This is a genomic window from Kribbella sp. NBC_00382, from assembly GCF_036067295.1.
Lineage (GTDB): Bacteria > Actinomycetota > Actinomycetes > Propionibacteriales > Kribbellaceae > Kribbella.
In genome coordinates, this window is sequence record NZ_CP107954.1 from 8,409,028 (window position 1) to 8,465,773 (window position 56,746).

Annotated in this window: 54 protein-coding genes (1 of these 54 cut by a window edge); 22 read left to right on the plus strand and 32 right to left on the minus strand. The window is 67.9% G+C overall.

The annotated features are described in order from the left end of the window. The first annotated feature begins 4 nt into the window (after positions 1-4). The 3 genes from cobF to OHA70_RS39400 all read left to right on the plus strand — a co-directional run bounded on the left by cobF (position 5) and on the right by OHA70_RS39400 (position 3,681). The gene (gene cobF, locus OHA70_RS39390) at positions 5-766 is read left to right on the plus strand and encodes a precorrin-6A synthase (deacetylating) (protein WP_328326944.1); all 762 of its coding nucleotides are present in this window, start codon (positions 5-7) and stop codon (positions 764-766) included. 147 nt (positions 767-913) lie between these two features. Beyond that, positions 914-1,996 (plus strand): chitinase, encoded by a 1,083-nt coding sequence (locus tag OHA70_RS39395; RefSeq protein WP_328335313.1) that lies wholly within the window; start codon positions 914-916, stop codon positions 1,994-1,996. Between the two features lie 77 nt (positions 1,997-2,073). Next, positions 2,074-3,681, plus strand: coding sequence for a carboxylesterase/lipase family protein (locus OHA70_RS39400; protein WP_328326946.1), 1,608 nt, complete (start codon positions 2,074-2,076; stop codon positions 3,679-3,681). Positions 3,682-3,696: 15 nt separating this feature from the next. Here the strand turns inward: OHA70_RS39400 and OHA70_RS39405 are convergent, their stop codons facing one another. From OHA70_RS39405 to OHA70_RS39415, 3 genes are all read right to left on the minus strand, one after another. Then, positions 3,697-4,338, minus strand: a complete 642-nt coding sequence (locus OHA70_RS39405) for a TMEM175 family protein (RefSeq protein ID WP_328335315.1) — start codon at positions 4,336-4,338, stop codon at positions 3,697-3,699. Between the two features lie 2 nt (positions 4,339-4,340). Further along, positions 4,341-5,768: an MFS transporter gene (locus OHA70_RS39410; RefSeq protein WP_328326948.1), complete on the minus strand. Its 1,428-nt coding sequence runs from the start codon at positions 5,766-5,768 to the stop codon at positions 4,341-4,343. Between the two features lie 77 nt (positions 5,769-5,845). Then, positions 5,846-6,325, minus strand: coding sequence for a MarR family winged helix-turn-helix transcriptional regulator (locus OHA70_RS39415; RefSeq protein ID WP_328326950.1), 480 nt, complete (start codon positions 6,323-6,325; stop codon positions 5,846-5,848). A gap of 89 nt (positions 6,326-6,414) precedes the next feature. Between OHA70_RS39415 and OHA70_RS39420 the strand changes: the two genes are divergently transcribed. From OHA70_RS39420 to OHA70_RS39450, 7 genes are all read left to right on the plus strand, one after another. After that, a complete protein-coding gene (locus tag OHA70_RS39420; protein WP_328326952.1) occupies positions 6,415-7,569 on the plus strand; it encodes a N(5)-(carboxyethyl)ornithine synthase in 1,155 nt (384 codons plus the stop codon). A gap of 73 nt (positions 7,570-7,642) precedes the next feature. After that, on the plus strand, positions 7,643-8,803 hold the full coding sequence (locus OHA70_RS39425) for a precorrin-3B synthase (RefSeq protein WP_328326953.1): 1,161 nt from the start codon (positions 7,643-7,645) through the stop codon (positions 8,801-8,803). Then, positions 8,800-9,432, plus strand: a complete 633-nt coding sequence (locus tag OHA70_RS39430; RefSeq protein WP_328326955.1) for a precorrin-8X methylmutase — start codon at positions 8,800-8,802, stop codon at positions 9,430-9,432. Before OHA70_RS39425 ends, OHA70_RS39430 begins: the two co-directional genes overlap by 4 nt. After that, the gene (locus OHA70_RS39435; RefSeq protein WP_328326957.1) at positions 9,429-10,940 is read left to right on the plus strand and encodes a precorrin-2 C(20)-methyltransferase; all 1,512 of its coding nucleotides are present in this window, start codon (positions 9,429-9,431) and stop codon (positions 10,938-10,940) included. The genes OHA70_RS39430 and OHA70_RS39435 overlap by 4 nt, the downstream gene beginning before the upstream one ends. A gap of 78 nt (positions 10,941-11,018) precedes the next feature. After that, positions 11,019-11,675: a hypothetical protein gene (locus tag OHA70_RS39440; protein ID WP_328326958.1), complete on the plus strand. Its 657-nt coding sequence runs from the start codon at positions 11,019-11,021 to the stop codon at positions 11,673-11,675. A 68-nt stretch (positions 11,676-11,743) separates the two neighbouring features. Then, positions 11,744-12,391 carry a hypothetical protein gene (locus OHA70_RS39445; protein WP_328326960.1) on the plus strand — a complete coding sequence of 216 codons (648 nt, stop codon included), beginning with the start codon at positions 11,744-11,746 and terminating at the stop codon, positions 12,389-12,391. Between the two features lie 42 nt (positions 12,392-12,433). Then, positions 12,434-13,495 carry an FAD-dependent oxidoreductase gene (locus OHA70_RS39450; RefSeq protein ID WP_328326962.1) on the plus strand — a complete coding sequence of 354 codons (1,062 nt, stop codon included), beginning with the start codon at positions 12,434-12,436 and terminating at the stop codon, positions 13,493-13,495. On the opposite strand, the gene OHA70_RS39455 is transcribed toward OHA70_RS39450, so the two are convergent. Further along, positions 13,492-13,965 (minus strand): GyrI-like domain-containing protein, encoded by a 474-nt coding sequence (locus tag OHA70_RS39455; RefSeq protein ID WP_328326964.1) that lies wholly within the window; start codon positions 13,963-13,965, stop codon positions 13,492-13,494. The two genes, OHA70_RS39450 and OHA70_RS39455, sit on opposite strands and share 4 nt — an antisense overlap. 89 nt (positions 13,966-14,054) lie before the next feature. Between OHA70_RS39455 and OHA70_RS39460 the strand changes: the two genes are divergently transcribed. After that, positions 14,055-15,341, plus strand: a complete 1,287-nt coding sequence (locus OHA70_RS39460) for a glycoside hydrolase domain-containing protein (RefSeq protein WP_328326966.1) — start codon at positions 14,055-14,057, stop codon at positions 15,339-15,341. Here OHA70_RS39460 and OHA70_RS39465 read toward each other — a convergent pair. Next, entirely contained in the window at positions 15,338-16,867 is a 1,530-nt protein-coding gene (locus tag OHA70_RS39465; RefSeq protein WP_328326968.1) for a hypothetical protein, read from the minus strand. The two genes, OHA70_RS39460 and OHA70_RS39465, sit on opposite strands and share 4 nt — an antisense overlap. A 28-nt stretch (positions 16,868-16,895) precedes the next feature. Then, positions 16,896-17,267 (minus strand): cupin domain-containing protein, encoded by a 372-nt coding sequence (locus tag OHA70_RS39470; protein WP_328326970.1) that lies wholly within the window; start codon positions 17,265-17,267, stop codon positions 16,896-16,898. Positions 17,268-17,331: 64 nt separating this feature from the next. Between OHA70_RS39470 and OHA70_RS39475 the strand changes: the two genes are divergently transcribed. Next, entirely contained in the window at positions 17,332-17,796 is a 465-nt protein-coding gene (locus OHA70_RS39475) for a MarR family winged helix-turn-helix transcriptional regulator (protein WP_328326972.1), read from the plus strand. A gap of 1,331 nt (positions 17,797-19,127) precedes the next feature. Here OHA70_RS39475 and OHA70_RS39480 read toward each other — a convergent pair. Genes OHA70_RS39480 through OHA70_RS39490 form a run of 3 tightly spaced genes read right to left on the minus strand, consistent with a single transcriptional unit; the run spans position 19,128 to position 24,226 of the window. Further along, positions 19,128-20,390 (minus strand): serine hydrolase domain-containing protein, encoded by a 1,263-nt coding sequence (locus OHA70_RS39480; RefSeq protein ID WP_328326974.1) that lies wholly within the window; start codon positions 20,388-20,390, stop codon positions 19,128-19,130. A 51-nt stretch (positions 20,391-20,441) separates the two neighbouring features. After that, positions 20,442-23,297 (minus strand): DEAD/DEAH box helicase, encoded by a 2,856-nt coding sequence (locus OHA70_RS39485; RefSeq protein WP_328326976.1) that lies wholly within the window; start codon positions 23,295-23,297, stop codon positions 20,442-20,444. A gap of 38 nt (positions 23,298-23,335) precedes the next feature. After that, positions 23,336-24,226 (minus strand): alpha/beta hydrolase, encoded by an 891-nt coding sequence (locus OHA70_RS39490; protein ID WP_328326977.1) that lies wholly within the window; start codon positions 24,224-24,226, stop codon positions 23,336-23,338. Positions 24,227-24,305: 79 nt separating this feature from the next. Between OHA70_RS39490 and OHA70_RS39495 the strand changes: the two genes are divergently transcribed. After that, positions 24,306-24,749, plus strand: coding sequence for a MarR family winged helix-turn-helix transcriptional regulator (locus OHA70_RS39495; protein ID WP_328326979.1), 444 nt, complete (start codon positions 24,306-24,308; stop codon positions 24,747-24,749). Here the strand turns inward: OHA70_RS39495 and OHA70_RS39500 are convergent. Beyond that, positions 24,712-25,386, minus strand: a complete 675-nt coding sequence (locus OHA70_RS39500) for a response regulator transcription factor (protein ID WP_328326981.1) — start codon at positions 25,384-25,386, stop codon at positions 24,712-24,714. The two genes, OHA70_RS39495 and OHA70_RS39500, sit on opposite strands and share 38 nt — an antisense overlap. Further along, positions 25,383-26,513, minus strand: a complete 1,131-nt coding sequence (locus OHA70_RS39505; RefSeq protein WP_328326983.1) for a sensor histidine kinase — start codon at positions 26,511-26,513, stop codon at positions 25,383-25,385. Before OHA70_RS39505 ends, OHA70_RS39500 begins: the two co-directional genes overlap by 4 nt. 162 nt (positions 26,514-26,675) lie before the next feature. Here OHA70_RS39505 and OHA70_RS39510 point away from each other — a divergent pair, with 162 nt between their 5' ends. Next, positions 26,676-28,814: an MMPL family transporter gene (locus OHA70_RS39510; RefSeq protein ID WP_328326985.1), complete on the plus strand. Its 2,139-nt coding sequence runs from the start codon at positions 26,676-26,678 to the stop codon at positions 28,812-28,814. A 90-nt stretch (positions 28,815-28,904) separates the two neighbouring features. Here OHA70_RS39510 and OHA70_RS39515 read toward each other — a convergent pair whose 3' ends face one another. The 5 genes from OHA70_RS39515 to OHA70_RS39535 all read right to left on the minus strand — a co-directional run bounded on the left by OHA70_RS39515 (position 28,905) and on the right by OHA70_RS39535 (position 32,153). After that, complete coding sequence (locus OHA70_RS39515) at positions 28,905-29,765, minus strand: chitosanase (protein ID WP_328326987.1); 861 nt, start codon at positions 29,763-29,765, stop codon at positions 28,905-28,907. A gap of 144 nt (positions 29,766-29,909) precedes the next feature. Further along, positions 29,910-30,782: a diacylglycerol/lipid kinase family protein gene (locus OHA70_RS39520; RefSeq protein ID WP_328326989.1), complete on the minus strand. Its 873-nt coding sequence runs from the start codon at positions 30,780-30,782 to the stop codon at positions 29,910-29,912. After that, positions 30,782-31,540, minus strand: a complete 759-nt coding sequence (gene tatC, locus OHA70_RS39525) for a twin-arginine translocase subunit TatC (RefSeq protein ID WP_328326991.1) — start codon at positions 31,538-31,540, stop codon at positions 30,782-30,784. The genes OHA70_RS39520 and tatC overlap by 1 nt, the downstream gene beginning before the upstream one ends. 79 nt (positions 31,541-31,619) lie before the next feature. Continuing rightward, a complete protein-coding gene (locus OHA70_RS39530) occupies positions 31,620-31,910 on the minus strand; it encodes a twin-arginine translocase TatA/TatE family subunit (RefSeq protein ID WP_328326993.1) in 291 nt (96 codons plus the stop codon). A gap of 51 nt (positions 31,911-31,961) precedes the next feature. Beyond that, positions 31,962-32,153: a hypothetical protein gene (locus OHA70_RS39535; RefSeq protein ID WP_328326995.1), complete on the minus strand. Its 192-nt coding sequence runs from the start codon at positions 32,151-32,153 to the stop codon at positions 31,962-31,964. Between the two features lie 117 nt (positions 32,154-32,270). On the opposite strand from OHA70_RS39535, the gene OHA70_RS39540 reads away from it, so the two are divergent. Further along, the gene (locus OHA70_RS39540) at positions 32,271-33,467 is read left to right on the plus strand and encodes a winged helix DNA-binding domain-containing protein (RefSeq protein WP_328326997.1); all 1,197 of its coding nucleotides are present in this window, start codon (positions 32,271-32,273) and stop codon (positions 33,465-33,467) included. 373 nt (positions 33,468-33,840) lie between these two features. Here the strand turns inward: OHA70_RS39540 and OHA70_RS39545 are convergent, their stop codons facing one another. Further along, positions 33,841-34,821: a helix-turn-helix transcriptional regulator gene (locus OHA70_RS39545; protein ID WP_328326999.1), complete on the minus strand. Its 981-nt coding sequence runs from the start codon at positions 34,819-34,821 to the stop codon at positions 33,841-33,843. Further along, positions 34,818-35,780 carry a helix-turn-helix transcriptional regulator gene (locus OHA70_RS39550; protein WP_328327001.1) on the minus strand — a complete coding sequence of 321 codons (963 nt, stop codon included), beginning with the start codon at positions 35,778-35,780 and terminating at the stop codon, positions 34,818-34,820. Before OHA70_RS39550 ends, OHA70_RS39545 begins: the two co-directional genes overlap by 4 nt. A gap of 386 nt (positions 35,781-36,166) precedes the next feature. Between OHA70_RS39550 and OHA70_RS39555 the strand changes: the two genes are divergently transcribed. Both OHA70_RS39555 and OHA70_RS39560 read left to right on the plus strand, forming a co-directional pair. Beyond that, positions 36,167-37,264, plus strand: coding sequence for a DUF3866 family protein (locus tag OHA70_RS39555; RefSeq protein WP_328335317.1), 1,098 nt, complete (start codon positions 36,167-36,169; stop codon positions 37,262-37,264). A 31-nt stretch (positions 37,265-37,295) separates the two neighbouring features. Further along, on the plus strand, positions 37,296-37,769 hold the full coding sequence (locus OHA70_RS39560; protein ID WP_328327003.1) for a hypothetical protein: 474 nt from the start codon (positions 37,296-37,298) through the stop codon (positions 37,767-37,769). A 72-nt stretch (positions 37,770-37,841) separates the two neighbouring features. Here the strand turns inward: OHA70_RS39560 and OHA70_RS39565 are convergent, their stop codons facing one another. The 11 genes from OHA70_RS39565 to ald form a co-directional block, all read right to left on the minus strand. Next, positions 37,842-38,819 (minus strand): FKBP-type peptidyl-prolyl cis-trans isomerase, encoded by a 978-nt coding sequence (locus OHA70_RS39565; RefSeq protein WP_328327005.1) that lies wholly within the window; start codon positions 38,817-38,819, stop codon positions 37,842-37,844. Positions 38,820-39,032: 213 nt separating this feature from the next. Continuing rightward, on the minus strand, positions 39,033-40,394 hold the full coding sequence (gene pafA, locus OHA70_RS39570) for a Pup--protein ligase (protein WP_020386528.1): 1,362 nt from the start codon (positions 40,392-40,394) through the stop codon (positions 39,033-39,035). A 149-nt stretch (positions 40,395-40,543) separates the two neighbouring features. Beyond that, entirely contained in the window at positions 40,544-41,314 is a 771-nt protein-coding gene (locus OHA70_RS39575) for a pseudouridine synthase (protein ID WP_328327009.1), read from the minus strand. Then, on the minus strand, positions 41,307-42,731 hold the full coding sequence (gene scpB, locus OHA70_RS39580) for an SMC-Scp complex subunit ScpB (protein WP_328327011.1): 1,425 nt from the start codon (positions 42,729-42,731) through the stop codon (positions 41,307-41,309). The genes OHA70_RS39575 and scpB overlap by 8 nt, the downstream gene beginning before the upstream one ends. Further along, on the minus strand, positions 42,728-43,828 hold the full coding sequence (locus OHA70_RS39585) for a segregation/condensation protein A (RefSeq protein ID WP_328327014.1): 1,101 nt from the start codon (positions 43,826-43,828) through the stop codon (positions 42,728-42,730). Before OHA70_RS39585 ends, scpB begins: the two co-directional genes overlap by 4 nt. Positions 43,829-43,835: 7 nt before the next feature. Next, the gene (locus OHA70_RS39590) at positions 43,836-44,225 is read right to left on the minus strand and encodes a hypothetical protein (RefSeq protein WP_164599735.1); all 390 of its coding nucleotides are present in this window, start codon (positions 44,223-44,225) and stop codon (positions 43,836-43,838) included. Continuing rightward, complete coding sequence (locus OHA70_RS39595; protein WP_328335319.1) at positions 44,210-45,085, minus strand: ParA family protein; 876 nt, start codon at positions 45,083-45,085, stop codon at positions 44,210-44,212. The genes OHA70_RS39590 and OHA70_RS39595 overlap by 16 nt, the downstream gene beginning before the upstream one ends. Positions 45,086-45,500: 415 nt before the next feature. After that, positions 45,501-46,223: an alpha/beta fold hydrolase gene (locus tag OHA70_RS39600; protein ID WP_328327019.1), complete on the minus strand. Its 723-nt coding sequence runs from the start codon at positions 46,221-46,223 to the stop codon at positions 45,501-45,503. Next, entirely contained in the window at positions 46,195-47,484 is a 1,290-nt protein-coding gene (locus OHA70_RS39605) for a low temperature requirement protein A (protein ID WP_328327021.1), read from the minus strand. Before OHA70_RS39605 ends, OHA70_RS39600 begins: the two co-directional genes overlap by 29 nt. Before the next feature lie 8 nt (positions 47,485-47,492). Continuing rightward, on the minus strand, positions 47,493-48,434 hold the full coding sequence (xerD, locus tag OHA70_RS39610; RefSeq protein WP_328335321.1) for a site-specific tyrosine recombinase XerD: 942 nt from the start codon (positions 48,432-48,434) through the stop codon (positions 47,493-47,495). After that, the gene (gene ald, locus OHA70_RS39615; RefSeq protein WP_328327023.1) at positions 48,431-49,546 is read right to left on the minus strand and encodes an alanine dehydrogenase; all 1,116 of its coding nucleotides are present in this window, start codon (positions 49,544-49,546) and stop codon (positions 48,431-48,433) included. Before ald ends, xerD begins: the two co-directional genes overlap by 4 nt. Positions 49,547-49,987: 441 nt before the next feature. On the opposite strand from ald, the gene OHA70_RS39620 reads away from it, so the two are divergent. Continuing rightward, positions 49,988-50,818: an LLM class F420-dependent oxidoreductase gene (locus OHA70_RS39620; RefSeq protein ID WP_328327025.1), complete on the plus strand. Its 831-nt coding sequence runs from the start codon at positions 49,988-49,990 to the stop codon at positions 50,816-50,818. Here the strand turns inward: OHA70_RS39620 and OHA70_RS39625 are convergent. Then, positions 50,815-51,252, minus strand: a complete 438-nt coding sequence (locus OHA70_RS39625; protein WP_328327027.1) for a cupin domain-containing protein — start codon at positions 51,250-51,252, stop codon at positions 50,815-50,817. The genes OHA70_RS39620 and OHA70_RS39625 overlap by 4 nt on opposite strands. Before the next feature lie 22 nt (positions 51,253-51,274). On the opposite strand from OHA70_RS39625, the gene OHA70_RS39630 reads away from it, so the two are divergent. After that, positions 51,275-51,883 carry a hypothetical protein gene (locus OHA70_RS39630; RefSeq protein WP_328327029.1) on the plus strand — a complete coding sequence of 203 codons (609 nt, stop codon included), beginning with the start codon at positions 51,275-51,277 and terminating at the stop codon, positions 51,881-51,883. After that, on the plus strand, positions 51,880-52,053 hold the full coding sequence (locus OHA70_RS39635) for a hypothetical protein (protein ID WP_328327031.1): 174 nt from the start codon (positions 51,880-51,882) through the stop codon (positions 52,051-52,053). The genes OHA70_RS39630 and OHA70_RS39635 overlap by 4 nt, the downstream gene beginning before the upstream one ends. A gap of 83 nt (positions 52,054-52,136) precedes the next feature. Here OHA70_RS39635 and OHA70_RS39640 read toward each other — a convergent pair whose 3' ends face one another. After that, a complete protein-coding gene (locus OHA70_RS39640) occupies positions 52,137-52,388 on the minus strand; it encodes a hypothetical protein (protein ID WP_328327033.1) in 252 nt (83 codons plus the stop codon). Positions 52,389-52,395: 7 nt separating this feature from the next. Between OHA70_RS39640 and OHA70_RS39645 the strand changes: the two genes are divergently transcribed. Further along, positions 52,396-55,572 carry a GH92 family glycosyl hydrolase gene (locus OHA70_RS39645; RefSeq protein ID WP_328327035.1) on the plus strand — a complete coding sequence of 1,059 codons (3,177 nt, stop codon included), beginning with the start codon at positions 52,396-52,398 and terminating at the stop codon, positions 55,570-55,572. Between the two features lie 28 nt (positions 55,573-55,600). Continuing rightward, positions 55,601-56,344: a peptidylprolyl isomerase gene (locus OHA70_RS39650; RefSeq protein ID WP_328327037.1), complete on the plus strand. Its 744-nt coding sequence runs from the start codon at positions 55,601-55,603 to the stop codon at positions 56,342-56,344. 47 nt (positions 56,345-56,391) lie between these two features. On the opposite strand, the gene OHA70_RS39655 is transcribed toward OHA70_RS39650, so the two are convergent. Further along, on the minus strand, positions 56,392-56,746 hold the 3' end of the coding sequence (locus tag OHA70_RS39655) for a saccharopine dehydrogenase NADP-binding domain-containing protein (RefSeq protein WP_328327038.1). It continues 662 nt past the right edge of the window; 355 of the gene's 1,017 nt are visible here — the last part of the coding sequence; the start codon falls outside the window, past its right edge — the gene reads right to left on this strand; its stop codon occupies positions 56,392-56,394.

Below are 56,746 nucleotides of genomic sequence, written 5' to 3' on the forward strand. Positions count from 1 at the left end.
CGCCATGATGGAACTGAAGGTCATCGGGGTAGGCGCCGGCGATCCGGACCACGTGACGATCCAGGCCGTGAAGGCGCTCAACCGGGTCGACGTGTTCTTCGTACTCGACAAGGGCGCGGTCAAGCAGGAACTGGTCGACCTGCGCGAGGAGATCCTCCACACGCACGCCGGCGACCGGAAGTACCGGATCGTCTACGGGCAGGACCCCGAGCGGGACCGCAGCAGCGACGCGTACGTCGAGTCCGTCGACGACTGGCGCCGCCGCCGCGCGGACGTCTGCGCAGACCTGATCGCGAGGGAACTGAAGGACGACCAGGTCGGCGCCTTCCTGGTCTGGGGCGACCCTTCCCTGTACGACAGCACGCTGGCGATCCTCGACGACATCCTCGCTCGCGGTGAGCTGACCTTCGAGATCGAGGTCATCCCCGGGATCAGCAGCGTCTCCGCGCTCGCGGCCCGGCACCGGGTCGGGCTCAACCAGGTCGGCCGGCCGATCGAGATCACCACCGGGCGGCGGCTGGCGAAGAGCTGGCCGGACGAGGTCGACGACGTCGTGGTGATGCTCGACGCGCAGACCGCCTTCACCCAGCACACCGACCAGGATGCCGACATCTACTGGGGCGCCTACCTCGGCACGCCGGACGAGATTCTGATCGCCGGACCACTGTCCGAGGTGTCCGATCAGATCGTCGAAGCGCGTGCGGAAGCGCGCGGCCGCAAGGGGTGGATCATGGACACGTATTTGTTGCGACGACGCCAGAAATAATTACCAAAGGATCTTTAGAAAGTCTAGAGCGCACGCTCTTCTGCTCGCTGACCGGCGGATCTAGCTTGTCCCTGTCCACCCGCCCCCATGACCTTTGGCGCGCGCCCCCACTGCGCCGGGTCAGGACAGAGGAGTGCCATCGTGAAGATGCCTCGTTTCGTGCGCGTTCTGCCGGTCCTCGCGGCCTTCGGAGTCGTGCTGTCAATGCTGGTGATGGCCCCCGCGGACGCCCGCGTCCAGGCCCCCACCGCGACCCAGGCCTGCAACTACCCGAACTGGGTGGCCGGCGCCAACTACGTGACCGGGAACGTCGTCAAGTACACCGACGGCCAGTACTACATCGCCGAACACGACAACCCCGGCTATGACCCGATCATCAGCACCTGGTTCTGGGACCCGTTCAGCTGCGACGGCGGGACCACCCCGCCCGCCTGCAGCTACCCGAACTGGGTAGCCGGCGCCAACTACGTCACCGGCAACATCGTGAAGTACACCAACGGCCAGTACTACATCGCAGAACACGACAATCCGGGCTACGACCCGACCGTCAGCACCTGGTTCTGGGACCCCTACACCTGCAGCGGCGGGCCGACGGATCCGCCGCCGAGCGGTAGTTTCCCGGTGAGCGAGTCGCAGTTCAACTCGATGTTCCCGGGCCGGAACTCCTTCTACACGTACTCCGGCCTGGTCGCCGCCGCCTCTGCCTTCCCTGGCTTCACCACCACCGGTGACGACGCCACCAAGAAGCGTGAGGCAGCCGCCTTCCTGGCCAACGTGAACCACGAGACCGGCGGGCTGGTCTACATCAAGGAGATCAACGAGGCCAACTACCCGAGCTACTGCCACCCGGAGCTCCCGTACGGCTGCCCGGCCGGCCAGTCGGCGTACTACGGCCGCGGACCGCTGCAGTTGAGCCACAACTTCAACTACAAGGCAGCCGGTGACTACCTGGGCATCGACCTGCTCGGAAACCCCTGGCAGGTCGAGCAGAACGCGACGGTCTCCTGGAAGGCCAGCCTCTGGTACTGGAACACCCAGTCGGGTCCGGGCACGATGACGCCGCACAACGCGATGGTGAACGGCGCCGGCTTCGGCGAGACCATCCGCAGCATCAACGGCTCGATCGAGTGCAACGGCGGCAACCCTGGTCAGGTACAGAGCCGCGTGGACGCCTACAACCGGATCACCGGCATCCTGGGCGTCTCCCCCGGCAGCAACCTTTACTGCTGACCCCTAGACCAAAGGTGTAGGCGTACTGGCCGTGCGGCCGAAGCGGGTTCACCTGGACCTGGCAGAGGCTGCAGGGCATGAAGACAACCATGAGCAGGAAGGTGAAGCTGGCAGCAGCACTCGCGCTGCTGCCAGCTTCACTACTTGTCAATCAGGCCGCGGCCTCGCAGCCGGCAGCCGCCTCCGGTCTAGTAGTACGGACTGATGCTGGCCAGGTGCGTGGGAAGACGACGGCAACGACCGAGATCTTCAACGGCATCCCGTACGCCGCTCCGCCGGTGCACGCGTTGCGCTGGAAGCCTCCGCAGGCCGTGACGCCGTGGACGGGTGTGCGGGACGCGACGAAGCTGTCCAGCGTCTGCCCGCAAGGGGACAACCCGGAAGCGCCCGGCGGCTCCACCAACGAGGACTGCCTCTACCTGAACGTCACCAGGCCTGCCCAGCAGACCAGCAAGCCGCGTGCCGTCGTGGTGTGGATCCCAGGTGGCGGCTTCTTCTCCGGCGCTGGAAGCAGCTACGAGGCCTCGAAGATGGCTGCCCGCGGCAACGTAGTCGTTGTCACGGTCAACTACCGGCTGGGCATCTTCGGCTTCTTCGGCTACCCGGGCCTGGCCGCCTCTGGCACCTACGGCATCCAGGACCAGCAAGCCGCCCTCCGCTGGGTCCAGCGGAACGCCCGGGCCTTCGGTGGCGACCCGCGCAACGTCACTGTGGCCGGTGAGTCGGCTGGTGGCATGAGTGTGTGCGCACAGCTCACCTCACCCACCTCTACCGGCCTGTTCTCCAAGGCGGTCATGCAGAGCGGCTCCTGCGCCTTCAACTGGGCCGACAACAGCCAGTACCCGGGACAGGCGGCTGACTCGCCGTGGATCTCGCAGAGCACCGTGCAGCAGAACGGCAAGGAGTGGGCCGCCGACAACGCGGCCAAGCTCGGCTGCAAGCCGGGGCAAGCGGTCTTGGACTGCCTGCGCGCGGCGGACCCCGCAGTACTGGTCGAGGACACGTTGAACTTCACGCAGGTTGCCTATGGCGGTACTGCGGTGTTGCCGCTGAGTCCTGCGAAGGCGATGAAGGCTGGGCTGTTCCACCGGGTGCCCGTGTTGTCCGGCAACAACCATGACGAGGCATCGGCCTGGTTGACCGCGTTCAACGGGGGCGTGCTCACCGATGCGGACTACCCGCGACTGGTGACCGACATGGTCGGCGCTGCGGACGCTCGGAAGGTGTTGAAGGAGTACCCGCTGGCGAAGTACGGGTCAGCCGCCGCTGCTTGGACTGTGGTGACGACCGATCGGATCTGGTCATGCACGCAGGTCGCCACCGATCAGCGGGCGGCTCGGAAGGTGCCTGTGTACGCGTATGAGTTCGCGGACAAGCACTCGCCGATCTCCCAGCCAGGGCAGGGCGCAGCACACGCGACGGAACTGCCGTACCTGTTCAACCTTGGCGGCTACGAGCTCCCACTGACCGCTACGCAGAAGAGGCTGTCGGAGCAGATGATCGACTACTGGACGGCGTTCGCTCGTACTGGCAACCCGAACGGCCCAGAGCGTCCGCACTGGGCACCGGCGAGCAAGAAGGCCATCACCGGCCTCTCACTCGCACCGACCGACCAGGGCGGCATCAAGAAGGTCAACCTGCAGACCGAGCACCACTGCGACTTCTGGGCCGGGCTAGGCGACTGACTCGGCGCAACTGACCTAGGCGACTGACGGAGTGCGGCGCTCGCGCTGATTGCTCACGAGTTTGGCGATGGCGCCGCTCGGGATCAGCGCGAGCAAGCCGTAGAGACGTACCCCCGGCACCAGCGCGAGAAGGAACGCGACCACTGCGCAAGCGAGGAAGGCGAGAGAGCCGACGATCTCGCGGTCGGTGACGGGGTTCTCGGCGACCTCGAGTTCCTTGTGCCCGTGGACGAGCAGCGTGAGAGTCGTCTGGGTCAGCGCGAGCACGACCAGGGTGCCGGAGTAGAAGGCCGCCGAGAAGGTGTCGCTCTTGAACTGGCCGAGGATCTCGGTCGGGAACGGCAGTACCACGATGCAGAGCAGCCAGAGCATGTTCAGCCGGACCAGCATGCTGTTGTAGGCCTTGACGTGCTCGAAGACGCCATGGTGAACCAGCCAGAACCTGCTGATCACCACGAAGCTCAGCAGGAACGACAGAATGGCCGGCTGGTTCTCACTGATCACCGCGAACGGGTCCGGGGCGTCTCCCCCGTTCGCTTCCCCCTGTGCCTTCGCGATCTCCGTGACGACCTCCACCAGCGGGAGGATCAGCAGGGTGACGGCGATGGCGACCACCGCGTCGGTGAACAGCACCAGCCGGTCGGGGTTCCTCGTCATACTCACGGGCGACCACGGTAGCGCAGCAACAGTGTCGTACCCACGAGCAGTGCCGCGACGACAAAGGCCGACGCGGCAACGAACGCCACGCTGTACCCATCGCGCAATGCGCTGACTGGGTTGGCCCCTTCAGACACCCGTACTGCGGTGCGCGAGGCGGCCAGCGTTGCCAGTACCGCAGTACCGACTGCTGCGCCTGCCTGCTGGGCGGTGTTGTTGAGTCCGGAGGCCAGACCCGCGTCGCCGGGCTCTGCGCCGGACATGGCGAGCATGATCGCTGCCGGGATGCCTACGCCGGTACCGGCGCCCACTAGGAGGAGTGGGGCAATCACGTTGGTGAGGTAGGAGCCGTTGACCGGGGCTTGGCTCATCAGCAGGAGTGCTGCGAGGAGGGCGACGAGGCCGGCCAGTAGGAGGGCACGGCCGCCGAAGCGGGCGATCAGGCGGGGGCCGATGAACAGGGACATCACTGCGCCCAGGATCGGTGCCGGGAGGAAGGCCAGGCCGGTGTGGAGCGAGTCGAAGCCCAGTACTCGCTGCAGGTATAGAGCAGTCATGAACTGGAAGCCGAAGCCAGCTGCGAAGAGTAGGACGACTACCAGGTTGGCCGTAGTCACTTGGCGGTTGCGGAAGATGTGCAGAGAGAGCAGTGGCTGGGTGGCGCGGGCCTGGCGTAGTACGAAGCCGGTGAGGAGGGCTACTGCTGCAGCGGCGAGGACAAGCGTCCGTGGGAGGTCTGCGGTCGGCGCGGCGGTCTGGACGATCGTGTAGACGGACAGTGAGAGACCCGCGGTGACCAGTACTGCGCCTAGTACGTCTGCGCCCTTGCTGAGGCCTAGGCCGCGTTGGCTCTTTAGTAGGCGGGAGGCGAGCACCAGGGAGACGATGCCGATCGGCACGTTGATCAGGAAGGACCAGTGCCAGCCGACTGTCTGGGTGATGACACCGCCGAGGATCAGGCCGATCGAGGCCCCACCGGCGGAGGTGAAGCCGTAGACGCCCATCGCGCGGGCCTGCTCGGCCGGCGCGGGATAGAGGCCGACGATCATGCCGAGGATCACGGCGGAGGCCAGGGCACCGCCGACGCCTTGCAGGAACCGGCCGGCGATCAGTACTTCGGAGCTGGTGGCGACGCCGCAGAGCAGGGAGGCCGCGGTGAAGACGGCCAGGCCCGTGAGGAAGACCTGCTTGCTGCCGATCAGGTCGCCGATCCGGCCGGCCAGCGGGAGGAGGCCGGCGAACGCGATCAGGTACGAGTTCATCACCCAGGCAAGACCAGCCTGGCTGAAGCCGAGGTCGCCCTGGATGGTCGGCAACGCCACCGTCACGACGGTGCCGTCGAGGATGATCATCAGCTGCATCACACAGAGCACAGCGAGCGCCTTCGCCCGGCCGAGCTGGACCGGGTGGGCGGTGAGGGTGGAGGTCATCGGTCGTCTCCTTGTCAGCAGAGCAGGACAAGAAAGACGTTAGCAGATAGTTCCGTAGTAGACGATCTTTTAGTGGATCATGTACGCCGGCGTGGACGGCGTACCGGTTGCGCCTCGACCGGGGTGGCGAGCTGGCCGCCGACGAGTTCGGCGAGAGCGTCGGCGAAGGGCTTGCGCTGGGAGGCGGCGAGGGCGGCGAGCGCTTCACCGTGGACTCTGTCGACGACTCGCTGGCCCTCCTCGGCCGCCTTGGCGCCCGCGGGGGTGACCGCGACGATCCGGGCCCGACGGTCGGTCTCCGACGGCTTCCGCTCGGCGAAACCGGCCTTCTCCAAGGCATCCACGGTGCCGACCATCGTCGTCTTGTCGAGATACGCGAGCTCGGCGAGCTGGATCTGGGTCCGCTCCTCCTCCAAGGCGTACCCGAGCACGCACTGCATCCGCGGCGTCATCCCGATCTCCGCCAGGGCCGCGGTCAACTGGGTCTCCAGCACGTGCCCGGCATGAATCAGCATCCCGGTCAGGTCCGGCACGGTGCGCAACGGGGTATCGGCCATGCATTCATCCTAGCGCGGGATTATCTGCTAGCAGATGATCTCTGGCTGGTGCATCTGTGCTAAACAGGCGGTAACCAAAGGGGCCCATCGTGGACCAGTTAACTCTCGGCGTCATCGGCCGTTCGCGTAAAGAGAACGAGCATCGGCTGCCGATCCATCCGCATCATTTCGAACGTATCGACGACGATCTGCGGCAGCGCATCTTCCTCGAGTCCGGGTACGGCGAGAAGTTCGGGATCTCCGACGTGGAGCTGTCCCGGTCCGTAGCAGGCGTCCTTGACCGGGAACAGCTGATCGCCAGGACCGACGTCGTACTCCTGCCGAAGCCGCAACACGAAGACCTGGCCGAGTTCCGTACCGGCCAGATCCTGTGGGGCTGGCCGCACTGCGTCCAGGACGACAAGGTGACCCAGCTCGCGATCGACCGCGAGCTCACCCTGATCGCCTTCGAGGCGATGAACCACTGGACCGACGACGGCCGGTTCAACCTGCACGTCTTCCACAAGAACAACGAGCTGGCCGGCTACTGCTCGGTGCTGCACGCGCTGGAGATGATCGGCTCGACCGGTGACTACGGCCGCAGGCTCAACGCGGTGGTGATCGGCTTCGGCGCGACGGCCCGCGGTGCCGTGACCGCGCTGGCGGCGCACGGGATCCACGACGTCGACGTACTGACCGGACGTGGCGTGGCGGCGGTCAGCTCGCCGATCCACTCCGCCCGGATGATCCAGTTCGACCACGAGGACCCCGACGACACCAGTGACCCACGGCGCAGTCACGCGCTGATCGACGACGAGCGGGTGCCGCTGGCCGGGTTCCTGGCCCAGCACGACATCGTCGTGAACTGTGTGCTGCAGGATCCGGACGCGCCGCTGACGTTCCTGATCGAGGAGGACCTGGCCCAGTTCGCGCCGGGCAGCCTGATCGTGGACGTCTCCTGCGACCTGGGCATGGGCTTCAGCTGGGCCCGCCCGACCGGCTTCGCCGAGCCGACCTTCACCGTCGGCGACAACATCACGTACTACGGCGTCGACCACACCCCGTCGTACCTGTGGAACTCGGCCAGCTGGGAGATCAGCGAGGCCCTGCTGCCGTATCTGCGGACGGTTCTCGACGGGCCGGAGTCCTGGCACGCCGACACGACGATCGATCGCGCCATCGAGATCGAGGGCGGCCGGATCCGCAATCCCGGCGTCCTCTCCTTCCAGCACCGCTCCCCCACGTACCCGCACGCGCACCTCTAGCCGGTACTACGCCCGCGCAGCGGCTCTAGAGGGCTGCTGCGCGGGAAATCGGGCGGGAAAGTAGCATCACGCCGTGGTGCCTCCTGAAAGAACTGTGCCGGACCGCTGTCCGGGCGTTCTCGCCGTGCACGAGGCGGCCGATGGCGGGCTGGCTCGGGTGCGACTGCCTGGTGGCGTGCTGAGCGTGTCCCAGCTGCAGGTGCTGACTACCGCTTCTGTGGAGCTGGGCGACGGGCACCTTGAGCTCACCTCTCGTGCGAACGTGCAGCTCCGGGCGCTGCAGCCTGGTGCGCCGGTGGAGCTGTCTGAGCGGCTGTATGCGGCGGGGTTGCTGCCGTCGATCACGCATGAGCGGGTGCGCAACATCCTCGCCTCACCACTCTCCGGACTCGACCAGCACAGCCGGTACGACGTACTGCCGCTCGTTGGCGAGTTGGACCGCCTACTGTGCGCTACCCCCGGCCTGGCCGCCTTGCCCGGCCGCTTCCTGTTCGCGCTGGACGATGGACGGGGAGACCTGGCATCCGCCAAGGCAGATGTCGCCGTACGGATGCTCGATGGTCAGCAGGGTGAGCTGGTGCTCGCCGGGGTCGCCACCGGAGTGCAGGTGCCTGCCGAGCGCGTGGTCGAGGTGATGGCGGCCGCCGCGGAGGCGTTCCTGTCGGAACGCGCCGAGCAGGAGTCTGAGGCTTGGCGGTTGGGTGAGATGGAGGACGGGCCGCAGAGGGTTCAGAAACGGCTTGGTCTCACCAGCGGTCCGACTGGCCTGCAGGGCGGGAGCGCACCGGCTGTTGCGGGGGCCTTTGGAGGACCTCGTGGGGGTGTGGTGGTGACTGTGCCGCTGGGGGTGCTCGGCGCCGAGCAGGCTCGGGCTTTGGCTGAGGCTGGTTCGGCCGTGCGGGTTACGCCGTGGCGGTCTGTGGTGGTGCCGGGAGGTCAGTGCGCGATGGACGGGCTGCGGCGGGTTGGCTTGGTGTTGGAGGCGGACTCGGCTTGGAATGGGGTTACTGCGTGTGCTGGGCGGCCGGGGTGTGGGAAGGCGTTGGGCGATGTGCGGGGGGATGCTCGGCGCGTAGTACCGGGGTGGTCTGGTGGTGGGCGGGTGCACTGGTCGGGGTGTGAGCGGCGGTGCGGGAAGCCTGGTGGGGAGTTTGTGGATGTGGTTGCCCTCGGGGGTGGCGGTTACGCGGTCGATGGGGTCGCGATGGGAGTCGACGAGGTGAGGGCACAGTGAGTGAGTACGAGTACGTGACCGATGGGGCCGAGATCTATCGGCGGTCGTTCGCGACGATCCGCGCGGAGGCTGCGCTCGACGGGTTGCCGGCCGACGTGGCGCAGGTCGCCGTACGGATGATCCACGCCTGCGGGATGACGGATCTGGTGCAGGATCTCGCCTGGTCGGACGGTGTGGTCAAAGCCGCGCGCGCCGCGTTGCAGGCCGGCGCTCCGATCCTGTGTGACGCATCGATGGTCGCGGCGGGAGTCACCCGCAAGCGGTTGCCCGCGGCCAACGACGTCGTGTGCACCCTGAGCCACCCGTCAGTGCCTGAGCTGGCCGAGCAGTTCAAGACGACCCGGAGCGCCGCCGCGATCGACCTGTGGGCCGATCGGATGGCCGGCTCGGTCGTTGCTATCGGCAACGCTCCGACCGCGTTGTTCCGGTTGCTGGAGCTGATCCGCGACGGTGCGCCCCGTCCGGCCGCAGTACTGGGGATTCCGGTCGGCTTCATCGGTGCCGCCGAGTCCAAGGACGCCTTGGCTGCCAACGAGATGGGCCTCGAATACCTGGTCGTCCGCGGCCGCCGGGGTGGCAGCGCGATCACCGCCGCCGCCATCAACGCGATCGCGAGCGAGGACGAATGACCGGACGGCTCTGGGGTGTCGGGCTCGGCCCGGGCGACCCCGAACTCGTCACCGTGAAGGCAGCCCGGCTGATCGGCGAGGCAGACGTCATCGCATACCACAGCGCGCGGCACGGCCGGAGCATCGCGCGCTCAGTGGCAGCGCCGTACCTGCGTGAAGGCCAGCTCGAAGAGTTGCTGAGGTACCCGCTGACCACCGAGACCACGGATCACCCAGGCGGCTATCAGGGCGCCATGGACGACTTCTACGCCGACTGCGCAGCACGGCTCGCGGCGCATCTCGATGCCGGGCGCAACGTCGTCGTACTGGCCGAAGGCGATCCGCTCTTCTACGGCTCCTACATGCACATGCACAAGCGCCTCACTGACCGCTACACGTGCGAGGTAGTGCCTGGGGTGACCTCCGTGAGCGCAGCGGCGGCAGTACTCGGCAGGCCATTGTGCGAGCGCGACGAGATCCTCACGATCCTCCCCGGCACCTTGCCACCCGACGTACTGGCCGAGCGGCTGCGCACTACTGACGCTGCAGCCGTCATGAAGCTCGGTAGGACTTTCACCAACGTACGTGAGGCTTTCGAGCTCTCCGGCCGGGCAGACGAGGCCTGGTACGTCGAACGCGCGACCACCGACGCCCAGCGCACCTCTCCCCTGGCAGACGTCGATCCGGCCTCCGTGCCGTACTTCTCCCTGGCCCTGCTCCCCAGCCCGATCAACACCCCGGCACCGGAGGCCGTACTGCCTAGGGAGAGCGCAGAGGGCTCAGTGACGGTCGTAGGGCTCGGACCGGCCGGGCCGGAGTGGATGACCCCACAGGTCCGCAATGCGATCGCCGAGGCCGACGACCTGATCGGCTACGGCCCGTACATCGACCGGCTGCCCGACCGCGCCCGGCAACGCAAGCACGGGTCGGACAACAAGGTGGAGTCCGAGCGGGCCGCCTTCGCCCTCGACCTGGCCCGCAAGGGCTCGCGGGTCGTCGTGGTGTCCTCTGGGGATCCAGGGGTGTTCGCCATGGCCAGTGCGGTCACCGAGGTCGCCTCTCAGCCGGAGTACGCCGACCTCGCCGTCACCGTGTTGCCGGGGATGACTGCGGCGCAGGCGGTGGCTAGTCGCGTCGGTGCGCCTCTCGGCCACGACTACTGCGTGCTATCGCTGTCGGACCGCCTCAAGCCGTGGGAGGTGATCGCTGCCCGCCTGAGCGCGGCAGCGGCCGCCGATCTCGCCATAGCGATCTACAACCCAGCCTCTAAGTCCCGTACCTGGCAAGTGGCCGCCACCCGCGACCTGCTGCTCGAACACCGCGCACCGACGACCCCTGTGATCGTCGGGCGTGATGTGGGCGGCGCGAGCGAGTCAGTCACCGTCACCACGCTGGCCGAGCTGGACCCGGCCACCGTCGACATGCGGTGCCTACTGCTGATCGGCTCCTCGCAGACGCAGACAGTCCCCCGCCCTGCCGGTCCGCTGGTTTTCACTCCCCGCCGCTACCCGCGCACAGAGGATCGTTAATTCCTCTCAAGGCCCGCATGAGTCACCTGGTTCACGGGTAGGCCCCCGGCGCAGGGCTGACATGTGAGGGGAACGGCAGTGGAACAGAGCATCCTGGATGAACCTGAGGCCGATACGACGACCCGGCGGTACGAGGAAGCCCGGGCCGCTGCTCATCGCGCGATGAGCAGCGTCACGCTGGTCCCCGACAGGCCGGCGGCCGAGCCGACAGAGCCGGAACGGCTGTCCTACCGAGGGTTCAAGTTCGGCGCCGCGTTCTTCGGCTGGCTGATCATGATCTCGATGCTCGTCCTGCTCTCCGCCGTCGTCGGCGGTGCGGCCATAGCCGGCTACTACATTCTGGGCTATACCAAAACCGATCTCGAGGACAACGCCGGCACCGTCGCCATCAGCGCCGCGGCGGCGGTGGTCGTGGTGATCACCTTGGCCTACTACATCGGCGGCTACGTCGCGGGCCGGCTGGCCCGGTTCGACGGGATGCGGCAGGGGTTCGGGGTCTGGATGATCTCGCTGCTGCTGATCGTGCTCGCCTCGTCCGCCGGCGCGTTCCTGAACAGCCGCGAGGACTACGCCGGCCGGATCGACCGTCCCAATGTGCCCCTGACCGACGACACCCTGCTGACCGGCGGGCTCATCACGGCCGCCGCGCTGCTGATGCTGCCGCTGCTCTTCGCGCTGCTCGGCGGCCGGACGGGGCAGCGCTACCACGACAAGATCGACGATTTGATCGCTTAAAGAGTTGAGACGAATACAGGCGGGTACGGGTATTGCGAACGGGGCTGTCGAGGTGAGGAGACGGCGAGATGGTTCAGCAGTACCGGGACGAGGCTGACACCCAGCGGTTCCCGCACAAGGAGTTCACCGAGGACACCGCGGTGGAGCGGCCGACGGCCACGCACCGTGCAGATATCAAGACGTCCACGGCGGCCGAGGTCGACCCGGTGTACCGGGGCTTCAAGTCCGGCGCCGCCTTCTTCGGCTGGCTGATCGCGATCGGCCTGACGGTCCTGCTGACCGGGATCATCGGCGCCATCGCCGCCGCGGTCGACTACGCGGTCACGATCGACCGGTCGATGGCAGAGGACAACGCCGGCACCATCGGCATCGTCTCGGCCGTACTGCTCGTGCTGATGATGGCGATCGCCTACTACAACGGCGGGTACGTCGCCGGCCGGCTCGCCCGCTTCGACGGCGCGCGCCAGGGCTTCGGCGTCTGGGCGATCGGGTTCATCGTGACGCTGGTCGTCGCCGGGATCGGCGCGCTGGCGGGGTCGCAGTACGACGTACTGGACCGGGTCGATCTGCCGTCCGTCCCGATCGCGGACCAGGACCTGACCACGGGCAGCCTGATTCTGGCGGCCGCTGTCGTGGTGACCAGCCTGCTGGCCGCGGTGATCGGCGGCAAGGCGGGCCAGCGCTACCACAAGCGCATCGACAACAGCTGGGGCTAGGCGAGCGGGAGTAAGGCGGTCGGCCCGGCTGTTGCACCGGGTGTGAAGAGGACCCAGGTTGCGGTGATCGGGGCCGGCCAGGCCGGGCTGTCGGCGGCGTACCACCTCGTCAGGATGGGGTTCCCCCGGTACGACGGGGTGGTGGTGCTCGACCGCAACCCGGCACCAGGTGGGGCGTGGCAGCACCGCTGGGACTCGCTCACCATGCACGACGTGCACGGCATCGCCAACCTGCCGGGGGTCTCGGTACCGGCGAGTGCTGGTGAGGAGCGGGCCAATGCGTTCGTCCCGCGGTACTTCGCCGACTACGAGACTCGCTTCGAGCTCCCCGTCGTACGGCCAGTGATCGTGGAGAGCGTGCGGCACGACAGCGAGCTGTTCGAGCTGACCACCGACCACGGCGACTACGAGGCGTCGGCGATTGTGAACGCGACCGGGACTTGGAATCGGCCGTTCATTCCCTGGTATCCGGGGATCGAGACCTTCAAGGGACGGCAGCTGCACACGGCCGACTACAGCGGCGCCGGCGAGTTCGCCGGGAAGCATGTGCTGGTGGTCGGCGGGGGTGCGTCGGCGGTGCAGTTGCTCGCGGAGATCTCCGAGGTCGCGAGTACGACGTGGGTGACTCGGAGGCCGCCGGAGTGGCGGATGCCGGGTGAGGAGTTCGGGCCGGAGATCGGGCGGCAGATCATCGCCAAGGTCGAGGAGCGCGTCCGGGCCGGGCTGCCGCCGAAGAGCGTGGTCGCGGTGACGGGTCTGCAGTTGCGCGAGCAGGAGCAGGCGGCGTACCGGAAGGGCGTTTACACACGGCTGCCGATGTTCTCCCGGATCACGCCCGACGGTGTGGAGTGGGCGGACGGTCGGGTGGAGCACGTCGACGCGATCCTGTGGGCGACCGGCTTCCGTGCCGACCTGGCGCATCTCGCGCCGCTGCACCTGCGCGAACCGTCGGGCGGCATCCGCATGGACGGTACGCACACGGTGCTCGAGCCGCGCGTACACCTGATTGGCTACGGCCCGTCAGCCAGCACCATCGGCGGTAACCGCGCCGGCTTCCAGGCCGCGCGCCAGTTGCGCGACCTGCTCCAGCCCGTCGCCGCCTAGCCGCGGAGGCGGAACAGCAGTTCGGTTTCCCACTGGTCCATCGGGACCTCTTGCGGGTCTGACTTGTAGACCTCGAGCCGGCTGCCCCACAGGTTGCCGTTGACATCCCACTCCAGGCCCTCCTTCTCGGCCCAGGCCAGCAGTTCGCCGGTCGCGCCTTCGAGCCCGTCCGGATGGCCGATGTGGGTAACGCTCACGTAGCGGCCGCCCGGCAGAACACCGCCGACGATCTCGCCCTCGCCGTGGTGGCGTTCCTCCACCGGCACACCGATCTGCAGTCCGAGGTCATGCTCCATGTCGACCAAGGTGTAGCGGAAGAACACGTCGCCGATCGGGTCGATCGTGCGGGCGGCGAGCCACCCGAACAGCTCAGGTGTCCGCCGGGCGAAGTCGGCGATCCCGCTCATCGGGACCTTGCCGCTGAGCGCGATGTACGGCTGGTCTTCGCGCTCGACAATCGTGGGTTCCATACCGCTCCTCCAATGCTGTTCTCCGCAGACTAGCCCCTTGCAGGGCACGTCGTTGAGGCGTGTACTGCAAAGGCCAGGGGGTGGGTTGGATGAAGCGTTTGCTATTGGTTGTGGCGTTGCTGTTCATGGGGTTGGCGGCACCGGCGGCGGCCGAGCCGGCTACGTCGGTCGGGTATCCGGCTAGTGCGACAGCTACTAGATACAAGGGGCTGGCGTTCGACACCTGTACTGCGCCGACGGTCGCGACGATGTCCTCGTGGCTGGCGTCGCCGTACAGGGCGATGGGGATCTACTTCGGCGGGGTGAACCGGGGATGCCCGAATCAGCCGGAGCTCACGGGCAGTTGGGTACGCACTGTTACGCGGATGGGGTGGCGGCTCATCCCTGTGTACATGGGGTATCAGGCGCCGTGCACTACGCGGCCCAACGCAGTGAAGCTGACCGTGTCGTCTGCTGCGACTCAGGGGACGGCGCAGGCGGCGGATGCCGCGGCCAAGGCTGCAGCACTCGGGATCCTGCCGGGTAGTGCGCTCTATGGCGACATGGAGCACTACGACGTCAACGACGCGACCTGCAGGGCGGCAGTACTGCGGTACCTCTCGTCCTGGACGAAGGAACTGCACCGCCGCGGCTACATCTCCGCCGTGTACGCCCACCAGGACTCCGGCGCGCGTCACCTGGCGGAGGTCTACAACTCGACCTCCTACGCGCGCCCGGACGCGGTGTGGATCGCCCGTTGGAACCAGAACTCCGCACTGACGGGTTGGCCACTCATCTCGGATCGCTATTGGTCCATGGGCCAGCGGGCTAAGCAGTACAACGGCGACCACAACGAGACGTACGGCGGCGTCACCCTCAACATCGACAACGACCGCTTCGACGCACCGGTCGCGTCTACTTGGTACACGTACACCCTCCGGACGAACATCTACGCCTACAGCGGTCCGTCCACCGCCTACCCGAGGCGGGCGACGATCGCCCGCAACGCCGGCATCCGCATCGTCTGCCAGACCTTCGGCCCGAAGATCGGTACCAGCGCCGTCTGGGACAAGCTGATCGACGGCACCTACGTCACGGACTACTACGTCCGTACGCCCGGCAACCCCGGCTACAGCGCGCCCATCCCGGGTTGCAGCCTCCCGTACCAGACCACAACCGACAACCTGGCCAGGCGGCACGGCCCTGGTACCTCATACGCCACCTACCCGGGCCTCCTGCCGATCGGCTCCCTGGCCTGGGTCACCTGCCAACGAGCCGGCACCACCGTCGGTACCACCGCAGTCTGGAACCGCCTGAGCGACGGCACCTGGGTCACCGACTACTACGTAGCCAACCCAAGCAACACCACCTACAGCGCCCCCATCCGCCGCTGCTAGTCCCTCACCCATGGCAACGCCGCCCAGTCGATCAGGGCAGGACTGCCTGCGTTCAGAGCACGTACGGCGGAGCAGAATGCACGCCAGGCGTCCTCGTTGCGTGCCGAGAGCGAGCCATTGCTGAGGAGCGGCTCCAACGCGACGGCCACCCGGGTCGCCCACTCGCTCATGACGTCCCAGTGCTCGCCGCCGTAAGACTGCAGCGTCGCGAGGCCACGGACGATCTCCGGCATCAGGTAGGCCCCGTCCGATGCGACCAGGTCGGTCTGAAGTTGTTGCACCGAGTGCTCGAGCGCCATCCCGGTCGACTGCTTCGCCTCGTCACCGTAGCGGGCCGGATCGCCTTCGGGTGCCTGGCCGATCGGCTCCTGAAGCTGCGCGGCGAGCCGCGCTCCGACCGTCACCGGTAGCTGCGGCACCGGGCCGAGCCAGCGGAATTCGTGGTGCTCCCGCTCCAGTTCACCCTGATCGTCCAGGAAGATCGGCCAGACGAGTTGTCCCCGGCCGGTGGCCAGCGTCACTCGGCCCGCACGCGTTCGCGAGCCGTGTTCGCCCTGGTACGCGGCGGTGATGCCCGCCCGAGTACCGACGAGCAGTTCGTCGCCGGCGGGAGAGACGGCGACGCCCCAGCAGGCCGGGTCCACGTCGCCCTGCCCGTCGACGTGGAGCTGCGGGAACTCACCGACGTACTCGGCCGAGGACAGATCGTAGAGCCTCGGCACACCGCCGCCGGCCTCGTTGACGACGGTGATGAGCGTGGCCGGACGCAGCGGCCACCAGGCAGCGTTCTCGACCGGCGCCTGCATCCAGCGCCCGGTCGCGACCTCGACCAGCCAGGCCTTCGACCCGCCGTCGAGCAACAGCCAGCCACCGTCGGGGCTGAAGCGGATCTCCTCGCCTCCGCTCACACCGTCGATGAAGGTCAGGATTCTGTGCGACCCACTGCCGTCGATCAGCGCGACGGACCCCAGCGAGCCGCCCCAGGACTCGAAGAAGGCCATCGATCCGCTCGACGGCCACAGATCGACCGAGAGGACGTCGGCGTTCATCAGCGCCGGGACGAGCGCGCCGGAGCGATCGGACCCGCAGTACAGGTTGCCCGCTGGATAGACCATCCCGTTGTGCTCGCGCCAGGAGATCAGGTTCCGGCCGTCCATGGCGCCGAGATCCAGGGCCGGCGGCAGCCCGAGACCCCCGTGGCTCAAATGGGCTGCCGCCGCGATCCGCCCGCTGGCGGGGTCGTGGACGAGGCTCCTGGTCGTCAGCCAGCCAGGGTTCATGCGCTGGCCGGTATCCGACCTGACCGTCCGTTCGAAGCCGCTGCCCTGGTGGTTCTGGAGTGCCAGCCCCAAGGCGTTGACCCGGTCGAAGTCTTTGCCGCCCGCACCCGGGGAGTGCTTGATGCTCTCCGAGACGGTGAACTCCGCCGCCGGTAGGCCGATCACCCCCACCCGTCCCGGACGGCGGCCGGGAGGAGCGATCGTCAGGCTGTCCCAGAGCGGTTGGCGCGTCGTCATCTCCGTCATGCCTGCCCCTGACGGACAACGCCTCCAGCTACTGGGCCCAGGGCGGCTGAACGGTGGTGCCGTCGGCCATGGTGCCGGTCAAGCCTGCGGTGATGGCGACGTAGAGCTCGGCCTCGGTCTCCCCGAGGTTGCGCACCTGGATCGGCTCTCCGGCCAGTACTACGGCCGCGTCGCCTGCCTCGAGCTTCTCGCCGTCCGGCGTGAGCTGCACCGTGCCGGACAGCACCATGAAGACCTCGTCGCGGTCCAGCGTGTGCGGCGCATCGTTGCGCTGGCCTGTATCGAGCCGCAACCGCCACGTGCAAAGGCCTTTCGAGCCACGGCTGGGTGCGGCCATCACGGTGAACTGCGCGCCCGGAAGGTCGAACCGCGGCGCATCGGCCGCGCGGGTGATCGGCATCTCGTTCCCCCTAGCTATTTAGACAAGCTGACTTGTTCAACTTGACTTGTCTATCATGAGAGACATGGCGACAAATGACAAGCCCGATTTCGGCATCCTGCTGCTCCTCGCCGAACAGGAGTTCGTCCGCGAACTCCGCGCGGCCACCGCGGCGCAGGGCTTCGACGACCAGGGCCGCTCCGACGGCTTCGTCTTCCGCACCCTCGGCGCCGGGCCGGCAACCATCAGCACCCTGGCGACCCGGCTGGACATCACCAAACAGGGCGCGGCGCAGATTGTCGACGACATGGAGCGGCGAGGGTACGTGGAGCGGCACCCCGATCCGACGGACGGACGGGCGCGACTGATCCACCTGTCAGCGCGCGGCGAGGCTGCTTTGAAGGCGGCCCGGCGCTTCCACCAGGCGTACGAACGCAAGCTGCGCAAGACCTACGGCGACGAAGTGATCGACGCGGTCCGTGCTGTCTTCACCGCAATGGCAGGCGAAGACAGCACCACCGATCCGCACTTCAGAGCACTGATGTTCTAGCGGGTTGAGTGGTTGCTGTTGGTGCTGTGGATTCGGGGCTGGTGCGGTACGGGACTCTGGATCGCGTCGCCGGGCTGCTTGAGTGTCCTAGTCGAGCCGGTGGGTATCAAGGGCGCTTCGCGTCCCTTCGGGATCGAACAAGTTCGACCCTTGACACCCACCACCACGACCAGGGAAAGACGCAGCTATCCCGGAGCCGCTGACAAGACCGGCAACAATCGACAGTCCACCACCAACGCCCGGCCGACCCGTGTCGCGGCCCGCGACAAGCACAGCCGGCCCCGACGGGCAGGGCCACCACCGGGGTCGGCCACTAACGAGTTATTCGGCCCGAGACGGGTCCAGGGCACCGATTCGCCCGGCCACTGGCAGGTTTTCGTACCGGTGGCGTGAAGCATCACGCCGGTGGCACCAAAACCCGCCAGCGAACACCATTTCTTCACCGACTGACACCCCTACAGGTCGCCAGCCGGTGAACAACCCGCCCCCCAACCCCAGACCAGCCCGGATCAGGCCATCGCGCGCCGAGCCGTCGCCGCGCGACACCACCATCCCCACCAACACACCTGTCCCGCCGCGACCGAGAGCACCACCCGGACCGCCACCACACACCAACCCCGACACCCAGCCCTCGACACGCCGGGGTAATCGCTTGCTGACCGGGTTTGGTGTTCGCTGGCGGACCGGTCCGAGCGCCGGGCGACCGCCAGCCCATCAAACGCCCCGCAAACCACCCCGACACGCCGAGCCAGACGTTGCCCTCCGGGGCATTGATGGGCTGGCGGTCGCACGTTGCCCTCAGCAACCAATCTCAGCCACCCCGGCGACCGCGGCCCCGCCGCACAAGCCCCCTTGCCGCCGTCACCCCGCAACACGACCCGCCTTGCCATCGGCACCCCGGAACAAGACCCGCCTTGCGATCGCCACCCCGCGACACGACCCACCTTGCCACCGTCACCCCGCAACACGACCCACCTTGCCACCGGCACCCCGCAACACGAGCCGCCTTGCCATCGGCACCCCCGGCACACGAGCCGCCTCGCGATTGGTGCTCCGGGACACGACCCGCCTTGCGATCGGCGCCCCGGGACACGAGCCGCCTTGGCAAGGTGCCCCTCCGGCTCAGACCCCTCCGCGGGATCCGCGTAGCTGCGTCCTTCCCTGGTCGAGAGGGTGTGGGTCAAGAGTCGAACTTGTTCGATCCCGAAGGGACGCGAAGCGCTCTTGACGCACACCCTCTCGACTAGGACACTCCCGCGGCGGAGACCGCGCACCACAGCACCCTTACCGCGGCACCCCGCCACCACACCCGGCCTTGCGAGGAGGCGGGTTCAGCTGGGGAAGTACTGCGGGAAGAGGTCGTTGGTAGGCCAGGTCTTCACGCCCTGGGCTGCGGTCCACATGGCTGCGTCGATGTCGCCGTATGACTTGCCGCTGGGGTCGTCGCGGCGGTTGAAGAGTGCGGCCCAGCTCATGCCGTTGTACGTGCGGACGAGCAGGGTGAAGGTTCCGGGGAGGCTGCCGGTGTGCCAGGTGTTGCGGCCGGTGCCGCCCTGGGTCGTCGGGCGGACCTGCCAGCCGAGGCCGTAGTACCAGCCGTCGGGCGATACGCCGGTCTCGGGCTTGGCCCAGACGCTGGCCAGCGAGGTGCTGTTCAGGACGGTGCCTGGCGCGTCGAACATCTTGGCCCAGCGGACCAGATCCGGGGCGCTCGCGATCCAGCCGCCGTTGGCGTCGTGGATGCGCATGCTGAAGGACCCGTACGGCGCTGCGACGACCTTGCCCGTCATGTCCAGGACCGTCTTCGCCGTGTACTGCGAGTCGTACGGCACCTCGCCCGCGTGCTTGGCGATCGTGTAGCCCTGCGCCATCCGGGTGATCTTCAACGGGGTCAGCAACTTCTGCTGCACGTACGTCGCATAGGGCAGCCCGCTGACCTTCTCGATCACGCGGCCGGCGAGCAGGAAGCCGTAGTTGGAGTAGGCAACCTTCGTACCGGGTGCGTTGTCGAGCGGCCGCCCGGCCATGAACTTGATGACGTCGGCGTGCTGCAACTCCATCGGGACGCCGAGCGCCTTGGCGATGGTCGCGTCCATGCCGGTCGGGTCGCCGGACACGTCGCGGTCCCAGCCGCCGAGGTGCTGGAGGAGCCGCTTGATGGTGACCGTCTTCAGCCGCGGGTCGACCGTCTGCCCGGCCGGCGGGGTGAAGGTGAGGATCGACGTCACCGGCGTGGTCAGGCTGAGCTTGCCGTCCTGCACCAGCTTGAGGATCGCCGCCGACGTGAACGACTTCGTCAGCGAGGCGACCCGGAACAACGAGGTCGGCTGGACGGCCAGCGTGGACTCGGTGCTGTAGCCGCGGGCAAGTACCAGCCGGCCCTTGTACGTCACCGCCAACTGACCCGCCGTCACGCCGCGCGCCTGCATGAAGGTCTTCATCTGGTTGTCGAAACCAGCCAGCGCCGGCACTGCGGTCCCGGTCGCCTTCCACGTCGCGGCGGCGTCGGCGGACCTGATCACCGCCGTCCCGAGAGCCGCTGCTCCCCCGGTCGCGACGACGAGCTTGCCGAGATTACGGCGTGACAGTTCCACTGACGTGAACTCCTTCAAACACAGGCGGTTGAACGTCAAAAACTACAAGCTCTAGGGTTCGTCGACGACCGATGCGTAGGAGATCACGCCACGGCGGATCTGGTCCGTGACCTGGCGGGCGGTCTTGCGCAGTGGCGTCGGGCCGGCCGCGTCGGCGACCTGTTCGGTGAGGTCGATCAGTTGCTTCACCCAACGGACGAAGTCACCGGCCGCAAGGTCGGACTCGTACAGCACCTCGGCCAGCGAAGCACCCGACGCCCAGCGGAAGGCGGCCCAGGAGAAGCCGAGATCCATCGGGCGCAAGAAGTCGACGCGCATGTCCCGCTCGAGCGCCGACAGGTCCCGCCAGATGGTGCCCATCTTCTCGAGCGCGGTCCGTACCTCACCACGCGGCAACCGCGGCGACGTCGGCTCATCCTTGGACCGCGACTCGTACACCAGCGCCGCCAGACAAGCCGCCAACTCCGGTACGTCGAGATCGTCGAACACCCCCACCCGCAGGCATTCCGCCGCGACCAGGTCGAGCTCGGTGTAGATCCGCGAGAGCCGATCGCCGGCCTCCGTCGTCTTGTCGCCGTCCAGGTAGTGCAACGCGTCGAGCACCTGGCAGACCCGGTCGAACTGACGGGCGATCGTGTTCGTCCGCTGCTCGATCTTGCGTTGCGTGTCGCGGTTCTCCCGGTCGAGCCGGAAGTACCGCTCGGCCCAGCGGGCGTGGTCCTCGCGATCCGAGCAACCGTGGCACGGGTGCGCACGCAGCTCGGCCCGCATCTGCTGCAACTCGGGATCGTCCGCGTGCGTGACGACGTCACCGCTCCGGCTGCGCGACGACGGCGGACCGTCCTCACCGAGCATGTCGGTCCGACCGCGGAGCACGTGGGCAAGCTCGCGGCGCTGCTGCGGGTTGCGGGCGTTGAACTTCTTCGGCACCCGCAGCGTGCTGATCGCCTCGACCGGGGTCGGGAAGTCGATCATCGACAGCTTGCGCACCTGCCGGTCCAGCGTCAGTACGGTCGGCCGCGGCCCCTCGCGCTCGGACCGTACGCCGGCGTCGAGTACCAGAGCCCAGCCCGCGCTCCGGCCGGCCGGGATCCGGATGATGTCGCCGATCCGCAGCTTCTCCAGCGACGCTTGAGCCTCGACCCGGCGATCCAGCTTGCGCGCCTTCGAGCCCGACGACTCGCGATCACCGATCCGGCGGCGCAGCGCGGCGTACTCGAGGAAGTCGCCGAGGTGGCAGTCGATGGACTCCTTGTACCCCTCCAGCGCCTCCGTGTTGCGCTGCACCTGGCGCGCCAACCCCACCACAGCCTGGTCGGACTGGAACTGCGCGAACGACAGCTCCAGCATGTCGCGCGCCCGCGAGCGCCCGACCTGGCGGACCAGGTTGACGGCCATGTTGTACGACGGGGAGAACGACGACCGCAACGGATAAGTACGAGTCGACGCAAGACCAGCAACCGCACGTGGGTCGAATCCCGGCTGCCAGAGCACGACCGCGTGCCCCTCGACGTCGATGCCTCGGCGCCCGGCCCGGCCGGTCAGCTGGGTGTACTCCCCTGGCGTGATGTCGACGTGGGCCTCGCCGTTCCACTTGCTCAGCTTCTCCAGCACCACCGTGCGGGCCGGCATGTTGATGCCTAGGGCAAGCGTCTCGGTGGCGAAGACGACCTTGATCAGGCCGCGCGCGAACAGCTCCTCGACGACCTCCTTGAAGGCCGCGAGCATGCCCGCGTGGTGCGCCGCGATGCCGCGACTGAGCGCCTCACTGAAGTCGTGGTACCCGAGCACGCCGAGGTCCTCGTCCGGCAGGTCCACCATCCGCTCAGCGAGCACCCGCCTGATCTCGGTCTGCTCGCTCGGCTTGGTCAGCCGCAGGCCGGAACGCAGGCACTGCAGCATCGCGTCCTCGCAGCCCTTGCGGGAGAAGATGAAGTAGATCGCCGGCAGCAGCGCGCCGGCATCCAGCTCCTCGACCACGTCGGACCGGTACGGCGTGAAGTGCGACCGGGCCGGCCGGCTCTTGGGCAGATCCCGCCGGCGGCGCGGCCTGCGTGAGTCGTCCTTGAAGATCCGGCTGTCGTCGCGGGCGATCTTGACCAGCTGCGGGTTGACCATGTCCTTCAGGTCAGGCCCCCCGCTGCTGGCCTTGGCCGGGTTCCCAGACTTCGACTTCGGCGCGGTGTACGACGGCCCGTACTGCGCTACGCCACCGGCGCGCGCGGTCGGCGCCTCCCCCGCGAACAGGTCGTGCAGCCGCTTGCCGACCATCACGTGCTGGAACAGCGGTACCGGCCGCTTCTCCTCCAGCACCACCACGGTGTTGCCGCGGACGGTCTCCAGCCAGTCGCCGAACTCCTCCGCGTTGCTCACCGTCGCCGACAGCGATACCACCGAGACCGACTCCGGCAGGTGGATGATCACTTCCTCCCAGACCGCACCGCGGGCCCGGTCTGCGAGGTAGTGCACCTCGTCCATCACCACGTACGACAGGCCGAGCAACGTCTGCGAGGCGGCGTACAGCATGTTGCGCAGCACCTCGGTCGTCATCACGACGATCGGCGCCTCGGAGTTGATCGAGTTGTCACCGGTCAGCAGGCCGACGTTGTCGTGGCCGTAGCGGCGGACGAGATCGCTGTACTTCTGGTTGCTCAGTGCCTTGATCGGGGTGGTGTAGAAGCACTTCTGCCCGCGCTGCAGGGCCAGGTGCACGGCGAACTCGCCGACCAGCGTCTTGCCCGACCCGGTCGGCGCGGCGACCAGCACCTGGTGCCCGTCCTCCAGCGCCGCGCACGCCCGCAACTGGAAGTCGTCCAGCTGGAAGTCGTACAGCGAGCGGAACTCCCGCACCGCGGGGTGCTCCTGGTCCGAGCGGAAAACGGCATACTTCTCGGACGGAGTACTCATGCCCCCAATCTATGCGAAGCCACCCCCAGAAACCCGCGCTACCCGACCGGCTGGTCCCCGAGTCGGCGTCGCAGGAAGGCCGCAGCCCGCTCGAGCGCCTCATCGGCCTCGGGCAGGAAACCGGTGAAGTACTGGAACACGTGCGGCGCCCCGGCGACCACGTCCAGGCTGACGTCGACCTCGGCTTCGGCGGCCCGGACCGCCAGGCGCAGCGAGTCGTCCAACAGGACCTCGGCCGATCCGACCTGGACCAACAGCGGCGGCAGACCGGTCAGGTCCGCGAACAGCGGGCTGGCCAGCTCGTCCCGCGGGTCCTGACCGCCGACGTACCAGTCCGCAGACTCGGCCATCTGGGCCCGGCTGAACAGCGGGTCGAAGTCGCCCCGCGAGTCGATGCTCCCGCCGCTCAACGACACATCAGTCCACGGCGAGTACAGGACAGCCGCTGCCGGCTGAGGCAGCCCGGCCGTGCGCGCCGCGAGCATCAACGCGAGCGCGAGCCCGCCACCGGCCGAATCCCCTGCTACGACGACCTTCTGGCCACTCTCGAGCAGCTCCCGGTACGCCGCGAGCGCATCGTCGACCGCGGCCGGGAACGGGTCCTCCGGCGCCAGCCGATACTCCAGCGACACAGCCGGTACGCCGGTACTCCGCGCCAGCGGCGCCGCAAGGTTGGCCCCCGTGCGCGCGGATCCGATCGAGTAGCCGCCGCCGTGGAGGTAAAGGATGACGCCCTCGCCCTCGGCGCCGTCGATGTGGACGTCCAGCGCGGGACGGCCGCCCAGCGTCCGGGGACTCAGCGTCACGTCCTCACCGAGCGGGCGACTGGCGAACATCTCGTCGAAGCCGGCGCGCTGCTCGGCGGGCGTCTGGCCGAGTTCGGCCTTGCTGATCAGGCTGCGCGCCTGCTCACGTTGCTCCCTGCTCATCGTGCACCTCTCCTAGGTGGGTTATGGTTCTGACAACTACATTCCTAGGAAGCTAATTCCCAAGAAGCGGGATCATTTTGTGACCGACCTCACGTCGCTGTTCTCGGACCTGGTCCGGCTGGAGACGCGGCTCTACAACGCGCTCGACGCCCGGCTGAAGGCGGAGCACGACCTGCCGCTGGGCCAGTTCGAGTTCCTGCGCTTCATCGTGGCGAGCGGGACGACGCGGGTGCAGGACCTTGCTCAGGAGTTCGCCATCACGGTCGGCGCCACCAGCAAAGGGGTCGACCGGCTCGAAGCTGCCGGTCGTTGCCACCGGACGGCCAACCCCGACGACCGCCGCTCCTCGCTGGTCGAAGCGACGCCGGAGGGCCGGGAGATCCTGACCGCCGCGACGCCTACGGTCGAGGCCGAACTCGCCACGCTGATCGGCTCAACGTTGCCCGATCAATCGATCGAAGACCTGGCCAACCTGCTGTCGACGATCAGCGCTGGACTCGGTGGGTTTCGTAGGCCCACATGACGAGTTCGACCCGGTTCCGGGCGCCGAGTTTGGTCATGATGCTGGTGAGGTGGGTCTTGACCGTGCTGAGGCTGATGTGGAGGTCGCCGGCGATCTCGGAGTTGGTGCGGCCCTGGGCGACGGTGAGCAGGATCTGCTCCTCGCGGCCGGTCAGCGGCTCGACGGGTTGAGCAGGCGGCCGGCCGAGCCGGGTGTCGGAGAAGGCCGCGAGTAGGCGGGCAGTGATCTTCGGGGCGATCAGCGCCTCGCCGTCGGCGGCGGCATGGATCGCCTGGACCAGGAGTTCGGGACCGGCGTCCTTGAGCAGGAAGCCGCGAGCCCCGGCCTTGAGCGCGCCGTGGACGTACTCGTCGAGGTCGAAGGTGGTGATCACGACGACCGCGAGCGGGTTCTCGACGTTCGGTCCGGCGAGTTCACGAGTGGCCGCGATCCCGTCCATCCCGGGCATCCGGATGTCGAACAGACACACGTCTGGGCGCAGCCGGCGGGCGAGTTCGACCGCCTCACGGCCGTCGGCGGCCTGACCGACCACCTCAATACCGGGTTGCACCGACAGGATCATCGTCAGCCCGGTGCAGACGAGTTCCTGGTCGTCGGCGACGAGTACCCGGATCATCTGGCCGTCCTCGGCAGTCATCTGGTCGTCCTCGGTAGCACTGCTTTCACGGTCCATCCCCGGTCGTCGCCGGGGCCCGCCTCGAAGGAGCCTCCGAGGAGGGCTGCTCGCTCCGTCATACCGACCAGACCGTAGCCGACCGGCCCGGCCGAGCCTGCCTCGCCATCGTCCTGGATGGTCAGGCGTACGGAGTCGCGCTCGCCGGCCACCCGGACGTCGACGCGGGTGGCAGCGCGGGCATGGCGGACGGCGTTCGTGATCGACTCCTGGGCTATCCGGTAGAGAGCGGCGCCGACCGACGGCCCGAGATCGTCGAGGTCACCCGACAACTCCACATCGACGTGGAGCCGGCTTCCATGAGCGAGTTGCTCGAGGTCGGCCACGCCCGGCTGCGGAGCCATCGCGGCCGCCTCGTCCTGGCGGAGTCCGGCGACCATGACGCGCATCTCCGCCAGCGTGCGGGAAGCCTCCGACTCGATGATGGACAAGGCGTCCACTGCCGCCTTCGGATCGGTCGCGGCGACAACCCGGCCGGCCTGCGCCCGGATGACGATGGCCGAGACGTGGTGAGCGACCGTGTCGTGCAACTCGCGGGCCAGTTGCTCACGCTCGCGGAGCCTCATCTGGTCCAACTCACGGACCCGCGAGGAAGTCCAGTACCGGACCGCGATACCGACCGTCGCCGGGAAGAGCAGGAACATGCTCCCGAAGATGGAGTCGACCAGGCCGGTGGGGTCGGCCGCGAGCCCGAGCACCAAGGCACCCAGGATGAAGACCAGCCCGATCCCGATCTCCCGGCCGGATCCCCAGCGAAACAAGGAGTACGGGAGCAGGATCACGCAGATCATCATGTACAGCCCCACTGACTCCTGGCCGCTGAGCAGAACCACTGTGCTCAGGAGGATCAGGGTGCCGAACACGCCGGCCACGACCTCGAACGGAGAGGTACGCCGCCAAAGCAGTGCGAGCACGGTGCCCACGGCGATCAGCAGCGCAACCGGCCGCCACACCAGGTGATCCCGGAGGATCCCCTCCAGGATGGCCGTCGGCAACAGCAGGCCGACGAGTACCCAGTCCCGCCAGACTCGCCGGGGTGCCTGGGGAGCACGCGGTTCTGCCCAGAGCGAGCGGAGCGCGTTTCTCAACATGACCTCACAGTAGACACCCTCGGCGCTCCAGGTATCGGCCCAAAGTACGGGTCCTGGGTCAGCCGTCCGGCCGAGCCGACTCCGGCCCTTCTCCCGAGGTGCCCTCGCCCGGATCTCGCGACGCTGAGTCCACTGTCCCTGGGCCGCTGAAGGAGATCCCCGATGATGTCGCACGCGCTGTACAAACTGGGCCGGTACGCCGCCCGCCGACCGTGGACGGTGATCGGCACGTGGCTCGTCGTCTCCCTGCTCGTGATCGCGGCCGCCGGCGTCTTCGGCCAGAAGCTGTCGGACTCGATGGGAGCGCCGGGGCTCGACTCACAGAAGGCCACCGACCTGCTCGCCCGGTCGAACGATGCCGGGCTGACGGCGAAGGTCGTGCTTACGCCTGCTGACGGTCAGGCGACGTTCTCCGACTCGGGGCCGCGGGCTGCTTTGGGCAACGTCCGGGCTGGGGCGGCCGAGCTGCCCAATGTGCTGGACGCCGGGGACCCACAGATCTCGGCCGATGGGCGCGTCGCGGTCATCCGGCTTCAGTACCCGGTCGAGGAGAAGCTGGGTCCTGGCGATCTGGAGAACCTCAAGGAGTTCGCCGGCCAGGTGCCTCCTGCGCTCCGGATCGAGCTGGGTGGCGATCTCTTCTTCGTCTTCGAGGTGCCCGAGACGGGTCTTGGCGAAGGGCTCGGGCTGCTGGTCGCGATCCTCATCCTGCTGGTGACCTTCGGGTCGCTGATCGCGATGGGGTTGCCGATCGGGCTGGCGTTGTTCGGGCTGGCGCTCGGGATCAGTTCGATGTCGCTGGTGACGTACCTGATCGACATTCCCAGCTGGGCGCCGGTGATCGGGAGCATGGTCGGGCTCGGGGTGGGGATCGACTACGCGTTGTTTCTGGTCACGCGGCATCGCGAGTACTTGTCCTCAGGACTGACCGTCGAGGAGTCGGCTGGGCGGGCGGTCGCCACTGCTGGGCAGGCGGTGGTGTTCGCGGGCGGGACGGTGGTGATCGCGATTCTCGGGCTGGCGGTTGCCGGCGTACCGTTCATGACCGCGGGTGGGATCGCGGTCGCGATCATCGTGCTGATCATGGTCGTTGCCTCGATCACCTTGTTGCCGGCGTTCCTGGGGTTGGCGGGCCATTGGATCAACCGGCTCGCAGTACGGCGCGTCACCGTACGAACGGGCGGCTGGGAGCGTTGGGCTCGGCACGTGTCGCGGAACGCCGTTGCGTATCTCGTCGGTTCGGTTGTCGCGTTGCTGGCGATCGCCGCTCCGGTGCTGGCGCTTCAGGTCGGTACGCCTGATGAGGGCGCGCTTCCTGCTACGCGGACCGAGCGGCGGGCGTACGACTTGATCGCCGCGGGGTTCGGTCCTGGTATCAACGGGCCGTTGGTGATTGCCGTGGACATCTCTCGGGACGCTTCTGTGGTCGAGCCTCTGCTTGACGCGGTGGTTGCCGACAAGGGCATCGCCGCCGTCGCCCCGCCCGATGTGAATGTCGCTGCCGGGGTGGCAACGCTCGTCGCGTTCCCGACCACTGGACCGCAGGACGATGCGACGCTGGAAACGGTGAGGCGCCTGCGTACCGACGTCTTTCCTTCGGTACTACGGGACAGCCCGGCGTCGGCTCATGTCGGTGGGCAGACGGCGAGCTTCGCCGATGTCGGTGCCAAGGTCAACGATCGCCTGCCGGTCTTCGTCGGCGCGGTGATCCTGTTATCGATCCTGCTGCTCACCGTGGTGTTCCGGTCGATCGTCGTACCGCTCAAGGCGGCGCTGATGAACCTGCTCAGCATCGGCGCCTCGTTCGGGGTGATGGTGATGGTGTTCCAGTGGGGCTGGGGCGCGGACCTGATCGGGCTGGAGTCGACGGTGCCGATCGTGCCCTTCATCCCGATGTTCATGTTCGCGATCCTGTTCGGGCTGTCGATGGATTACGAGGTGTTCCTGCTGACCCGGATCCGCGAGGAGTACCTGCGGACCGGGGACAGCGACGGCTCGGTCGTGCACGGCATCGCGACCACGGGACGGCTGATCACGTCGGCCGCGCTGATCATGGTCTCGGTCTTCCTCGGCTTCGTACTGAGCAACGACCCGTCGGCCAAGATGTTCGGGCTCGGATTGGCGGTCGCGATCTTCATCGACGCGACCATCGTCCGGATGCTTTTGGTGCCGGCGGCAATGAAGCTGCTGGGCAACGCCAACTGGTGGATCCCGGCCTGGCTCGATCGCCTGCTGCCGGTGCTAGACCGGCCGGACGAAAAGAGCACGCAAGGAGTCGTACCTGTGGATACCTTCGCCTGATGGCGTAGTACAAACAAAACCTCCGCACCCCGGGGACACTCGGGGTGCGGAGGTTTCATCAGCCGGTCAGGGTCAGCTGATGTGACTCTGTCAGCTGATGTGGAAGGCGTCTCCGTAGACCTTCCAGTCCAGCGGGGTGTTGAGGTTGAGGTTGCCGTTGCGGAGGAACACGCGCTGGGCGGTGTCGACCCGGCTGGTGTCGCTGTGCGCCTCCTCCTGCTTCATCGCCCAGACGCGGGCGTCGAGGAAGGCGTTCAGCCAGGTGGTCTCGTTACCGCCCTGGGCCGGCGGCTTGGCCTTGGTCAGGGCGCGCTTGCGGATGCCGCCGAAGCTGGTGCCGTCGTTGCCGCCACCGTGCATGACGATCGCGTCGTAGTACATGAACTGGCCGAGTACGCCGACGCCGTCAGCCTTGCCCTGGCTCACCGACGGGTTGAAGTACACCCGGTCGCGCTCGCTGTCCTGCGCGGCCTTGAAGACCGAGTCGCTGGCGGCGGTCTTCCAGTCCTTGGTGTAGTTCGGGTCGAGACCCTCGTGCGAGTCGGTGCCGTCGACGTTCTCCAGAGCGGGCAGGTACTTCTGCAGGACGTTGCCCGGCTTCTTCTGCTTGTACAGCTTCACCAGGTCGAGCATGTCGCCGGTACCGGAGCAGAACCCGATGATGCCGGCCGTGTAGCCGCGGCCGTCGTCGATGTCCTCGATGTACTTGTACTGCGCCTTCCAGTCCAGCGAGGAGTTCTCCGCGCTGGACACGATCTTCATGGCGATCTCCTTCTTCGCCGGGTCGTCCAGCCCGACTGCCTGCACGCTGCTCTGGGCGTGCGGGGCGTTGCTGTGCTCCAGCAGCGGCGAGGCGTACGCGGTCGCCGGGGCGGCAGCGACGGCGAGGCCCAGCAAGATGCCGGTCAGCCGGCGGGTGGTGCTCTTGGTGCTCGTGGGGGCGTTGAACACGAATCTCCTCCGAGGGGCGTCGAGGGTGTTTATCTGTTAGGAAGCTTTCCTATCAGACAAAACCGGTGACGAACAGAGATCGGTGAAATTCGTTCAGTGATTGAGGAGAATTAACCGGTTCGGACGGGGTGTCCCGCCCTCCCGTCAGGCGAACACCGTGAGTGCGCCGGCCGCGATGCCGATGTCGACCGGGAGCGGGCCGAGGATCTCGCCGTCCGCGTACGCCGTGACGCCGGGCGACTCGAGCCGGACCGAGCGGCCGCGCAGGGTGTGCACCGCTGGGTGGCCGAGGTGGGTGCCCTTGGACAACTTCGGGAACATCTGCAGCAGGGTCAGCCGCGACACCGGTTTGATGATCGTGATGTCGAGCAGGCCGTCGTCGATCCCGGCGCCGGCGCAGATCTGCAGTCCCCCGCCGTACGTCGGGCCGGTACCGACCGCGACCAGCATCGCGTCGGTCTCGAGCACCTGGTCGTCGACGGTGACGACGTACGAGATCGGACTGAACGTACGCAACTCGGCAAAGGTCGCGAGCGTGTAGCGCGCGTTGCCCTTCGGCCACGTCATCGCGTTGGCCCGCTTGTTCACCAACGAGTCGAAGCCACCGGCAACGACCGTGGTGATGTACTCGTCCTTGGCCGTCGCGAGGTCGACCGCGCGGGTCTGGCCCCTGACGATCAGCGCGGCCGCAGCCTTCGGATCCTTCAGCGGTACGCCGATACCGCGGGCGAAGTCATTGCCCGTGCCAGCCGGGATCACGCCGAACGGCATGCCCGACTTGGCCAGCACCTGGGCACCCAGATGGACCGTGCCGTCGCCGCCGACCAGCGCGACTCCGTCCGCACCGGAGGCGACCACCTCGGCCGAGATCCGGCCGACGTCCTCGGCGCAGGTCGTCGTGTACTCGTCGACGGTCAGCCCGCCGGCCTCCAGCTCGGCGCGGACCACCGGAGCGACCCGGGCGCCCAGCCCTCTGCCGCTGGTGGGGTTGACCACCAGCGCGATCTTGCGGCTCATCAGTCGGCCAGCAGCTCTTCGGCCTTGCGGCCCCGGCGTTTGTCGTTGATCCGGCAGATGATCTCGGCGATGAAGAACAGCAGGCACATCGGGATCGCCAGCAGGCACATGGTGAACGGGTCACCGCTCGGGGTCGCGACGGCGGCGAAGACGAAGATCACCAGGATGATGTACGGCCGGAACTTGGCCAGCGCCGAGGCGGGCACCAGGCCGAGCATGTTCAGCAGGACGACGACCAGCGGGATCAGGAACGCGATCCCGAAGACCAGCATCGTGCGGATCACGAAGTCCAGGTAGTGCGGGATCTCGATCAGGTTCTGCACCGAGTGCGGCGTGAAGCTGATCAGGATCGCGATGCCCTTCGGCAGCGTCCAGTAGGCCACCGCCATGCCACCTGCGAACAGTGGCGCCGCGAGCCCGGCGAACAGCATCGCCCACTTCTTCTCGCTGCGGTGCAGCCCAGGCGCGATGAACGCCCACAGCTGGTACAGCCAGACGGGGCTGGAGACCACCAGACCGATCAGCGCCGAGACCTTGATCTGGAAGGTCAGCGCGTCGCCGACCCCGTTCAGGGTCAGGATCGGCTTCGTCTCGTCGATCCCGGGGTTCAGCTGCCGAACGCTCTCCTGGAACGGCTGGGTCAGCAGCCTGAACGCCTCGTCGTAGATGAACCACGCCGCGACAGTGCCGATCACGATCGCGAGCACGCTGATGAGCAGCCGGTTACGGAGCTCGACAATGTGCTCGCGCAGGGTCATCCGACCCTCTTCGTCCTTCGGGCGGCGGGGTTCTTTCCGTCGTCCGAGCCTCACCATCGTCACAGGTGGTGCGCGTGACTCAGTTGGCCGTGTGGGTCGGCGGCAAGCCGTCGCCCGGGGCCTGACCGTTCGGCTGCTGGCTGGGTGCCTGCACCGGCGGGTTGACCGGCTGGGTCGGCGCCTGGGTGCCCTCGGTCAGCTCACCCTCCTTCTTGCGGGACGACGGGCCGACCTCCTCTTCCCAGATCTTCTTCGACTTGCCGAGCTGCTTCACCAGGGCCGGCAGCTTGGCCGACCCGAACAGCAGCACGACGATCGCGAGAATGACGAGCCACTCCGCGCCCTGAGGCATTCCGAGAGACGGAATCATGACGAAACTCCCTACCGACTTCTACTCGTGGCTCAACCGTGAGCGCCGATACTACGCCCGAGCTTGTGCGTCCTCAGCGGTCCGGGCGGACCTTGCCTCCGACTGCGCGTCCTCGAGCTTGGACTGGGCGGTTACCAACTCACGTGTCAGTGCCTTGGCCTGACCCCACAGCTTCCGAGCAAGCAGCACGAGGACCAGGATCCACACCGCCACCACGCCCAAGAAGAGCAAGAGCCAATACATGACCCCGAGCCTATCCGGTTCCCGGTCACCACCCTCCCCCGCGGCCCGTCACTGTGGACAACGGTGTCGGAACGTGATGGTAAGAACAGAGGAAGCAGAGACTCCAGGGGGACAGTGATGGAACGGATTTCGGTCGGGGAACGGCGGGCGCGGCTCGGGCGGCGACATCGATTGGCGGGGTCGGCGCAGGCGGCGGATCCGGTCGAGGCGGCCGCTTCGATGGTGGTACTGCACGCGACCGACCCGGCGACGGTCCACCTGTCGATCGCCGCGCGGGTACCGGGCAGCGAGGTGGCCGGTACCGAGCGCGCCCTGTACGACGAGCGCACGCTGATCCGGATGCTCGGGATGCGGCGAACGGTGTTCGTCGTACCGACCTCGTTCGCGTCGGTGGTACAGGCTGCCTGCACCGACGACATCGCGGTGCGGCAGCGCAAGTTGCTGGTCAAGCACCTCGAGGAGGCCGGGATCGCGGCCAACACGGAGGAGTGCGCGAAGTGGTTGCGGGCTGTCGAGGAGTCGACGGCGACCGCCCTCACCCTGCGTGGGTCGGCGACGGCGCAGGAGTTGTCCGCTGACGAGCCCCGCCTGCGCAGCCGGCTCGCGATGGCTCCCGGCAAGTCGTACGCGGCTCAGCCGTACGTGACGAGCCGGGTGCTCTTCCAGCTCTCGGCCGAGGGGCGGATCGTGCGAGGCCGGCCGCTCGGCACCTGGTTGAGCGGCCAGCACCAGTGGTCACCAGTCGAGAACTGGCTGCCCGACGGCCTCGGCGACAAGCTGTCCGCCGACGACGCCCGCACGACTCTCGCGCGGGCCTGGCTGGGTACGTTCGGCCCCGGTACCTCCGCAGACCTCCAGTGGTGGAGCGGCTGGACCCTAGGCCAGACCCGCAAGGCCCTTGCCGCAGTCGAGGCGGTAGAGGTCGACCTGGACGGTTCTATTGGCTACGTACTGCCCGGGGACGAAGCACCTACCGAGGAACCGGAGCCGTGGGTGGCTTTCCTACCCGCGCTGGACCCGACGCCGATGGGCTGGAAGGACCGCGCCTGGTACCTGGGCGAGCACAAGTCCCGAATGTTCGACTCCACCGGCAACATCGGCCCGTCCGTCTGGGCCAACGGCCGAATCGTCGGCGGCTGGGGCCAGCCCGAGTCAGGCGACGTCCGCTACCAGCTCCTCGACGACGTAGGCCGCGAAACAGCCGCCGCAATCGAGACCGAAGCCAACCGCTGGACCACCTGGCTAGCCGGCGTCCGCATCACCCCCCGAGGCCGCCGCCCCTCCCCCATGGAAGAAGAACTCTCCAAACGCTGACCCCCACTGGCGCATCCCCCAACCCGTACTCGCGTCGCAGGCGTCCGCATGGCGCCTACCCCCACCCGTACTCGCGTCGCGCCCCACCAACGGAGCCCACCCGAACCACTGGCGGCTGGGCGTACCGGCGTACCGGGCTCGCGCTGCACCGGCGTGATGGCGTGTTGGTTCGTCTTCGCTACCCACACAGCTGCCAGGGGACACCCAGCGGCGTTAGTGCGCGTTCGCATCTCAGCCCCGCCAACGCATCAGCCGCCGGACCGTCCGAGCTAGCCGGGGATCGCGGCCTAGCTGGAAACTATTCGTCGCCAGGTGCAAGTTTGTTACCACTCAAGGCGCGCTGCACCGCAACCAGACAGCCCCCGCGTACGGGTTAGGAGAGTTGGTCGTCGTAGGCGGAGAGGGCCTCGCGGGCTGTTTCGGCTATTTGTTTGCCTAGGTCTTGGGGGTCCAGGACTGTGGCGGTGCCGCCTAGGCGGAGGATCAGGCGTTGGAGCCAGGCGGTGTCGGCTACGCGGAGTTTGACGGTCAGGGAGTTGCCGGAGCTCTCCTCGACCGACTCCATCGGGTAGTACTCGGCGACCCAGCGGGCCGGTGGCTCCAGCTTCACCGTCGCCAGCAGGTCCTGCTCCGAAGGCTGGAACATCCCGTTAGATAGGTCGCGTGGAGTCGCCTCGGGCGGGGGTTCGCTGGGTAGGTCGAGGAGCTTGGCGGCGGCGATCCGGTCCAGGCGGAAGAGGCGGACGTCCTCCGCCAGGCGGCACCAGGCCTCCAGGTAGCTGCGGCCCTCGGAGACCACCAGCCGCATCGGGTCGACGTCTCGCTCGGTCGTCTCGTCGCGCGACGGTACGTCGTACGTGAGGTGCATGCGTCGCTTCCCGGCCAGCGCCCGGTTGACCAGGTCGGCGATCTCCGGTGCGGCGGGCTCGACGTGGACGTGGGCGGCGGAGCCCTCGATCGCGGCGGCGCCCTCCCCGGCGGCCTTCTCCAGCTTGGCGATGGCCCGGTCGACCGCGTCCCGATCCTGGCCAGCCGTCACGTCGCGCAGCGTCCGCAGCGCGGTCAGCAGGGCAAGGGCCTCGTCGGCCGCCAGCCGCAGCGGGCGGGCCAGGTAGTCGGCGTTGTTGAGGTGGATCACCCCGTCACCTTCGGCCGCGTCGATGTCGATCTCGATCAGATCGCCCATCTGGGCGCCGGGCAGCCCGCAGAACCAAAGCACCTTCAGGTCCGCGATGATCTGCTTCGGCCGTACGCCGAACTCCGCGGCGACGTCATCGACCCGGGCGCCGTCGTTCTCACGCAGATAAGGCACCAGGGCGAGCAACCGCTGCACCTGGTCGCGCGCATTGCTCATACGGAGACTCCCGCGACCGTGCGCAGGCGCCGGAGTACGCCGTCCAGTACATCGCCCGGGCCCTCGACGACGGCATCCGGCCCGAGAGACGCGATCTCCTCGGCCAGCACCTCGGCGTCGGCGTACGGGACATGCAACAGGTCCCAGCCTTCTTCGTACGGCTCGATCGCGTTCGACCGGCGGCGCAGGCTGACGGCTGAGCCGGTACGGGCCCTGACCTTCGCCTCGGAGGTCGGCCGCGGTGGTGCGAGTTCGCTGACCAGCGAGCGGATGTCGGTGCCCTCGGGCACTGTGAACGCGTTCGGCGGGCCGACCGTCTTGACGTTGCCGCCGATCCGGGAGAGCCGGAACATCCGGGTCGCCTCGCGATCGCGGTCACGGCCCACGACGTACCAGCGGCCGTGCCAGGAGACGATGCCCCACGGCTCGAGCGTGCGGGTGGTCGACTCCTTGCCGCCGCTGCGGGTGTGTTCGAACCGGACCGCCGTACGGCTCACGACGGCGGACCACATCGGATCGAAGGCCGGCTCGGACGCGCCGACGTGCGGCTCGATCGCGCTCAGCGCCGACTGGTCGGTCTGGATCCCGGCGGCCTTGAGCTTGAGCACGGCCGACGTGGTCGCCTCGGCCAGGCTGGCGTGCTGCCAGACGCGCGCGGCGACGCCCAGTACTGCGGCCTCGTCCGGCTCCAGGTGCACTTCGGGCAGCTCGAAGACGTCGCGACGGATCCGGTAGCCGACGTCATCGGAGAAGAACTTGTCGATGGTGCCCATCTCGATCGGGATGCCGAGGTCGCGCAACTCGTCCTTGTCACGCTCGAACATCTTCTCGAAGGCGTCGTCGGTCTGCCCCGCGTACCCCTCGACGACCTCGCGGATCCGCTCCTTGGTCACGTAGGTGCGCGCGACCAGCAGGCAGATCACCACATTGAGCAGCCGCTCACTCTTCCGCGCCGACACCCGACCACCTTACGGGGTGATCGGCGCGAACATGTGTTCTAACCTTCGACGGCACCCGAAAAGATTGTCGGTGACCCTGAGCGCTGCCACAGTCCTGCCATGAAAAAACCCACCGCCGGGTTGACCGTGCTTGCCCTCGCGTCGATCGGCCTGCTGCAGGTACAGCTCGCGGCGGCGAGGTGAGCGCCGGTGGGGATTTTGCGATCACCAGGACGCCCTCCGGAGCACCTACGTCCACCAGCTTCATCCGTCGCGGGCAACCCGATCGCCAGGCCGGTCCCGGCTACGCCGTCGGGCTGTCGGACTCGGGCCGGGTCTATCACCAGGATCACCACGTCTTCGACTGCGGCTCCTGAGCGGACTCGGGGCACTACAGTCACCGTGTGATGCGGTGGCGTGAAGGAATCGTTAGTGCGCTCGGGCGGAGTTGGACCGGGGCGCAGGAGCTGACTGTGGTGGTCGGTGACCGGGATGTCCGGTCGCTGGCCTACCCGGACCTGGTGGGCTCCCCCGTCGTGGGGGATCGAGTGCTGCTCAATGTGGGCGCTCTCGACCGGGGCCTGGGCACCGGGGGCTACGCACTGGTCGTCGCCATCCCCGACCGGCTGCCAGCGGATCCGCCGGAGACAGGGCACCTGGTCAAGGCCCGCTACACGCCCCTACAGTCCATGGTGCTCGGGGCCGACGAGCAGGACTCGCCCGACCATGCAGTACTACGGGATGCCGACGACCTCTTCGGTACGCCGGTCGTGGTGGCTGACCTGCATTCCGCGCTGCCCGCAGTACTGGCTGGAGTGTTCGAGGCCCGGCCCGGTACTCGCGTTGTCTACGTGATGACGGATGGGGGCGCGTTGCCGCTGGCGTTCTCGCGCACTGTCTCGGCACTGCGGGATGCCGGGTGGCTTGGCGGGACTGTGACCGTCGGGCAGGCGTATGGCGGCGACCGGGAGGCCGTGACCGTCCACACCGGCTTGCTGACCGCAGTACACGTGTTGGCGGCCGAGGTGGTCGTACTGACGCAGGGGCCGGGCAACCTCGGTACTGGTACCCGCTGGGGCTTCTCCGGCGTCCAGTCGGGCGAGGCGGTCAACGCGGTCGGCACGCTGGGTGGGCGGGCCGTGGCGTCGCTCCGGATCTCCGAGGCCGACCCGCGTCCACGGCACCGGGGCATCTCGCATCACAGCCTCACGGCGTACGGGCGGGTGGCGCTGCAGCCGGCGGACGTCGTAGTACCGGACCTGGACGGCAAGTTCGGCGACGCCGTCAGAGACGCCGCCGAACCCCTCAAGGCCCGCCACCGAGTCGTACGAGTCTCAGTAGACGGCTTGTACGAAGCCCTAGCCGCCTCCCCGGTCAAGCTGTCGACCATGGGCCGAGCCCTAGACGCAGACCGCGCCTACTTCGAAGCCGCCGCCGCAGCCGGTCGGCATGCGGCACGGCTGGTGGACGTACCACCACCTGGATCGGGGAGTCAGTACTCCTGAAGCCGGAGGGTGTGGCGGCCACAGTGGAAGCATGGCAACCACGCAGCGGGAACTCACGATTCACGACACCGTCCGGATGGGGCCGCCGGTAGCGGTTCGGGCGGCGACGGGGGCGTGGTTGCTGGCTGTTGGGGCGGGCGTGGCCGAGTCGGTACTTGGGGTGATCGGGGCGCTTGACGGATCGGTGGCGTGGGGGGCGTTGGTTGCGCAGGTTGCGTTTCGCGCCATCGTGTACGGCGGGCTGTTCGTCGTGATCGACAAGTACTTCCGGCTGGGGCGCAACTGGTCGCGCCAGCTGCTGGCTGTCCTGCTTGGTGTGATCGGGATGGCGACGTTGATCGTCGGCCCGGTCGTGTGGCTGCTGGGCAACGGCGACTTCAGTGCGATCGACGTCAGCGCGAGCTTCGTCGCGTTCGCGGTGATCCGCAGCGTTCACGTGATGGCGGTGATCAGCGGGGTCGTGCTGATGTACCAGCCGGACGCGAATCGCTGGTTCAAGCGTTGACCCACAAGGAATGGGGGTGGGGTGGCGATACCGAAGTACCGTCGCCCCACCCCCATCACTGGGTGCAGAGTGTTACTGCTGCTTGGGTGCCGGGAAGGCGTTCAGGATGTCGAGGATCGCGATCGCCGCGGGGCTCGTGACCTTGCCCTTGTCGTCCTTGCCCGGGGGCAGCTCGACCAGGACGCGGCTGCCGACCGGCATACCGGCCAGGCCGTCCAGTGCGCCTGCCTGCCCGTTCGGGCCGGGGCCGACCTGGAGCTTGTCGGTCGGGAGGCCGGGCTGGGCCGGTGCGGTCTGCGAGGCCGGCTGCGGGTCCCAGGTGCTCGCCTGCTTCTTGCCGGTGTAGTCGTAGACGACGTAGCGGCCGACCAGCTGGCTGCCCTTCTCGATCGGCTTGCCCTTGCCGGTGGCGATGATGACGGGCTTGCCGGGCTTGGCCGGAGCCTTGGTGCCCTTCGGCACGACCAGCGTCGGCGCCGCGTTCAGCTCGCCGGTGACCTTGAACGGCGTCGCCGCGGAGGCGACCGGGTCGGCGTCGAGCTTGGTGTCGTTGCCGGCCACGCCGACCAGATCGACGACGAAGATCAGGGTGTCGTCACCCTTGATGCCCGCGTCGGTGTTGCCCTGCTCCTTGTAGCCCTTGTCCGGCGGGATCGTCATCAGCACGCGGCTGCCGACCTTCTTGCCGACCAGTGCCTCGTCCCAGCCGGCGATCACGCCGCCGATCCCGATCGGGAACGACGACGGCGCACCGCGGTCGTAGGAGTTGTCGAAGACCTTGCCGTCGCGCCAGATCTGGCCGAGGTAGTTCGCGGTGAGCAGCTCACCCTTCTTGACCTCGGGACCGTCGCCCTCCTTGAGGACCTCGGTCTGCAGGGCCTTGTCCGGGTCCCCGTCCTTGTGGGTGACGGCCGGCTTCTTACCGAACTCCTCGGTGGCCTTGATCCCGATCTTGCCGAAGTCGCCCCCGGCTTTGGAATCATCGGAGCCGCAGGCGGCCAGGGACGTCCCCAGGGCCAGCACCGCGACCAGACTCAACAACTTGCGCACGAACGAGCACCTCGAAATCTCACGGCACGGCCCTGCCGTCGGCGGGCCCGCCTGGATATACGGCCAGATGAACTCGCCCACCCTAGCCTGCACGGACAAGCCGCAGACCAGGCACCTCAGTCACCGTTCGATCACGTCACGCAGCGTTGCTGGCGGCCGCCCAGGAGACTCCCAGGCGGCTCACAGCAACCACGGATACGGCGTACAGCCACGTCACATGCTCGCGATGAGCTTCTCCACGCGCTCGTCGTGGGACTTGAACGGGTCCTTGCACAGAACGGTCCGCTGGGCCTGGTCGTTGAGCTTCAGGTGCACCCAGTCGACGGTGAAGTCGCGGCGGCGCTCCTGGGCCCGCTTGATGAACTCGCCGCGCAACCGCGCCCGGGTCGTCTGCGGCGGTACCGACTTGGCCTCGAAGACGCGCAGGTCGTCGACCACCCGGGTGACCGCGCCCTTGCGCTCGAGCAGGTAGTACAGCCCGCGCGGGCGGTGGATGTCGTGGTACGCCAGGTCGAGCTGAGCGACCCGCGGGCTGGCCAGACCGAGGTTGTTCTGCTGGCGGTACCGCTCGATCAGCCGGTACTTGATCACCCAGTCGATCTCGCGCTCGATCCCGGACAGGTCGCCGGACTCGATCGCCTTCAGGCAGCGCTCCCACAGGTTCAGCGCCCGCTCGACGGCCGGCGTGCCGAGCTCGCGGCGGTCGACGAAGTCGCGGGCCTTGGTCAGGTACTCGCCCTGGATGTCGAGCGCGCTGGCCTCGCGGCCGTTGGCCAGCCGGACCTCGCGGCGCCCGGTCATGTCGTGGCTGATCTCGCGGATCGCCCGGATCGGGTTGTCCAGGGTGAGGTCGCGCATCACGATGCCGGCCTCGATCATCCGCAGCACCAGGTCGGTACTGGCGACCTTCAGCAGCATCGTGGTCTCGGACATGTTCGAGTCGCCGACGATCACGTGCAGCCGGCGGAACCGCTCGGCGTCCGCGTGCGGCTCGTCGCGGGTGTTGATGATCGGGCGGGACCGCGTCGTCGCGCTGGAGACGCCTTCCCAGATGTGCTCGGCGCGCTGGCTGACGGAGTACACCGCGCCGCGGGGCGTCTGCAGCACCTTGCCGGCGCCGCAGATCAGCTGCCGGGTGACCAGGAACGGGATCAGTACGTCGGCCAGCTTGGCGAAGTCACCATGCCGGCTGACCAGGTAGTTCTCGTGGCAGCCGTAGCTGTTGCCGGCCGAGTCGGTGTTGTTCTTGAACAGGTAGACGTCGCCGAAGATGCCCTCGTCGTGCAGCCGCTTCTGCGCGTCGACGAGCAGACCCTCGAGGATCCGCTCGCCTGCCTTGTCGTGCGCTATCAGGTCGGTGACCGAGTCGCACTCGCCGGTCGCGTACTCCGGGTGGGAGCCCACGTCGAGGTAGAGCCGCGCCCCGTTGCGGAGGAAGACGTTGCTGCTCCGCCCCCAGGACACGACGCGCCGAAACAAGTACCGGGCCACCTCATCGGGGGTCAGTCGGCGCTGACCGCGAAAAGTGCAGGTGACTCCGTACTCGTTCTCCAGGCCGAAGATTCGCCGGTTCACAGTTCCCACCCTACGACCCCGTTCCGACAATCGGGTCGCGTCTCAGGCGCGCCGTCACCGCTTCGTTGCCGCACAACCCTTCCAGCAGGGCTCGACAGACAGCCGGCTGGAGGCAGGCGCCATTGGTGTGTGGTGGCGGTTCGGGTCTGTCAGAGGTCGACGAGGTCGAGGAGCTGGCCTAGTTCCTTGGCGTCCAGTTCGCGGAGTTCGCCGGTGTGGAGGTTGCCGCGGCGGACCGGGCCGATGGCGGTACGGGTGAGGCGTTTGACCGGGTGGCCGATGGCGTCGAACATGCGGCGGACGATGCGGTTGCGGCCCTCGTGCAGGGTCATCTGGATCAGCGTGCGGCCCTTGACGCTGGTCATCTCGCGGACGGTGTCGGCCTGCGCGAATCCGTCGTCGAGGGTGAGGCCGTCGGTGAGCCGGCGGAGGACCTGCGGCTTGACGTTGCCCTCTACCTCGGCGACGTACGTCTTGGAGACCTCGTACGACGGGTGCGCGAGGCGATGCGCGAACTCACCGTGATTGGTGAGCAGCAGCAGGCCCTCGGTGTCGGTGTCGAGCCGGCCGATGTGGAACAACCGCTCGGGGCGGTCGTGCACGTAGTCGGCGACGCACGGACGGCCTTGCGGGTCGGACATCGTGGTGACGACGCCGCGTGGCTTGTTGAGCACGAGGTAGACGTGTGCGGTGATCGGCGGGATCCGTACGCCGTCCACGCGGATCACCGAGACGGCCGGGTCGACCCGGGTACCGAACTCGGTCACCACCTGGCCATCGACCTCGACCCGGCGCTGCTCGATCAGGATCTCCGACCCACGCCGGCTCGCGATCCCCGCCTGCGCCAGCGCCTTCTGCAACCGGATCCCCGACTCCCCGCTCTCGCCGGCGCCGTCACCCTGATCGTGCTCGTCAGTCATCAGTCCCACTCTTGCTCTCGCCACTACCACCCAAACCGGGCCCATCCACAGTCTCGTCCTCAACCACAACCCCACCCGCATCAAGGTCGCCCGCACCCGACCCAGCTTCCTCAGCGGGCTCGTCCTCATCGCTCGCCTCGGCGCCGCCGGTCGACCCAACCTCGTCGCTCAACTCGACCTCGGCATCGTCCAGCTCGACCGCGTCGGCCGGCTCGGCCTCGTCGCTCGACTCAACCTCGGCGTCGTCCAGCTCGTCCTCGTCGGTCGGCTCGTCCTCGTCGGCTGACCTGGCGTCGGCCAGCTCCGCCTCGTTGGTCGGCTCGTCGTCGGCCAGCTCGACATCGTCGGCCAGCACGACACCGTCGGTCGGCTCGGCTTCGTCGGTGGGCTCGTCGTCGGTCGGCTCGTCGTCGGTCTCGGCGGTGGACGGGGTGGGGGGTGCTAGGTCGTTCTCGAGGGGGGCGTCGTCCTCCGAGGTGGTGGGGTCGTCCTCGGAGGTGCTGGGCTCGGCGGAGGCTGCTGCTTGGGCGGCTAGTTCTTCCTCCATGTCGTCCATCTCAGGGAGGTACGGAGCCAGCTCGGGGAGGTCGTCGAGGGACTGCATGCCCATGCGTTCCAGGAAGTACGAGGTGGTGCGGTACAGGGTGGACTGTGACTCGGTGTCGGGGCCGGCTTCTTCTAGGAGGCCTCGACTGATCAGGGTGCGCATGACGCCGTCGACGTTCACGCCGCGGATGGCGGAGACGCGTGCCCGGCTGACCGGCTGCTTGTACGCGACCACCGCGAGCGTCTCGAGCGCTGCCTGCGTCAGGCGCGCTTGCTGCCCCTCAAGTACATAGCCCTCGACGTACTGCGCGGTGTCCTCCCGCGTGTAGTACCGCCACCCACCACCGACCTCACGCAGGTCGAACCCACGCCCCTGCTCGGTGTACTCCCCCGACAACCCCACCAGCGCCGCTGACACATCCGCGACGGTACGTCCAACAGTCTTAGCCATCGCCAGCACCGGCAACGGCTCATCGGACACCATCAAAATCGCTTCCAACGCCCGCCGCATGGTGACGTCATCAATCGCGTCCTCACCAACCACGACGTCGTCCAGCACCTCATCCAGCAGCGCCCCAACATCCCCCTCCGCAGGCACACCCTCAGCAGACGCCTCGTCTACCGCCACACCCTCGGCGGTCGCATCGTCGGCAGCCTCGCCCTCCACCGGTACGTCCTCAGCGGACGCGTCTTCGGCGGGCTTGTCGTCAGCCGGTACGTCGTCGGCCTGCTCGTCCGCAGTGGGTTCTTCGGTGGCCTGCACGGCTTCGACGGAGTCGGCTGTTTCGGTGGTGGTGACGGAGGCCAGGGCGTCGGCTGTGGCGGCGTCGGCGGATTCCTGGAGGTCGGTCTCGGTCTGGTTGTCGGTCACTGCTCCACCGTCTCGTGCTCCTCGGGCCCGGATCCGGGCTCGGTGTCTGGCTCAGGTACGGGCTCTGACTCAGGTACAGGCTGGGGGTCTTCGTCCGGCTCGGTGAGCTCCTCGCCGGGCTCGAGGAAGTCGGCCTCGTCGGGGACGACCGGCGCCTCGCCGTCCTCGTCGGCGGGAGCCGGTACCTCGTCGAACTCGTCGCCGACCGCGATGTCGCCTTCGTCGGTACCGGTCCAGACGATCGTCAACTCCCCCAGCGGCGTCTCCTGGTCGAAGGTGACCGCCGCCTCCCGGAACAGCTCCAGCAACGCCAGGAACCGGCACACCGTCGTCACCGTGTCCGGCGAGTCCGACACCAGCATCCGGAACGTAGTACTGCGCTGCCGCCGCAACCGATCGATGATCACCGCCGCCTGCTCGCGCACGGTGACAGCCGGCGCATGCAGGTGCGCCAGCGAAACACCCTCCGGTACTACGGCCGCCTTCGGCGCCAACGCCCGCGCAGCCAACGCCGCCAACCCGGCCGGGTCAACACCCAGCAGCACCTCAGGCAGCAAGTCCGCGAACCGCGCCTCCATCCCCACGGCCCGGGGGAAACGCTTGGCCTCCTCCGCCATCCGCGACTGCATCAGCGCCGCGATCAGCTTGAACGCGCGGTACTGCAACAGCCGCGCGAACAGCAGGTCCCGCGCCTCCAGCAGCGCCAGGTCCTCCTGGTCCTCGACGTCACCCTGCGGCAGCAACCGGGCCGCCTTGAGATCCAGCAACGTCGCCGCGATCAGCAGGAACTCCGACGCCTGGTCCAGATCCCACTCCGCGCCCAGCGCCTTGATGTGCGCGATGAACTCGTCCGTGATCACCGACAACGCGATCTCGGTGATGTCCAGCTTGTGCTTGCTGATCAGCTGCAGCAGCAGGTCGAACGGACCCTCGAAGTTGACCAGGTGGACGTTGAAGCCCTTGCCTGACTCGACCATCGATTCCGCGACCGGCGACTCCGGGTCGGCCACCCCGGGCAGCTCGATCGGCGGCTCCGAGCCCTCCGCCGCGGAAGCCGCGACACCCGCGGAGGCCTCAGGAGCCACGGCGTCACTCATCGCCGGCTCACTCCGGAGCCGCGGCCCGGAGGCGCTGCACCAGCACGGAGTCGGGTCCGTGGTCGACGAAATCGGCCAGCAACACGTCGATCGCCTCCCGGACGATCCGGCCGCGATCGGCGGTCAAGCCGTGCTCGGCGCGCAGGGCGAGCCGAGTCTGTTCTAGTCCGAGCAGCTCTTCTTCCGTCACGTACACGGTGATCTTCGTGTCGTGCCGGATCCGTCCACTGGACTTGCGGTCCTCGACCACGGCCGTGCGGCCGCGTCCGTTCGGACCGGGGCGGTCGTCGGCCAGCGACGATCCGTCAGTGGTGGTGCGCTTCTCGGGTCTGGTCTGCTTGGGTGCCGCGCCCCCGAAGAGCTCACTGGCACCTGGCAGGCTTACCCGGCGGGACAACGCGCGAGCACCTCCTTGGCAAGGTCGCGGTACTGGGTAGCCGCAGATGAGGACGGCGCGTACGTCGTGATCGGTTCGCCGACGACGGTGGTCTCGGGGAACTTGACGGTACGCCGGATGACGGTGTGGAAGACGCGCTCGTCGAAGGCCTGGACGACCCGGTCGAGCACCTCCCGGGCGTGCGTGGTGCGGCCGTCGAACATGGTGCCGAGAATGCCGACGATCTCCAGCTTCGGGTTCAGCCGGTCCTGCACCTTGCCGATCGTGTCGGTCAGCATCGCCAGGCCGCGGAGCGCGAAGAACTCGCACTCGAGCGGGACGACGATGCCGTTCGACGCGGTCAGCGCGTTCACGGTGAGCAGGCCCAGCGACGGCGCGCAGTCGATCAGGATCACGTCGTACAGCGGAATGATCGGCTCGAGCACCCGCGACAGCGTGTACTCCCGGGCGACCTCCTGGACCAGCTGTACCTCGGCCGCGGACAGGTCGATGTTGGCCGGCAGCAGGTCGAGGTTCGGCACCTTCGTCGCCTGGATCACCTCGTCCGGGGTGATGTCGCGCTGCATCAGCAGGTTGTAGACGGAGATCTCCAGGTCGTGCGGCTGCACGCCGAGGCCGATCGAGGCCGAGCCCTGCGGGTCGAAGTCGATCAGCAGCACCTTGCGCCCGGTCTCGGCGATCGCGGCGCCCAGGTTGATGGTCGTCGTGGTCTTGCCGACGCCACCCTTCTGGTTGCACATCGCGATCACCTGCGCGGGGCCGCGCCGGGTCGGCGGCAGGACGTCCGGCAGGTCGGGCAACGGCCGTCCGGTCGGCCCGATCTTGCCCCTCGCGCCGTTCGCGTCATTCACAGGGTGCATGTCCTCCGCGGTGAGCTTGGCCGTCGGCCGGGGCATCTCCGCATAGTTACTGGGTGGGGTGACGGTCCGGGGCGGAACCGGGTTCTGCGCCGGGGTCACAACTGGTGTCTCGGCGGGTGGTGCAAGGGGTGTCGCTGTGGGCGTGGCGGGCGCCGGGTCAGGAGTCGACGACATCGGTTCCGTCGACGACGACAGGTGCTGGGTGCCCGGGAATGTCGACTCGTTCATGACTCGTCAAACCTTTCAACCGATACGGGCGATCCCAGCGACTGTAAGCGTGCATTCAAGCACTCTCAACCAGCCACTCCGCAGCCGGGTCGGCCGACCTTCCGGGCACGCCCGATCACCCCGCCAGAGTGACCGACCGTGACGGAATGATCGCACACCGCTGCTGTATCCCCTGCATCGGGGTCTCTCAGTGATCACCCAACCACTCGAGCACGACAGTGGTGAGCAACCCGGCCGCGGCCAGATGGACATCGTGTCCGACGTTCTCCAGCTCGAGCAGCCGGCTTCGTGGGATGGCATCGGCCAGCTCGCGGACAGCGGCGACCGGACAGTACGGATCGTCCGAGCCGATGACCAGCAGTACCGGGCAGGTGATCGCGCTGGCCCGCGACAGGCTGATGTCGCCACCAGCGGCGACGATCTCCCGCAGTGCACCACCCCAGCCGGCCGCCATGGCCCGAGCCCGCTCCGGGCCGTAGGCCTCAGCCAGGTACGCCGCCAGCGGCAGCAACTGCTCGGTCGGCTCGTCCAGCAACCGCTCCAGCGGGCCGAACCCTTCGACCGGCTCGACAACCTGGCCTGCGGCTCCCCAGGCCACTACCGACAGCGCCCTGTCCGGTGCGAGCGCAGCCATCAGCAATGCTGTCTCACCGCCGTCGCTGAAACCGACCAGGTGTGCGGCTCTGACCCCGAGTTGGTCGAGCAGAGCGAGGTACGCCCGAGCGTCTTGGGAGTAGAAGTCAGCGGTGTAGGTCCGCGGCTCCGAGCGACCACAGCCGGGTAGGTCGGCTGCGATGACCCGGAAGCCGTCCCCTAGCGCCTGCCGGAGAGGGTTGAGGTCAGTGATGCTGCCGCCCCAACCAGGGAGCAGCAGGACGGCCTCACCTTGGCCGTTGTCTTCGTAGTACACGGGTGAGTCTTTCTCGGGCGGCGGGGAGGCTGTTGTAGGTGGAGAACCAGCCCAGGGTGACCCAGGCGAGGACGGCTAGGGCCCAGCCGGCGAGTGGGTGGCCGAAGACTGCGATGGCGGCTGCGGCCAGGAGGCTTGGGAGTAGCCAGCCGAGGTACCAGCGGAGCGGGGCCTTGCCAGCGAGGCCGGCGAAGAGACTGGTGAGGAAGTAGAGGGCCAGGCCGCCGAAGAGGTACCAGCGGTCCTTGTCGTGGACATGCTCGGCCGCATCCGGGATCAGAGCGCCGAAGCCGGTTGCGATGGCCACGATCGAGGCGGTGACCCCCAAGTGAGCCGGGAGCGACTGCCACGGCTCCAACGGTGCAGTGGTACGCGGCGCCGGGGTGAAGCCGTACAGGGTGGTCAATTGCCAGAGCATGACCAGCACCAGGAAGGCAGCGAGTGAGGAAGCGACCACCGCGTAGGTCCAGGCCTCTTCGGTGTTCGAGGCAACGACCTGGGCCAGCGCCTCGCCGAGCACGATGATGACGAACAGCCCGAGCCGCTCGTCGAGATGACCCCGCTCCACCTGCGCCACGGAGATGTACGTCGTCGGCACGGTCGGCAGCTGGTCCGGTGTTATCCCGCGCTCGATCAGCCGGGCCAGCCTGCGCTCCTGCTGCCGGTCCTGCTGCTCCTGCCGCTTGCGGGCGCGCTTCGTCATCTCCTCGACCGCACGCGGGTTCCGGGCGCCGAGCATCGAGAAGGCGATGTCCACGGCGATCGCGACTCCCCACAGCCAGTACGCGACCGTGTGCGGCACGAAGAGCGACACCAGCCAGGGCGTACCCATCAGGCTCTGTGTGGCCGGCCAGAACGCGACCACCTGTCCGTCCCGAGCCGCAGACCTGGAAGCGATCGCCCTGCAGACGATGAACGCGACGACGAAGACAGCGGTACGTCCCTTGAGCTCCTCGTGCTCACCGGGAAGCAGCTCCGGCCACACCCCCGGTACGGTCGCCGCCATCACCGCGATGCCGAGCATGGTCCGCAGTACTGCGCGCCGCCGGGTCCGCTCCCCCGCCACGTTCGCGTAGACGCTGGTGGTCGTCCAGACGCTCCAGATCGCGTAGTACATCGCGGCGCAGGCCGCTACCTGCCCGATGCTGTCCGCGCCGTGCAGCCGGTGCGAGATCTGCGCAGCGGCCGCTACCACCGTCAGATCGAAGAACAGCTCCAGCCAGCTCGCATGCCGCTCTTCCGGCGTCTTCTGATCTGCCACGCGCCCAGTTAAGAGGAAGACAGGGCCCTCGGGTGGGAGGTGGCGTACACCTCGCGGAGTTTGTCGACGGTGACGAGTGTGTAGACCTGCGTGGTGGTGACGGACGCGTGTCCGAGCAGCTCCTGCACCACCCGTACGTCGGCGCCGCCGTCCAGCAGATGCGTGGCGAACGAGTGGCGCAACGTGTGCGGCGAGATGTCCTTGGCGATCCCGGCCCGCTCCGCTGCGCGACGCAGTACGGTCCAAGCGCTCTGCCGCGACAGGCGACCGCCGCGGGCGTTGAGGAAGAGGGCATGTGAGCCTCGCCCCCGCTGCACGAGGTCAGGCCGGCCACGGACCTGGTACGCCGAGATCGCATCGCGCGCGTAGCGGCCTACCGGAACGACGCGCTCCTTGCTCCCCTTGCCCCGCAGGAGCACTGTGCCCGTCTCCAGGTCGACCTCGTCCACGTCCAGCCCGACAGCTTCCGAGATGCGCGCGCCGGTCCCGTACAGGAACTCCAGCAGCGCAGCATCCCGAGTAGCCAGTACTGCGGGCTCCGCCTCCGCCCCTGCTGCAGCAGCAAGGATCCGAGTCACCTCATCCACGGACAGTGCCTTGGGCAACCGCTGTGGAGGAGCAGGTGGCTTCACTGCAGCCGCAGGGTCGACAGTGGTCAGCCCCTCACGCAGCAGGAACTTGTGGAAGCCACGGACGGCCACGACTGTCCGCCCCGCACTAGATGCGGTCAGTGGCGGGTCGTCGGCGTCTCCCTCGCGCAGGCGCATCAGGAACTCGCCGATGACGGCCTCGGAGATCCGGCCGAAGCTGTCGATCTCCACGCCGGCCAGGTAGGCGTCGTACCGGCGCAGGTCGCGGCGGTACGACGCCAGGGTGTTGGCGGCCAGCCCGCGCTCGACCGTCAGATGGTCGAGGTAGGAGCTGACCGCACGGGTGATCTCCCGGCTCAGACGAGCACCTCGTCGAGCTTCAGCTGCGGCAGGTCGTGCGCGTCGGCGACCGGGCCGTAGGTGACGTGGCCGGCATGCGTGTTCAGGCCGAGCGCCAGCGGGTGGTCCTGCTTCAGCGCCTCGCGCCAGCCCAGGTTCGCCAGGTCCACGGCGTACGGGAGCGTCACGTTGGTGAGCGCGTACGTCGAGGTGTTCGGCACCGCGCCCGGCATGTTCGCCACGCAGTAGAACAGCGAGTTGTGCACCTTGTAGACCGGGTCCTCGTGCGTGGTCGGGTGCGAGTCCTCGAAGCAGCCGCCCTGGTCGATCGCGATGTCGACGAGAACGCTGCCCGGCTTCATCCGCGAGACCAGCTCGTTGCTGACCAGCTTCGGCGCCTTCGCCCCGGTGACCAGCACGGCGCCGATCACGAGGTCGGCCTGGAGCACCGCCTTCTCGATCTCGAACGCGTTCGATGCGACCGTCCGCAGGTGGCCCTGGTAGGTGCGGTCGGCGTCGCGCAGCCGGGCGATGTTGCGGTCGAACAGCTGGACCTCGGCCTGCATGCCGAGCGCGATCGCCGCAGCGTTCATGCCCGCGACACCCGCGCCGATGATGACGACCCGGGCCGAGTGCACGCCGGAGACGCCGCCCATGAGGACGCCGCGGCCGCCGCCGTTGGCCATCAGGTGGTACGAGCCGGCCTGCGGCGCCAACCGGCCCGCTACCTCACTCATCGGGGCCAGCAGCGGCAGTGAGCCGTCCGGGAGCTGGACCGTCTCGTAAGCGATCGCGGTGGTGCCGGACTCGAGCAGCGCGGCCGTGGTCTCGCGGCTGGCGGCCAGGTGCAGGTAGGTGAACAGCACCTGCTCCTTGCGCATCCGGTGGTACTCCTCGGCCACCGGCTCCTTGACCTTCAGCACCAGCTCGGCCTCGCCCCAGACCTCGTCGGCGGTGGGGACGATCCGGGCGCCCGCCGCGACGAACTCTTCATCGGGGAGCAGCGAACCGGTACCGGCCCCCTGCTCGATCAGAACCTCGTGCCCGTTGCGCACGAACTCGTGCACCCCGGCCGGGGTGATGGCCACCCGGTATTCGTGGTTCTTGACTTCCTTCGGTACTCCGACCTTCACAACTTGCCCTTCTTCCGTATCCAGGTGACGACTCAGGGGATTACGTCCGAGTCGCCGGCGACCCACCTCGCTGTGGTCCGCGGCCCGGGCGTTTCGAGGGGTTGGGAACGCCAGGTCGCTGCCGAGTGTAAGCCTGCCGGGTTCATACCAGCCGACCGGATGGTCTTGCTCACGGCCGACGCGCAGGAACACCGCGTGGCAGTCCGGTTAATCTTTACCGCGCTCTTTCACATCGGCCATTTCTTAACCCGTTCAGCTACTTTCCGGTACCCCTTCGGGAAACGCCGGAAGGTTGACCACTGAATGAAATCGGGGCGGCCGGGATTGCGTCCTACCTCTACGCTTGGACCTGCCATCGTTGCCAGGTGAGGAGATCCAGGCTGGAACGACGGTCCGCCCGCTGTCGCCTGTGTTGAGACGTACTGACGAGAGGAGCACGACGTGGCGGTCGATCTGGGACGGTTCGGGGTCTGGCACCAAGCGCACAAGTGGGGGCCCGAGCTTGCCGCCGGGGTTGAGCAGGCGGGCTACGGCACGCTCTGGCTCGGTGGCTCCCCGACGGAGGACCTGCGGGACGCCGAGGTGCTGCTCGCCTCCACCACCAACGCGGTGGTCGGCACCAGCATCGTGAACATGTGGAAGGCCGACCCCGCCGTACTGGCCGAGTCCTACCACCGGCTCGAAAGCGAGCACCCCGACCGGTTCCTGCTGGGCGTCGGGATCGGGCACCGGGAGCACACCGGCAACTACAAGACGCCGTACGAGACGATCGTCGACTACCTGGACGCGCTCGACGACGGCAAGGTCCCGGTGGACCGGCGAGTGCTGGCAGCCCTCGGCCCGCGCGTACTGAAGCTGTCTGCCGAGCGGAGCGCCGGTGCGGTCCCCTACCTGACCACTTCCGAGCACACCCGGCAGGCCCGGGAGACGCTCGGTGCCGGGGTACTGCTCGCGCCGGAGCAGAAGGTGGTGCTGGAGACCGACGACGACCTCGCCCGGGCCGTCGCCCGCGACTACCTGGCGACCTACCTCAAGCTGAGCAACTACACGAGCAACCTGAAGCGGCTCGGCTTCAGCGACCACGACTTCGCCGACGGCGGCAGTGACGACCTGGTCGACGCCCTGGTGCTGCATGGGACCGCGGTGGAGGTCGCCGAGGGTCTCAAGGCGCACCTGGACGCCGGAGCCGACCAGGTCGTCGTACAGCAACTGGGCAAGGAAGGCCCCGACCTGCTGCCTGGCTACGAGGCGCTGGCGACCGTACTGGTCTAACGCAGGGTGAAGTCGGCGAAGTCGAAGCCGGGCGACACGATGCAGGAGACCAGTACGGGCTGATCGCCTGCCGGTCGCGCAGCCTGCCAAGCACCCGCCGGTACTACGGCCTGCGGGTGCTGGCCGGCTTTCACGTCTGGGCCGAGCGTGATCGGATCAGGCTCACCAGGGTCGTCACCGGTACCACCGAGGTCGAGGGTCAGCGGTCCACCGCTGTGCCAGAGCCAGATCTCGGCCGACCGCACCCGGTGCCAGCGCGACTCCTCCCCCGGCGCCAGCAGGAAGTAGATGGCCGTGGCACTGGCCCGCTCCCCGTCGTACCCGTCGGGCTGGAAGGACACCTCCGAGCGCCACGTCTCCCGGAACCACCCACCCTCCGGATGCCGCTCCAACCCCAGTACTTCAGCCAGCTCTGGCTGCTCATCAAGTGACATGCTCCGACCGTAGCCTTCGGGCATGAACGAGTACCCGAGCGACTACCACCGCAGGCTCCCGTATGGCGAACGCATGTCAGCCGATCCCGTGCTGGGCGGACCGTTCTTCCCCTTCGAGGGCGACCTCCAGGTCGTCCCACTGGCCGAGCCGGTACTACCTGAGCCACCCCGCGCAGGCGAGCCCGAGGCCGGGCCCTGTCCGACCTGCGTCGACCCGGAGAAGGATGCGATCTGGGCCGACCAGCAGTGGGTGCTGAAGGCCATCCAGCCCAGCGGACTGCCGATGGTCGCCCTGATGGTGCCCCGCGAGCACTTCCGCCTGGACGAGCTGCCTGCCGAACTGACGGCGACCCTCGGCCCGATGATCCAGCGCACCGCAGGAGCCATCCGCCGGATCCCCGGAGTCGGCCGTACCCACTTCAATCGCTGGGGCGACGGCAGCGAGCACTTCCACATCTGGTTCCTGGCCAGGCCGCTCGGCATGATGCAACTGCGCGGCGCGATGATCGCGGCCTGGGACGACCTGCTGCCGTCGATCCCGGACGACGAGTTCCTCGCCAACGCCCGCACGGTGGCGGCCGCGCTCGCCGAAACCTCCGGCGAACCTCTCGGGAAAGGCCTCGGCGAATGATCAACGGAGCGCACGTCATCATCTACAGCCGGGATGCCGAGGCCGACCGCGCCTTCCTGCGCGACGTGCTCGGCTACCCGCACGTCGACGCCGGACACGGCTGGCTGATCAAATCTCGGGCTCTACCAGCCGCATCACCAGCCTGCCTACGACCTCTGAGGCAGCGGTAGCGCTCCGGGGTCGCGGAGTTGCGGATCGTGGGTGATCCCTTGACGGTGGTCGGTGGCTCGGGTATTTCTTGCTGACAACGATGTCACGCCGCCCGTGAATCGACGTCGAAGGTGGGGAACCCCTTGAAGAAGTCCGCCCTGCGCCGCCGCGCGTCCGTAGTACTGGCTGGGTCTTTGATCGCAGCCGTCTCGCTGACAACCTCAGCACTCGCCGGGCCCAGTCCGGCGCCACCAAGTCCAAGTGGGAAGGCCTGGCCGACCACTGCCACACCGGACACCACTCCGCCCGGCCTGCGCGCCACCCCGCAAGCCACCGGCACGTCGCGGATCACCACCAGTTCAGTGGACCCGACAGACCATGTCGACCCGCTCATCGGCACGACCAACGCGGGCAACGTCTTCCCTGGCGCAGTGACTCCGCAGGGGATGTTCTCCTTCAGCCCGGAGACGAGCAGGGGCAACGCGTACCGCACCGCAGCGCCCGGTGGTTACCTGTACTCCGCCACGAAGATCCGCGGCTTCAGCCTGACCCACATGTCGGGTACAGGCTGCGCCGGCGGCTCCGGCGACATCCCGATCCTCCCGTACGCCGGTGAGGTCACCACCTCTCCCCAGGCAGACGCAACCGACGCCACCTACGCCAGCACGTTCTCCCACGCCAATGAGGTGGCCAAGCCCGGCTACTACAAGGTGGGACTCGACTCCGGCGTCACCACCGAGCTAGCGGCTACTCCACGCACCGGCTCGGCCAAGTTCACCTTCCCGGCCGACAAGGCCTCGTCCCTGCTCTTCCGGACCTCCAACTCCGAGGTGGGCAGCAGTGACGCCCAGATCTCGATCGACCCGGCCACCCGGACCATCACCGGCTCGGTGACCGCCGGCAACTTCTGCGGCTACCTGGCCTCGGTCGGCCGTCGCAGCTACTACACGCTGCACTTCGTTGCCCAGTTCGACCAGCCCTTCGCCAAGACGGGCACCTGGAAGGACACCACCGTCACCCCGGGCAGCACGAGCGCCCAGGGCGGTACGACGTACGGGCCGGACGGCTGGATGCCCGCCAACAAGGGCTCCGGCGGATACGTCGGCTTCGACGCCAAGACGGTCAACATGCGCATCGGCATCTCCTACGTGAGCCAGGAGAACGCGCAGGCCAACCTGACAACGGAGAACCCGACCGGCACGTCGCTGGAGACCACTGCGGCCAAGGCGAAGCAGGCCTGGCGCGACCAGCTCAACAAGATCCAGGTCGACGGCGGAACGCCCGCAGCGCGCACCACCTTCTACACCGCGCTGTACCACGCACTGCTGCACCCGAACCTGTTCAGCGACGTCAACGGCGAGTACTGGGGCTTCGACCAGAAGAAGCACCGCGTCAAGGGAGTACAGGAAGCGCAGTACGCGACCTTCTCCGGTTGGGACGTCTACCGGTCGCAGGTCCAGCTACTGACACTCATTGAGCCCCGCAAGGCTGGAGACATCGCCCAGTCGTTGCTCAACCAGGCCGACCAGAACGGCGGCATCTGGGACCGCTGGACCCACGCCTCGGGCAGTACCGCCGTCATGACCGGCGACCCGGCCGCACCAGCAGTGGCAGGCATCTACGCGTTCGGCGGTACCAACTTCGATGCCCGTGACGCCCTGAAGTCACTGGTGAAGGCTGCGACCGTACCGACCGCCAAGGACCTCAGCTCCGCGGGCAAGCCGGTCATGTCGATCGGCCAGCGCCCGTCGCTCGACAAGTACCTGGCCCTGCACTACATCCCCACCAAGTCGAACGCGTGGGGTGGCGCCGTCGAGACGCTCGAGGACACCACCGCGGACTTCGCGATCGCGCAGCTGGCGTTGAAGACCAACGACAGCAAGACCTATGACCAGTTCCTCAAGCGGTCGCAGTACTGGCAGAACGTCTTCAACCCGGAGAACGGCGGCTACATCCAGAACCGGGACGAGAACGGCGCCTGGCCGGGCTTCGAGCCGGCGACGCAGGACGGGTTCGCCGAGGGCAGCAGCGCGCAGTACACGTGGATGATCCCGCACAACCGTGCCGGGCTGTTCGACGCGATGGGCGGCCAGGCGAAGGCGAGCCAGCGGCTGGACGCGTTCTTCAAGGACCCGAACGGCAACTGGGCTCTGACGCACTCGGGCGACCTGCATGCAGAGATGGACAACGAGCCGTCGATCAACACGCCCTGGATCTACAACTACACAGGCCAGCCGTACAAGACGCAGGAGACGCTGCGGCAGGCCATGACGCAGCTGTGGAACACCACCACCGGCGGCATCCCCGGCAACGACGACCTCGGCGCCATGTCGTCCTGGTACGTGTGGACCGCGCTCGGCCTCTACCCCGACGTCCCGAGCCGTGCGGACCTGCAGGTCGGCGCACCGACCTTCACGCACGCGATCATCCACCGCGACCACGGCAAGTCGATCGAGATCACCGCACCCGAGGCGCCGGCGCAGTACGTCCAGAGCCTGAGCGTGAACGGCCAGAACTCGAGCAAGGCGTGGCTGGACGAGGACTTCGTCAAGCACGGCGGCACGCTCGACTTCCACCTCGGTACTACGCCCAACACCTCGTGGGGTAGCGCAGCCAAGGACGCACCGCGCTCCTGGCGGACCGGGGAGATCCCGTTCCAGACCTCTACCGACACCAGTCGGGTAGTAGTCGCTCCTGGCACCACTAGCGACCCAGTGGCCATCCAGGCGCACCGGCTCAACGGAAACGCGACCAGCGTCAAGTACACCGTGACAACGCCAGCCGGACTCACCGCGTCACCTGCAAGTGGCACATTCACGGTGGACCCAGCCAGTGGCGTAGGCAGTGCACCAGTGACCATCTCGGCAGCCGCCGGTACTCCGGACGGCCGCTACTCGGTCACTGTGGCCCTTCAGGCAGCAGACGGCACAGCCCTCCCCCGGCTGGGCTTCACCGTCGTTGTGGGCGAGCCGAACTCCTTCTCCGTACTCCGGGAAGGTGTAGCGGCCTCCGATGACGCAGGCGACCACAACGAGGCCGACTACGACGGTGGTGGCGTCAGCTACTCCCGGCAGGCTCTCGCTGCGGCAGGACTCGCCCCTGGCGCCACTGTCACCAAGGAAGGCCTGACGTTCACTTGGCCCGCAGTACCGGCTGGTGATCCCGACAACGTGCCTGCGGACGGGCAACTGCTCAATCTGAACCTCCCCGCGAGTGCTACCAAGCTGTCCTTCGTCGGCAGCGCGGTGAACGGCAACCAGCAGACGACCGCCACGCTGACGTACTCCGACGGCAGCACCGGACCGATCGACCTGTCGTTCAGCGACTGGACCCTCGGTGGCGGCGGCGACACGATCCACTTCGGCAACCTGATCGTCGCGACCACGCCGTACCGGAACGAGGCAGGCGGCGGCAAGGACAATGTCACCACGCACATCTTCGCTACCGCGCCGTTCACCTTCCCGGCGGGCAAGACACCGGTTAGCGTGACGCTGCCGAAGAACCGCGACCTGCGGATCTTCACGCTGGCCACCGGCTGATCCCGAACGCCCTGAAGGAGAACGATCGATGAGAGCCACCAGAATCATGGCTTGCGCGGCGCTGACCGTCGCAGGCCTGGTAGCACCAGCCGGTACTGCGCTGGCTTCGCCCGCGACGGTTCAGGCCGCCGCACCGGTGAAGACCACCAGCGGTCCCTGCGGGTACACCTCGACGCCGGACGACCCGTCGCCGCGGCCGGTGTCGCTGCCGCCGGACCCCAAGCACACGCCGGACAAGGGCATCGTCAAGGTGCTGCTGGCCACCAACCAGGGGCCGATGCTGCTGTCGCTGGACCGGGCCAAGGCGCCCTGTACGGTGCAGAGCTTCCTGCACCTGGCCAAGAGCCGCTTCTACGACTTCACCACCTGCCACCGGCTGACCCTCTACGACACCCTCAAGGTGCTCCAGTGCGGCGACCCGACCGGTACCGGTGAGCGCGGCCCGGGCTACTCGTACAAGGACGAGCTCCCGACCGACCTGCCGAACTGGCCGGGCGACACCACGGGTACCCGCAAGGTCTACGCCCGCGGCACCCTGGCGATGGCCAACGCCGGCCCGAACACCAACGGAAGCCAGTTCTTCCTGGTCTTCGCCGACTCCCGCCTGCGCCCCGACTACACCGTCTTCGGCTCAGTAGACCGCCTCGGCCTCAAGGCCCTGGACCGGGTAGCCGCAGCCGGCGTCAAGCCCACCCCGGAAGACCCGGCCCCGGTAGACGGCGCCCCCAACCGCAAGACCGACATCCTGCTGGCCCTCCGCTTGGGCTTCTGACAGCAACCACTGAATGCGGCCGCCGGGGCTCCCCCGGCGGCCGCGTTCTATTTCACCGACAGGACGGGGGCGAGCGCCTGGAGGAAGTCCTCGGCGTGGAAGATGCTTCCGGCCGAGGCGACGCCGGTAGTGCGAGTGCGTCCGGTCAGGATGCGATGGACCGCCTCTACCGCCAGGGGTGCGGTGATGGCGTAGATGTCTTGGCCGTGAGCGGTGAGGCGGCGTTCTATGTCGCCTGCCCGGACTCGGACGTCCACTGCGAAGGTCTGGTCCGAGCGGCCCTTGCCGTCGGCTGCCACAGGCTCTGGAGTGCTCTCGTCCGACAGGTCCTTGGCGGCCTCGACTGACATGTAGGTGCGGACCTCTGGGATCTGCAGGTGACTAGGGATCGTCACCACGTCG

What these genes read in the sequence shown, in the direction of transcription:
- cobF (WP_328326944.1), top strand. Translation starts at nt 5, where the DNA reads ATGATGGAACTGAAGGTCATCGGGGTAGGCGCCGGCGATCCGGACCAC.
- OHA70_RS39395 (WP_328335313.1), top strand. Translation starts at nt 914, where the DNA reads ATGCCTCGTTTCGTGCGCGTTCTGCCGGTCCTCGCGGCCTTCGGAGTC.
- OHA70_RS39400 (WP_328326946.1), top strand. Translation starts at nt 2,074, where the DNA reads ATGAAGACAACCATGAGCAGGAAGGTGAAGCTGGCAGCAGCACTCGCG.
- OHA70_RS39405 (WP_328335315.1), bottom strand. Translation starts at nt 4,338, where the DNA reads ATGACGAGGAACCCCGACCGGCTGGTGCTGTTCACCGACGCGGTGGTC.
- OHA70_RS39410 (WP_328326948.1), bottom strand. Translation starts at nt 5,768, where the DNA reads ATGACCTCCACCCTCACCGCCCACCCGGTCCAGCTCGGCCGGGCGAAG.
- OHA70_RS39415 (WP_328326950.1), bottom strand. Translation starts at nt 6,325, where the DNA reads ATGGCCGATACCCCGTTGCGCACCGTGCCGGACCTGACCGGGATGCTG.
- OHA70_RS39435 (WP_328326957.1), top strand. Translation starts at nt 9,429, where the DNA reads ATGACCGGACGGCTCTGGGGTGTCGGGCTCGGCCCGGGCGACCCCGAA.
- OHA70_RS39445 (WP_328326960.1), top strand. Translation starts at nt 11,744, where the DNA reads ATGGTTCAGCAGTACCGGGACGAGGCTGACACCCAGCGGTTCCCGCAC.
- OHA70_RS39455 (WP_328326964.1), bottom strand. Translation starts at nt 13,965, where the DNA reads ATGGAACCCACGATTGTCGAGCGCGAAGACCAGCCGTACATCGCGCTC.
- OHA70_RS39460 (WP_328326966.1), top strand. Translation starts at nt 14,055, where the DNA reads ATGAAGCGTTTGCTATTGGTTGTGGCGTTGCTGTTCATGGGGTTGGCG.
- OHA70_RS39465 (WP_328326968.1), bottom strand. Translation starts at nt 16,867, where the DNA reads ATGACGGAGATGACGACGCGCCAACCGCTCTGGGACAGCCTGACGATC.
- OHA70_RS39470 (WP_328326970.1), bottom strand. Translation starts at nt 17,267, where the DNA reads ATGCCGATCACCCGCGCGGCCGATGCGCCGCGGTTCGACCTTCCGGGC.
- OHA70_RS39475 (WP_328326972.1), top strand. Translation starts at nt 17,332, where the DNA reads ATGGCGACAAATGACAAGCCCGATTTCGGCATCCTGCTGCTCCTCGCC.
- OHA70_RS39485 (WP_328326976.1), bottom strand. Translation starts at nt 23,297, where the DNA reads ATGAGTACTCCGTCCGAGAAGTATGCCGTTTTCCGCTCGGACCAGGAG.
- OHA70_RS39490 (WP_328326977.1), bottom strand. Translation starts at nt 24,226, where the DNA reads ATGAGCAGGGAGCAACGTGAGCAGGCGCGCAGCCTGATCAGCAAGGCC.
- OHA70_RS39500 (WP_328326981.1), bottom strand. Translation starts at nt 25,386, where the DNA reads ATGACTGCCGAGGACGGCCAGATGATCCGGGTACTCGTCGCCGACGAC.
- OHA70_RS39505 (WP_328326983.1), bottom strand. Translation starts at nt 26,513, where the DNA reads ATGTTGAGAAACGCGCTCCGCTCGCTCTGGGCAGAACCGCGTGCTCCC.
- OHA70_RS39510 (WP_328326985.1), top strand. Translation starts at nt 26,676, where the DNA reads ATGATGTCGCACGCGCTGTACAAACTGGGCCGGTACGCCGCCCGCCGA.
- OHA70_RS39520 (WP_328326989.1), bottom strand. Translation starts at nt 30,782, where the DNA reads ATGAGCCGCAAGATCGCGCTGGTGGTCAACCCCACCAGCGGCAGAGGG.
- tatC (WP_328326991.1), bottom strand. Translation starts at nt 31,540, where the DNA reads ATGACCCTGCGCGAGCACATTGTCGAGCTCCGTAACCGGCTGCTCATC.
- OHA70_RS39530 (WP_328326993.1), bottom strand. Translation starts at nt 31,910, where the DNA reads ATGATTCCGTCTCTCGGAATGCCTCAGGGCGCGGAGTGGCTCGTCATT.
- OHA70_RS39535 (WP_328326995.1), bottom strand. Translation starts at nt 32,153, where the DNA reads ATGTATTGGCTCTTGCTCTTCTTGGGCGTGGTGGCGGTGTGGATCCTG.
- OHA70_RS39540 (WP_328326997.1), top strand. Translation starts at nt 32,271, where the DNA reads ATGGAACGGATTTCGGTCGGGGAACGGCGGGCGCGGCTCGGGCGGCGA.
- OHA70_RS39545 (WP_328326999.1), bottom strand. Translation starts at nt 34,821, where the DNA reads ATGAGCAATGCGCGCGACCAGGTGCAGCGGTTGCTCGCCCTGGTGCCT.
- OHA70_RS39555 (WP_328335317.1), top strand. Translation starts at nt 36,167, where the DNA reads ATGCGGTGGCGTGAAGGAATCGTTAGTGCGCTCGGGCGGAGTTGGACC.
- OHA70_RS39560 (WP_328327003.1), top strand. Translation starts at nt 37,296, where the DNA reads ATGGCAACCACGCAGCGGGAACTCACGATTCACGACACCGTCCGGATG.
- OHA70_RS39575 (WP_328327009.1), bottom strand. Translation starts at nt 41,314, where the DNA reads ATGACTGACGAGCACGATCAGGGTGACGGCGCCGGCGAGAGCGGGGAG.
- OHA70_RS39585 (WP_328327014.1), bottom strand. Translation starts at nt 43,828, where the DNA reads ATGAGTGACGCCGTGGCTCCTGAGGCCTCCGCGGGTGTCGCGGCTTCC.
- OHA70_RS39595 (WP_328335319.1), bottom strand. Translation starts at nt 45,085, where the DNA reads ATGCACCCTGTGAATGACGCGAACGGCGCGAGGGGCAAGATCGGGCCG.
- OHA70_RS39625 (WP_328327027.1), bottom strand. Translation starts at nt 51,252, where the DNA reads ATGTCACTTGATGAGCAGCCAGAGCTGGCTGAAGTACTGGGGTTGGAG.
- OHA70_RS39630 (WP_328327029.1), top strand. Translation starts at nt 51,275, where the DNA reads ATGAACGAGTACCCGAGCGACTACCACCGCAGGCTCCCGTATGGCGAA.
- OHA70_RS39635 (WP_328327031.1), top strand. Translation starts at nt 51,880, where the DNA reads ATGATCAACGGAGCGCACGTCATCATCTACAGCCGGGATGCCGAGGCC.
- OHA70_RS39650 (WP_328327037.1), top strand. Translation starts at nt 55,601, where the DNA reads ATGAGAGCCACCAGAATCATGGCTTGCGCGGCGCTGACCGTCGCAGGC.